Genomic DNA, 41,097 nt, shown 5'->3' with positions numbered 1-41,097 from the left:
TGCGGAGCGCCGAGTTCGGCTTCTTCGGCGTCGTGGTGTAGACGCGCGTGCAGACTCCGCGCTTCTGGGGGCACGCCTCCAGATGCGTCGACTTGCTGCGCTTCACTTTGGGCTGCCGGGGTTTCCGGATCAGCTGCTGGATCGTCGGCATCGGGCGGTCCACCCTCGAAAATTGTTCCGTCAGGCGCTCGGTGAAGACGCAAAAGACGCCGCGTCGAGGGTGCTCCCCGTCGCGGCCTCCGCCAGAGGATCGAGGCTCTCGCCCGGATCGTGCGCGCCAAACAAAGCTGCCACCGGCCCCGCGCGCCACAGGCGCTGCGGATCGGATGGGCGGCGTTTATAGAGGGCGCAGGGGCCTGTCAAGCGCAGGTCGCGCCAAATCGCGCGGGACGCGCGCCGCTCAGCCCGTTCGGCCGAAGATCAGGCGGAACACCGCGCCCTCGCCGGGCGCGCTGTCGGCGACGATCTCCCCGCCATGCGCCTCCATCACCCGCCGGCAGATCGCAAGCCCCATGCCGGAGCCCTCCGAGTCGGGGTCGAGCCGCACCGTGGGGTGGAAGATGTCGCCGCGGCGCGCGGGGTCGAAGCCGCGCCCGTTGTCGCGCACGGCGACTTCGCCGAAAGCGCCCTCTGGCGTCTCGATGCGGATGAGCGGCGCGCGGTCGGGCGCGCGATGGCGCAGCGCGTTGTCGATCAGGTTCTCGAATACGACCTGCAACATCGCCGCGGACCCCTCGACGCTCGGCAGCGGGCCGATCTCGACGCGGGCGCCTTCCGCCGCGATGGCGTCGGATTTTGCGTGGGCGGCCGCTTCGGCGACCATGTGCAGGTCGAGCAGCGCGAAAGCCTCCTCGGGCGGCGCGCTGCGGGCGAAGGCCAGCAATTCGCGCACCTGCCCCTGAAGCCGCATCGCGAGGTCTTCGATCGCCTGAGCGTCCTCGCGCGTCTTCGCCCGCTTGCCGAGCGCGTCCTTCAGGCTCTCGGCGCGGGCGGCGATGCGGCGCAGCGGCGATATCAGGTCGTGGCTGGCGAGAAAGGCGAACTGCTCGAGGTCGCGGTTGGACCGGGCGAGCGCTTCGGTCCGCCGCCGCAAGGTCTCCTCGATGCGCCGGCGCTCCGACACGTCGCGACCCACGGCGGCGATCCGCGCCCCGCCCGAGAGCGGGCGCAGCGTCAGCGACAGATCGTAGGTCGAGCCGTCGCGGCGCAGGGCGAAGGTTTCGACCGTCACTTCCGGCGCGGCGCCGGACAGAAGCGGCGCCAGCGCGTCCTCGAAGGTCGCGCGGTCGTATTCCGGCAGCAGCGACACATAGTCGAGCCGCAGCAACTCGCGCTCGGGATAACCGAGATTGCGCAGCGCAGCTGCGTTGGCGCGCTGGATCTGGCAGGTGGCGGCGTCGACGATCAGCACTTCGACGGGGCTCGAGCGGAGGATCTCCTCGGCGAGCACCGCCTCCGCGCGCTGCTCGTCGAGCGCGGTGAAAGCCCCGACCAGCAGCTCCGCCCCGTCGCGCTGCCCGATGGTCAGGCCCTCGTCGCGAAAGAGCGCCTCGCCGCCGCCCGGCAGCCGCACCGAAATCTCGACGCGCCAGCGCCCGCCGGTCTCGGCGCGCCGCTCCATCGCGAGGGTGCGCTGGCGCAGGCTGGAGGGCGTCAGCAGCGCCTCGAAGGCGGAGACGTCGTTGCGGCCTTCGGGCAGCCCCAGCAGTCCGGCCAGACGCGGGTCGAGGTCGATCGCCCCGCGCTCGGGGTGCAGCGTGTAGGCGCCGGAGAAGGCGAGTTCCGCCAGGGCGGCGGCGCGGCGGTCGGAGGCGGCGGCGTCGCGTCGGGCGACTTCGGCCTCGGCGGCGTCTCGGACATAGACGAACCAGCCGATCACACGGTCGCGATCGATCTCGGGCCCGCCCTCGATCACCGCCGGGCGCCACCCGCCGCCGGGACGGCGCAGCCGCGCCGCGACCTGGAATCGCCGCTTGTCGCGATGCGCCCCGTTCCAGGCGGCCTCGGCGCGGGTCCGGTCGGCCTCGTGCACCATGTCGAGCCAGCCCTGATCGTCGGCGGAGCGCATCGCGGCGAAGGGCTGGCCGGTGAACGCCTCCCAGTCGCCCGAGCCGCGCAGCAGCTTGCCGTCGCCCGAGAATTGCAGCGACACCGCGCCGACCCAGTCGAGAAGTTGCCGCAACTCCGCGCTGCGCGCCTTCGCCTCGGCCTCCGCGTTCACGAGCCGCGTCACTTCGATCAGGCTCACCACCGCGCCGCTGACCGACCGCCCGTCCTTCACCGGCACGGCCCGCACGGTCCAGACCGTGCCGCCATGGGCGCAGCGCTCCTCCTCGACCATCTCGCCGGCGGCCATCGCCGCCTCAAGCCAGCCGCAGATGTCGAACCCCGCCAGACGGTGCGTGATGTGGCTGAGGTGCCGCCCCTCGTCGCCGGGGATGAGGTTGATCACACGGGTCGCGGTCGGGGTGAAGCGGCGCACCAGCAGTCCCCGGTCCACGAACACCACCCCCACCCCCGTCGCCTGCAACAGCGACGAGACATCCTTCGAGAGCTGCGTCAGCTCCTCGTTCTTGCGCTCGTATTCGGCGTTGACGGTGTAGAGTTCTTCGTTGACGGAGTGCAGCTCTTCGTTGGTGGACTGCAACTCCTCGTTCGCCGTCATCAGCTCTTCGTTGGTGGACTGAAGCTCCTCGTTGGAGGTCTCGAGCTGTTCCAGCATCGACTGGAGGTTGTCGCGCTCGTTGCGCAACGCCTCCTCAAGATAGGCGATGCGCTGCTCGGCGAGCTTGTCGAACTGGACATGTTCGAGCGACACGCCGCCGCCGCCGCTGCGCGGCGCGCCCTCGAAGGCGACGTAGAGCCGCTCCGGGCCCGCCTCGCTGTCGCCGCCCATGGGGCGCACCCGAAACACCGCGGCGGCCTCGCCCCCTGCGCCGGAGGCGGTGAAAACAACCTCCTCGCGGGTGCGCAGCGCCTGCTCGACCGCCGTGGCGAGCGGGATGCGCAGCGGCTCCTTGACGAGCTTCACGACGTCCTGGGTGAACGGCCCCGCCTGGGGCGGATCGAGATAGTCGCGCCCCGCGCCGACGACATGCAGCAGTTCGCGCTCGCGCCCGATCAGCAGACCGGGCGGCGCGTAGAGGTCGAGGACGCCCTGCAGCGCGTTGGCGTTGATCCCGCGCGGCGGGCTGTAGGGGGCGGCGCGCCGGCGCGAGACGGTCTCCGCGGTCCAGCGGTTGTTGGCGATCAGCTCGCTGACCGTCAGGCTGTCGCGCCGGTCGGCCGCGCGCTTGCGGAACAGCCGCCACTTGCTGTCGACCACGGCGAAGCGGCCCTGGTCCTCGCCGATGGATTCCGACGGCCCCAGCATCAGCCAGCCGCCCGGCGCGAGGCTGAAATGGAACAGCGACAGCGATTTCTGCTGGGCCGAGGTCTCGAAATAGATCAGCGCGTTGCGGCAGGAGATCAGGTCGGTGTTGATGAAGGGCGGGTCGCGCAGCATGTTGTGCGGCGCGAACACGATCCAGTTGCGCAGCTCCGGCGCCACCTGCCAGTGGCCCTCCTCGGTGCGCAGGAAGAAGGCGTCGCGCCGCGCCGGCGACACCGCCGCCATCTCCGTCTCAAGATAGACGCCCTGCGCCGCCCGTTCGAGCGCGAGCGGGTTGATGTCGGTGGCGAAGATCTGCACGCGCGGCTCGCGGCCCGCCCGGTCGGCGGCCTCGCGCAGCAGCATGGCGATGGAATAGGCCTCCTGCCCGGTCGCCACCCCCGGCACCCAGATGCGGATCGGGCGGTCGTCGGCGGGCTCGTCGATCAGCTGCGGGATCACCTTGTCGGCCAGCGCATGGAACGCGCCGGCGTCGCGGAAGAATTCGGTGACGACGATCAGCAGGTCCGACGCCAGCCCGCGGATTTCGCCGGGATTGCGCTCGATTTCGTCGAGATAGTCGGCGAGGTCCTTCAGCCCCGCCTTCTGCATCCGGCGGGTGATCCGGCGCATCACCGTGGTCTTCTTGTACTCGCTGAAATCCACATTGGCGCCGCCGAGCACCAGCTCGAGGATGCGCGCTACGATCTGCGCTTCGCCTTCGGGAAACTCGGGGACCAGGGGCGGGGCGGCCCCGTTCATGCGGGCGAAGCGCTCGGCCAGCGCGCCGCCCATGTCCTCGGGGGCGAGCACCAGATCGACCGCGCCGGTCTCGGCCACGGCGCGCGGCATGCCGTCGAAGCGCGCCGTGTCGAGCGACTGCGCGATGACCAGCCCGCCCGCCTCGCGCAGCTTGCGCGCGCCGCGCGCGCCGTCGGCCCCGGTGCCCGACAGGATGACCGCGGTCGCCCGCCGCCCGTATTCGCGCGCCAGCGACCCGAAGAACAGGTCGATCGGCAGCGACGGCGCGTTGTGATTGCTTCGGTCGGTCAGGAACAGCCGGCCGGTCTGGACGATCATGTCCTTGCCGGGCGGGATCACATAGACGCAGTTGGGTTGCAGCGTCTCGCCGTCCTCGACGACATGCACGGGCATCGGCGTGCGCCGACCGAGCAGTTCGTCCATGATGCTCTTGAAATCTGGCGAGAGGTGCGTGATCACCACATAGGCGGCGCCGGTCGTCGGCGCGAGATGGTCGAAGAACGCCTCCAGCGCTTCAAGCCCGCCCGCCGAAGCGCCGATGGCCACGACATGCTCGACCGTCTCGATCTCGCTCGGCGCTTCGAAGTTCATGCCATCTCCCCGCCGGCGCTCTGCTGCGGCGCCGTCCTGCAACATTCACCATGAGCCGGGTTTCCGATCAAGACTTTCACGTCGCGGATGCGCCCGCGCGGACAAATCACGCGCGCTGCGGCACTGTCTCGGCGTGAGAATCGGCGCAACCCGAAGGGAGACCATCGCATGACGAACGCCGACGCCGCCTGGAGCGACCTCGAAGCCCACGCCGCGCGGCTGCGCGCGACCACGCTGCGCGCCTTGTTCGCCGCCGATCCCGGACGCGCCGACGCGCTGAGTTTCGCGCTCGACGATCTGACGCTCGATTTCAGCCGCGAGAAGCTCGACGCCCCCGCGCTCGGCGCGCTGGTCGCGCTGGCGCGCGCGTCGGGGGTTGAGGCGTCGCGCGACGCGATGGCCACCGGCGAGGCGGTCAACCTCACAGAGGGCCGGCCCGCGCTGCACATGGCGCTGCGCGGAAGCTGCGCGCCGCTGGTGGAGGGCGTCGCCGAGGTCGGCGGGACGCTCGACCGCTTCCTCGCCTTCGCCGACGCCGTGCGCTCCGGCGCCTTCGCAGGCGCGGAGGGGGCGTTTGCGGACGTCGTCAACATCGGCATCGGCGGCTCAGATCTCGGGCCGGTCATGGCGGCGCGCGCGCTCGCGCCGGATTGCGACGGGCCGCGGGCGCATTTCGTCTCCAATGTCGACGGTGCGCATCTCACGGACGTGCTCGGCCCGCTCGACCCGGCGCGCACGCTGGTGGTCGTCGCCTCCAAGACCTTCACCACGCAGGAGACGATGACCAACGCCCGCACGGCCCGCGACTGGCTCGCAGCCTCCGTCGGCGAACGCGCCGGCGCCCATATGGCCGCCGTCTCGACCAACCTGCCGGCCTGCGCGGCGTTCGGGATCGAGGCCGAGCGGGTGTTCGGCTTCTGGGACTGGGTGGGGGGGCGCTATTCGCTCTGGAGCGCGATCGGCCTGCCGGTCGCGATCGCCGCCGGGTCGAAGGCGTTCCGCGACCTGCTCGCCGGCGCGGCGTCGATGGACGCGCATTTCCTGTCGGCCCCGCTGGCGCGCAATCTGCCCGTGCTGCTCGCGCTGGTCGGGGTCTGGCGGCGCAACGCCATGGGCTGGCCCACGGTGGCGCTGATCCCCTATGACCAGCGGCTCGAACGCTTCGCGGCTTACGTCCAGCAGCTCGACATGGAGTCGAACGGCAAGCGCGCGCGCCGCGACGGCGGGCCGGTCGCGCGCGCCACGGCGCCGGTGATCTGGGGCGAGCCGGGCACCAACGCGCAGCACTCCTTCTTCCAGCTCGTCCATCAGGGAACCGACGTGATCCCGGTGGATTTCATCCTCGCCGCCGAGCCGCGCGTCGCGCCGGGCTGGGATGCGATGGCCGACGCGCTCGCCGACCACCACGCCAAGCTCGCCGCCAACTGCCTCGCTCAGGCCTCCGCCCTCGCCTTCGGGCGCACGTTGGCGGAGGCGGAGGCTGCGATGGCCGGCGCGCCGGCGGCGGAGGTGGCCCGCCTCGCCCCGCATCGCGTCTTCCCCGGCGACCGGCCCTCGACGCTGATCCTGCACCGCCGGCTCGACGCCTTCGCGCTGGGCCGGCTGATCGCGCTCTACGAGCACAAGGTGTTCGCGCAGGGCGCGATCTGGGACGTCAACAGCTTCGACCAGTGGGGGGTCGAACTCGGCAAGCAGCTGGCGGGCGGGATGCTCGACGCGCTGAAGGCCGGCGCGGCGGAGGGCGCCGACCCCGCCACCGCCGCGACGGTCGCGCGGATCGCAGCGCTGCGCGGGTGATCTTCGGCCCGGAGGTCGCCTTGCGACGGACCGGCCTCAGCGCTAGCTTGCCGCATCGCAGCAGGCGATGCGCTGGGAGTCGCGTCGTCTCACGGGAGTTGCAATGACCGCGACCGCGCCTCGCCGCACGCCTCTCCACGACCTCCATACGCGGCTCGGCGGTCGGATGGTGGACTTCGCCGGCTGGTCGCTGCCCGTCCAGTATCCCGCCGGCATCCTCGCCGAGCACGCCCAATGCCGCGAGCGCGCCGCGCTGTTCGACGTCTCGCATATGGGCCAGGTCGCGCTCCGATCCCCGGACGACCCTGAGGCCGCGGCGCGCGCGCTGGAGCGCGTCGCGCCGGGCGCGCTGGCGACGCTCGGGCCGGGCAAGGCGCGCTACACCCAGTTCACAACCGACGAAGGCGGGGTGATCGACGACCTGATCGTCAGCCATGCCGGCGATCATCTTTTCGTTGTCGTCAACGCCGCGCGCGCGGCAGTCGACATCGCCCATCTGCGCGCGCGGCTGCCGGACCTCGACATCGCGCCGCTCGACCGCGCCCTGATCGCCCTGCAAGGCCCTGCCGCCGAGACCGCGCTCGCGCCACTTGTCCCACAGGCCGCCGCACTCGCCTTCATGGAGACGACGGAAGCGCCGTGGCGCGGCGCCGCCCTGCGCGTCTCGCGGCTCGGCTACACAGGCGAGGACGGCTTCGAGATCTCGACCCCGCCCGAACTGGCCGAGGCCTTCGCCGAGGCCCTGCTCGCCCAGCCGGGAGTGGCCCCAGCCGGCCTAGGCGCGCGCGACACGCTGCGGCTCGAAGCCGGCCTGCCGCTCTGGGGTCAGGACATCGACGAGGGCGTCACGCCCGCCGAAGCCGGCCTCGGCTGGTCGATCCCGCGCCGCCGCCGCGAGGCCGCCGACTTTCCCGGCGCGCAGATCATCCTGCGCCAGCTTTCGGACGGCTCGAGACGCCGGCTCGTCGCGATCCGCCCCGAAGGCCGCGCCCCCGCGCGCGCGGGCGTCGAGATCAGGGTCGAAGGCCGCGCGGTCGGGCGGATCACCTCGGGCGGCTTCGGCCCCACCATCGGCGCCCCGGTCGCGCTCGGCCTCGTCGAGGCCGGCGCCGCCGCGCCCGGAACGGCGCTGGAGCTGATCGTGCGCGGCGCCGCCCTGCCCGCCCGCGTCGTCGAAAGCCCCTTCGTCCCGCACCGCTACAAGCGCGCCGCCGCCGGCGCACAGCAAGGGTCCGCAGCATGAGCGTCTATTTCACCGAAGATCACGAATGGGTCCGCGTCGAGGGGAACGTCGCGACTGTCGGCATCACCCGCCACGCCGCCGACCAGCTCGGCGACGTGGTGTTCGTCGAGATGAAGAGCCCCGGCGAGGCGGTCGCCAAGGGGGCCGAATGCGGCACGGTGGAATCGGTCAAGGCGGCGTCCGAGATCTACGCGCCGATCACCGGAGAGATCGCCGAGGTCAACCCCGACCCCGCCGACAACCCCGCGCTGCTGAACGAGGACCCCGAAGGCGCGGCGTGGCTCTGCCGCATGACCATCGCCGACCCGTCCGAATTATCGGGCCTGATGGACGCCGACGCCTACAAGGCCCTGATCGGAGGCTGACGCGATGACCGCCCTCCCCCTGAGCGCGCTGGAGGCGCGCGAGGATTTTCTGCGCCGCCATATCGGCCCCGACGAGGCCGAGATCGAGCGCATGCTGGCGGTCGTGGGCGCCCCGAGCCTCGACGCGCTGATCGACCAGACCGTCCCCGAGGCGATCCGCCTCCGCCGCCCCCTCGCCACCCCCGCTCCGCGCACCGAGCGCGACGCGCTGCACGACCTGCGAAACGTGGCGGCGCGCAACGAGGTGTTCACCTCGATGATCGGCATGGGCTATCACGGCACGGTCACGCCCTCGGTGATCCAGCGCCGCGTTCTGGAGAACCCCGGCTGGTACACCGCCTACACCCCCTATCAGGCCGAGATCAGCCAGGGCCGGCTCGAGGCGCTGCTCAATTTCCAGCAGATGGTCATGGACCTCACAGGCTTCGACCTCGCCAACGCCTCGCTGCTCGACGAGGCGACGGCGGCGGCGGAGGCGATGGCGATGGCGCGGCGCGTCGGGAAATCGAAGGCGCAGGCGTTCTTCGTGGACGCCGACACGCATCCGCAGACCATCGCCGTGCTGCGCACCCGCGCCGAGCCGATGGGGATCGGCGTCGTCGTCGGCGACCCGGCGACGCTCGACCCCTCCACAGTCTTCGGCGCGCTGATCTCCTATCCCGGCTCCTCCGGCGCGGTCCGCGACTGGCGCTCCGTTTTCGCGCGCCTGCGCGGCGCGGGCGCGCTTGGCGTGGTCGCGACCGACCTGCTCGCGCTCACGCTGCTGACGCCGCCGGGCGAACTCGGCGCCGAAATCGCCATCGGCTCGGCGCAGCGCTTCGGCGTGCCGATGGGCTATGGCGGCCCGCATGCGGCCTTCTTCGCCACGCATGACGCGCACAAGCGCGCCATCCCCGGCCGCATCATCGGCGTTTCGGTGGACAGCCGCGGCAAGCCCGCGCTGCGCATGGCGCTGCAGACGCGCGAGCAGCACATCCGCCGCGACAAGGCGACGTCCAACATCTGCACCAGCCAGGCGCTGCTGGCGGTGATGGCGTCGATGTACGCCGTCTATCACGGCCCGGACGGTCTGACGCAGATCGCCCGCCGCGTCGCCCGCCTCGCCGTCCTCGCCGCCGAAGGGCTGCGGCGGCTCGGCTGCGACGTCGCCCATGACGCCTTCTTCGACACGCTGACGCTGAACGTCCCCGGTCAGGCCCGCCGCATCGCCGCGCGCGCCCGCGCCGAGCGGATCAACCTGCGCGTGGCCGGCCCAGACCGCATCGGGATCAGCTTCGACGAGACCACCCGCGCGGGCGACGTCGCCCGGCTCTGGCGCGTCTTCGACCGCGAGGCGGATGGGAAGCTCTCGCTCGCCGCGCTCGACGCCGAACTGGCGCCGACCCGCCCCGACGCGATTCCCGAGGGGCTTCGGCGGACCAGCGCCTTCCTCACCCACCCGGTCTTCAACACCCATTGCAGCGAGACCGAGATGATGCGCTATCTGCGCCGGCTGCAGGCGCGCGACGTGGCGCTCGACCGCGCGATGATCCCGCTCGGCTCCTGCACCATGAAGCTCAATGCGGCGACCGAGATGATCCCGCTGAGTTGGAAGCGCTTCGCCCATCTCCACCCCTTCGCGCCGCTGGAGCAGGCGCAGGGCTATCAGCTCCTGTTCGAGGATCTCGAGGCGTGGCTGGCCGAGATCACCGGCTTCGCCGCCGTCTCGCTCCAGCCCAACGCCGGCAGCCAGGGCGAGTATGCGGGGCTTCTGACCATCCGGAACTGGCACCGCGCGCGCGGCGAGGGCCATCGCGACGTCTGCCTGATCCCCTCCTCCGCGCATGGCACCAACCCGGCCTCGGCGATCATGGCCGGGATGCAGGTCGTCGTGGTGAAATGCGACGCGCAGGGCGACATCGACCTCGCCGATCTGCGCGCCAAGGTGGAGGCGCATGCCGACCGGCTCGCGGCGCTGATGGTCACCTACCCCTCCACCCATGGCGTGTTCGAGGCGGGCATCCGCGAGGCCTGCGACATGGTCCATGCAGCGGGCGGGCAGGTCTATCTCGACGGCGCGAATCTCAACGCGCTGGTGGGGCTGGCGCGGCCCGGCGATTTCGGCGCCGACGTCTGCCACATGAACCTGCACAAGACCTTCTGCATCCCGCATGGCGGCGGCGGCCCCGGCGTCGGCCCGATCGGGGTGGCCGCGCATCTGGCGCCGCATCTGCCCGACCACCCGCTGATCGACGGCGTGAACCCCGCAGCCGGCGCCGGCCCGCGCGAAGGCCCGGTGTCGGCGGCGCCCTGGGGCTCGGCGCTGATCCTGCCGATCTCGTGGTCCTACATCGCGCTGATGGGCCCCGAGGGGCTGAAACGCGCCAGCGAAGTCGCGATCCTGAGCGCGAACTACATCGCCGCGAAGCTGCGCCCGCATTTCCCGGTCGTCTATTCGGGCCGCGACGGACGCGTCGCGCATGAGTGCATCATCGACCTGCGCGCCATCAAGGCCGAGACCGGCATCGGCGTCGAGGACGTCGCCAAGCGCCTGATGGATTACGGCTTCCATGCGCCGACCATGAGCTGGCCGGTTCCCGAGACCATGATGATCGAGCCGACCGAGTCCGAAGGCCTCGCCGAACTCGACCGCTTCTGCGACGCGATGGTCGCAATCCGCGACGAGATCGACGAGGTGGCGCGCGGCGCGGCCGACCCCGAGGACAACGTCCTGAAGAACGCCCCGCACACGCAGGACATGCTGCTGGGAGAGTGGACGCGCCCCTACAGCCGCGAGAAGGCCGCCTTCCCGGCGCCGGGCCTGATCGAGGACAAGTACTGGCCCCCCGTCGGGCGCGTGGACAATGTCGCGGGCGACCGCGCGCTCGTCTGCTCCTGCCCGCCGCTGGAGGCCTACGCGCAAGCCGCCGAGTAGGCGCGGCTCAGACGCTCGAAAGTTGCGCGGGGCGCGTGCGCGGCCCCGGCGCGGCCTCGACGCCCCCGCCGAAGCCCGCCCGCGCGCGCGCCAGCGCCTTGCCGGCGCGCGACGCGATGTCCGCGAGCGTCGCATCCTCGGGTTGCAGCACTGCGACCCCCGCCACGGCGCCGAGCGGGGCCGCCCCGACCGCCGCGCGCTGCGTCACGGCGAGATGCTCGCGCGCCCGCCGCATCGCCGAGACGGCGTGCTCCACTTCCGCCTCGGGCATCAGCGCGACGAAGATCGCGCCGTCCCAGCGGCCCACCACGTCATAGGCCCGCAACGCCTGCGCCAGCGCCTCAGCCGCCCGGCGCAGCGCTTCGTCGGCGGCGAGTTCGCCCGCGCCGGCGCGCACTTCCTCCAGATGGGTCAACTCGAACAGCCCGACCGACAGCGGCGCCCCCTTGCGCCGGCAGCGCACGATCTCGTCGCGGGCGCGGCGCATCACGTTGAGGCGGTTGGCGAGCCCGGTCAGCGGATCGTCGAGCCGCGACGGGTCGCCCTTGCGCGACGCGATCTCGAGCCGCCTGCCCAGCGCCTCGACCCCGCGCGATATGCGGGCGATCTCGTCTCCAGACCCGGCGCCGCCGCGCGCGCCCTCGCCGACATGGCGCAGCGCTTCGGCGATCTGGCCGAGTGGGCGCAGCAGGAGCCACAGCCCCCGCAGCGCCAGACCCGAGGCCAGAGCCCCCGCCGCCATCCAGAGCGCCGCGCCTGCGCCGGACGCCCCGGCGAGCGCCGCCCCGCCGGAGGCCGCGAAAGGCGCCGCCGCCGCAACGGCCGCGAAAACCGTCGCTCGGGCGCGGTAGCTGTTGGGAAACACCCGGCGCGACGCGCGATAGAACCCGGCCCGACTGTCCTGCGCCCGCATCGCCCGCTCCGCCCCGCGCCGTTCACCCTCGGCGGGAGCCCCCCGCCGGCGACGCCGATCCTGCGGCGATCAGCGTTAGAAAAGCGTTGCTTCGCCGTCAACCGATCGGCCGCGCGCCATTTCAGCCCGCCCAGCCGCCCTGATCGCCGACATAGCGCCCATAGGCGTGGGCGGCGCGTTCGTCGACGTAGCGGCGCAGCGTCGCCGCCTCGTGCGGGGCCATCCGCGCGAGGGGGAGGTCGTCGAACGGCGCGAAGCGCCAGCCCGGCGCAGGGTCGGGCGCGTCCGGCGCCGCGCCGCGATAGACGACGTGATGCATGTGGCCCGCGTCGCAGCTCTCGAAGACGAATGGCAGCTCCGCCCAGACGCCGGCCGCGCCCAACTGCCCGAGCAGGCTCCCCGGCGCGCCCGCAGGCCCAAACGCGTCAGCCGAAGGCAGCGCCGCCGCCCCGTCCGGTCCGATCCGCAACAGCGCCGAGCGCCGCCGCTCCACGATGGCGCTGACCCGAACGCCGCCGCCGCGCGGGGCGGTCGCGCCGCCTTCCGGTCCGAAGCCGACATAGGCGCCGCGCCAGTAGCCGAGCGGCTCGATCGACGCCTCGCCGAACGCGGCGATCCGCCCGAGCAGGATCGTGTGGTCTCCCGCCTTGATCCGTCGCTCCATCGCGCAGTCGAACCAGGCGGCCGCGCCTTCGATCACCGGCGCGCCGGTCGCCTCGGCGCGCCAGCGCACCGTCGCGAACTTGTCGGCGCCGCGCGTGGCGAAGATGCGCGACGCCTCGCGCTGGGTCGCGCCGAGCACGCTCACCGCAAAGTGCTCAGCCGTCTCGAAGGCGGCATAGGTCGCCGCGCTGTGCGCCAGACAGACCAGCAGCAGCGGCGGATCGAGCGAGACCGAGGTGAAGGAATTGGCCGTGAACCCCGTCGGCGCGCCCTGCGCGTCGAGCGTGGCGACGATGGTAACGCCGGTCGGAAAGGCCCCGAAGGCGCGCCGCAGCGCGCTGCGCCGGGCGTCCGGGTCGGTTTCGGATGTCATCTGCTCTCCCGCGCCCCGCCTCGTGGTGCGCCCGACATATGGCCCGCCCGTCGCCCCGCGTCGAGCGCTTCAGCCAAGCGCGTCGCCCGCGATCGCACCCGCCTGCGCCAGCGCCGCGATCTCGGCCTCCGAGAAGCCCGCCTCGCGCAAGGCCTCGGCTGTGTGCTGGCCGAGGCAGGGCGGCGCGTGGCGATAAGTGATCTCCGTCTCGCTCAGCTTGATTGGATTGGCGATCAGATCGACCGCGCCCGACCCCGCTGCGGGATGCGCCATCCGCACCGTCCCGCCGCGATGGACGACCTGCGGATCGGCGAAGGCCTCGGCGATGTCGTTGACCGGACCGCACGGCACGCCGACGCGTTCCAGCGCATCGATCCACCAAGCCTTGCTCTGCGCCCGCGTGACCTCGTGAAGAAGCGGGGTCAGCGCGTCGCGGTTGCGCACCCGGTCGGCGTTGGTCAGAAAGCGCGGATCGTCGGCCAGCGCCGCCCGCCCGCCGGTCTCGCACAATCGCCGGAACTGGCCGTCATTTCCGGCGGCGATGATGAACCAGCCGTCCGACGCCGGAAACGTGTCGTAGGGGACGATGGTCGGATGCGCGTTGCCGAGGCGCCCCGGAACCCTCCCGTCGCACAGATGCGCCGTGCCCTGATTGATCAGCCAGGCGATCTGGCTGTCGAGCAGCGACATGTCGATGCGCTGGCCCCGTCCGGTCGTCTCACGCGCCCGCAGCGCCGCGAGGATCGCGACGGTCGCATACATCCCGCACATCACATCGGCGATGCCGACGCCGACTTTCATCGGCCGCCCGCCCTCGGCTTCCGGCTCGCCGGTCACCGACATGATCCCTCCATAGCCCTGCGCGAGGAAATCGTAGCCGGCCCGGGCCGCATAAGGCCCGGTCTGACCGAAACCCGTGATCGAGCAATAAATGAGCCGCGGGTTCAGCGCCGCGAGATCGTCAGGCCCGAGACCGCGCCGCGCCAGATCGCCGAGCTTGTAGTTCTCGATCAGAACGTCGGCGCGCGCCGCCAGCCGACGCACGGCGTCGGCTCCCTCTTTCTTCGATATGTCAATGGCGAGCGAGCGTTTGTTTCGGTTGGCGCAGAGGTAATAGGCGCTCTCGCGGGTCTCGCGGCCTTCGGCGTCGGTCACGAAAGGGGGCCCCCAGCCGCGCGTGTCGTCGCCCGCTCCGGGGCGCTCGATCTTGAGCACGTCGGCCCCGAGGTCGCCAAGCAGCTGGCCGGCGGTGGGCCCGGCGAGAATCCGGCTCATGTCGAGCACCCGCAGCCCGTGCAGCGGGCCGTGCGGCAGGTCGGGATGGGGCATCGGGCGCCTCGTCTCAGGGGTCAGTCGAACAGCGTCGCCGACGCCAGCCCGAGGCTGCGCCGGCAGGCGGTCAGCGTGTTGGCGAGCAGGCAGGCGATGGTCATCGGCCCCACCCCGCCGGGCACCGGCGTGATCGCGCCGGCGACCGCGATCGCCTCGTCGAAGGCGACGTCTCCGACGAGCCGCGACCCGCCATCGGCCCCCGCGACGCGGTTGATGCCGACGTCGATCACGGTCGCGCCCGGCCTGATCCAGTCGCCGCGCACCATCTCTGGCCGCCCCACGGCGGCGACGAGGATGTCGGCCCGCCGGCACAGGGCCGGCAGATCGCGGCTGCGGCTGTGCGCGAGCGTCACCGTGCAGTTCTCGGCGAGCAGAAGTTGCGCCATCGGCTTGCCCACGATGTTGGAGCGCCCGAGCACCACCGCCTCCGCCCCGCTCATGTCGCCCAGGGCGCGCCGCAGCAGCATCCGCGCGCCGAGCGGCGTGCAGGGGACCATCGCCTCGAGCCCCGAGGCGAGACGCCCGACATTGATCGCGTGAAAGCCGTCGACATCCTTGGCGGGCGAGATCGCGTCGATCACCGCCGCCGCGTCGATCTGCGGTGGAAGGGGAAGTTGAACAAGAATTCCATGAACCTGTGGGTCGATGTTCAACCGCGCGACGAGGTCGAGAAGCTCCGCCTGCGTCGCCGTCGCCGGCAGCCGGTGCTCGAAGGAGGCCATGCCAGCTTCGCGCGTGCGCTTGCCCTTGCTGCGCACATAGACCGCACTGGCGGGGTCGTCGCCGACCAGCACCGCCGCGAGCCCCGGAACGACGCCGGCCTCGACCTTCAGCGCCGCCGCCGCCTCGGCGACGCGCGCGACCAGCTCCGCCGCGACCGCCTTGCCGTCGATGATCGCCGCGCTCATGGGGCCTCTCCCGTCGTTATCCGCGCCGCAGATGACGCGGGCGGGCGGGAGAGGTCAAGCGGCGGGCGCCCTACCCGCCCGGCTTCTCGCCCGCCGGTCGCTCCACGGTCCCCAGCGCATCGGCCAGCCGCGCCGTCGCCGAACCGGGGCGCTTCGGGACCGGCTGGCCCGGCGCCGGCGCCCAGCCCGACAGATGCACGATGTCGAAGCGCGCGCGCACGCGCCCCGGACCCGCCGGAAAATGTTCGGCGTAGAGCGCGCAGGCGCGGAGCAGGGTCGCGCGCCGGGTGAAGCAGCGCCGGCGCTCAGCGAGCGCGTTCGCCTCGCCCATCGCGCGCAGGTCGCGCATCAGCGCGAGCGCGTCGGGATAGTCGACGTCGACTCCGTCGAGATCGGCGACCGGCATGGCGAAGCCCGCGCGCTGGAGCAGCGCGCCCGCGTCGCGGATGTCGATCATAGGGGCGACGCGCGGGCTGAGGCCGCCCTCCTCCGCCGCTTCGGCCTCGGCGAGCGCCGCGCGCAGCTCCGCCAGCGTGCGCCCGCCGAGGGTCGCGCCGAGCAGCAGCCCGTCGGGCTTCAGCGCGAGGCGGATGCGGGTCAGCAGCCCGACCGGATCGTTCTCGGCGTGCAGGCCGAGCCCGAGGACGACCAGATCGAACGGCCCGCCCTGCGCCGCCTCGGGCCCGTCGCCGACCGTGGTCGGCGCGACCTCTCGCGCCAGCGCCGCAAGGCGCGGCGAGGGCTCGACCTGCTCAAGCGCCTCAGCCCCCACATGGCCCCGCAGCGCGCGCGCATAGGCGCCGCCGCCCGAGCCGACGATCAGCGCGCTCGGAAAGGCGCGGGGGACGTCGCCGAGCCGGTCGGCGATCTCGGCCGCCGCGCGGGCGTGCAGGAAATCCGCGTCGCGAAAGCCGCTTGCGGCGGCGCGGTCGCGGCGCATGATCAGCGCGCGGCGGTCGAACAGGCTCGGCGGCGAGGTCATGGACGGTCCTCCTCGACGGCAGATAGCGGCGGGGCGCGCGCGGGGAAAGGCGGGGCGATGCGGACAGGGCTGTCGGCGGTGGCGGGGGCGGCGCTCGAAGCGCTCTATCCGCCGGTCTGCGCGGCCTGCGGGGCGGAAACGGCGGCGCAGGGCGGGCTCTGCGCCGACTGCTTCGCCGAGGCCGCCTTCATCGCCGCGCCGTTCTGCGATCTGTGCGGCGCGCCGCTCGCCGAAAGGGCCCCCGAGGCGGGCGAGCGGCTGGTCTGCGAGCAGTGCGCGCGCTGGCCGCCCGCCTGGTCGCGCGGGCGGGCGGCGGCGCTTTATGGCGGGCCGATCCGCAAGGCGGCGCTGGCGCTCAAGCACGCCGACCGGCTCGACATCGCGCGGACGGCCGCCGGCTGGATGCAGCGCGCGGGCCGCGATCTGATCGCGGAGTGCGACCTCGTCGCGCCGGTCCCGCTGCACTGGACGCGCTTGCTGCTCCGCCGCTTCAACCAGTCCGCAGAGCTGGCCCGCCATCTGACGCAGCGCGCGGGCCGTCCCGAGGCCTTCGCGCCCGATCTGCTGATCCGCCGCCGCGCCACGCCGAGCCAGGAGGGGCGCGGGCGCGCCGCGCGGATCGAGAACATGGCCGGCGCTTTCGCCCTGCGCGCCCGTCGCGCCCCGCTGGCGCGCGGCGCGCGCGTGCTGCTGGTCGACGACGTGATCACCACCGGCGCGACGCTCTCGGCCTGCGCCGAGGCGCTTCGGGCGGCGGGGGCGGCGGATGTCGCGGTCCTCGCGCTCGCCCGCGTTGCGCGCGACGCGGAACCGCATATGACTGGCGCGTGAGACGAGCGGAGGGCGGCATGAAGCGCGTTGAAATCTACACCACCCCGATCTGCGGCTATTGCGCCGCCGCCAAGCGGCTTCTGACGCAGAAGGGCGCGGCCTTCGAGGAGATCGACGTGATGCGCGACCCCGCCCGCCGCGCCGAGATGACCAAGCGCTCCCATGGCGGGCGCACCGTGCCGCAGATCTTCATCGCGGGCGCGCCGATCGGCGGCTGCGACGAGCTTTACGCGTTGGACCGCGCGGGCAAGCTCGACGGACTGCTGGCGTGATCCTGCGCGCGGGCCTCGTCCAGCTCACCGCCTCCGACGACCCCGAGGCGAACCTCCCTGCGACCGAAGCGTTGATCCGCAAGGCGGCGGCGGGCGGCGCCCAGCTGGTCCTGACGCCGGAGGTGACCAACATCGTCACTTCCGACGCAGACCGCCGCCGCGCCCTGCTGCGCCTCGAACAGGACGACCCGACTCTGGCGCGGCTGCGCGCGGTCGCGGCGGAGCTGGAAATCTGGCTGCTGATCGGCTCGCTCGCCCTGCGCACGGGCGACCCGGACGGGCGCTTCGCCAACCGCTCGCTGCTGATCGACGCGCAGGGCGCGATCCGGGCGCGCTACGACAAGATCCACATGTTCGACGTGGACGTGTCGGAGACCGAGACCTGGCGCGAGAGCGCCGCCTTCCGCCCCGGCGACCGCGCCGTGCTCGCGCCGACGCCATGGTGCGGGCTGGGCATGACGATCTGCTACGATCTGCGCTTTCCGGCGCTGCATCGCGCGCTGGCGCAGGCGGGGGCTTCGATCCTGACCGTCCCCGCCGCCTTCACCCCGCCCACAGGGGAAGCGCATTGGGAAGTCCTGCTGCGGGCGCGCGCCGTCGAGACCGGATGCTTCGTGCTGGCGCCGGCGCAATGCGGCGCGCATCCCCGCGCCGACGGCGGCGCGCCGCGGCGCACCTGGGGGCATTCGCTTGCCGTCGCGCCCTGGGGCGAGGTTCTGGCCGATGGCCGCGAGGCGCCGGGCGCGACGCTGGTCGACCTGGACCTGTCGCAGGTCGAGGCGGCCCGCCGGCGCATCCCGGCGCTGCGCCACGACCGGGATTTCACCGGCCCCTGAGCCGTCAGCCCTCGCCCTGATCGAGGTCGCCGAGCCCGTAGCGGCGCAGTTTCACGTAAAGGCTCTGGCGGCTGAGGCCGAGCATCTCGGCGGCGGAGGCGCGGTTGTCGCCGGTCAGCTCGAGCGCCGCTTCGATGCACAGCCGCTCGATCACGTCGGTGGTCTCGCGCACGAGGTCCTTCAGCGGCACGCGGCCCACCAGCTCGGTCAGCTGGTCGAAGCTGCGCGGCATGGCGATCTCGGGTCGCGCGGCGCCGCGCCGGTCGACATTGCGGATCAGGAACCCGAACAGATCGCCCGGCCCCTCGCCCGCATCCTCCCCGGCGCCGGCGGCGCGGGCGGCGCAGATCTCGACTTCCACCATCGAGCCGAAATCGCCCCGCAGGCTGGTGGAGAAAAGCCGCACCGACCCGCTCTCGCGCAGGGTGGACATCAGCACCGCCAGATCGACGCCGGGCCGCCCGAGGAAGCGCTCGAGCGATTCGCCCAGCGCCTGCTCCTCGGTGGCGAGTTGCGCGAGGTTGAGGAAGGCGAGATTGGCGTGGCGGATCACCCCGCCCGCATCGGTCGCGACATAGCCTTCCGGCGCCGCCCCGAGGATGGCGGCGGCGGCGCGCGCCTCGTGGTCGGCCTGCGCGCCGCCCCGCGCTCCGGCGCCGACGCGCACCAGCAGGAAGGCGCTCGCGTCCTGCCGGAACAGGGCCGCCGAAATCTCCGCCTGCGATCCGTCGGGCATCCGCGCGGAGACGCCCTCCGCCCGACCGGTGGCGCGGGCGCGGGCGACGAGGCGTTCGAGCTCGAGCAGGTCGGCGCTGTCCACGCCCACCGGAAACACCCGCCCGACCAGCCGCTTGCCCTGCGGCGCGAGGATGCGCTCGGCGGCCGGGTTGGCCTCGGCGATGCGCCGGGTGGCGGCGTCCACGATCATCAACGGCTCGGGCGTCATCTGGAAGAGCAGCCGGTAGCGCATCTCGGCGTCGCGAAGCCGGGCGTATTCGCGCTCGACGCCGTGCTGGGCTTCGACGAGGCGCGATTGCAGGGCCGCGAGGCTGCGCATCTCGCGCCCCAGCGCCAGCAGCCTGCCTTCGGCGAGCGGGGTCGTCGCGAAGCTGACCGGCAGCTCCGCCCCGTTCGGGGTGATCATGTTGATCTGGCGGCGGGTGAGCGCGGGACCGCCCGCCGCGCCGGCCAGCATCTCGTCGACTTTTGCGACGCTGTCGGGCCCGACGAGCGTCCGCCACGGGCGACCGACCCAGTCCGACAGCCCCTCGCGCGACAACTCGACGCCGTTATGGGCCAGATCGACGATCACGCCCTCAGGGTCGAGCACCAGCGCCACGTCGCAGGCGGCCACGACCGCCATCGCCGCCGCCGGCCCGCCGAACAGCCCGAAGGTCGTCTCCGGGGTGCGGAACGGGCTGATCGGGTCTATGGCGACGGGCCGTTGCATGCTGCGGTGCGCCTAGCTCCTGGACAGGGTCCTCGGAGGGTTGTTGTTGAGGATTATCCCGAATGTGACAAGCATGATTTCGCCCTGGCGACCGCGTCGCGCGCGTCGCGCGCAACGAAATCGGCTCCGGCGCCTTCGCCCAGAGCGGGGTTCGGCGACAGCGCGGCCCCGCCCATCGTGACGATCAACCGACGATTGCGCGAGGCGCGCCGCAGCAGCGCGACGGTCTGCGGCAGCGCCGCGAGGGCGCGCTCGGAGCAGACCGACAGACCGACCAGCGCGACATGCTCGGCGCGCACCGCCTCGGCGAGCTCCGCCGCCTCGGCCCCGGGCGCCTCGCGCACACGCCAACCGGCGGCGCGGAAGCTGTTGGCCACGATCAGCGCCCCCATCGCATGGCGCTCGTTCGCCGGCGAGCCGACGATGGCGAGCGGCGCGCCGACAGGGGCGGGATGGAGATGTTCGAGCTGTTCGCCGAGCGCGCGGGTGATCGCGAGCAGCCGCTGCGAGGCGAGCGCGATCTCGACGAAATCGGCGGCGTCGGCGTGCCAGTACTCGCCGAGCCGCACCGCCGCGGGCGCGATCAGGTCGTTGAGGAGCGACTCGACGTCGACGCCCTCGGAATAGAGCGAGGCGACCAGCGCCGACGCCGCAGCGCCGTCGCGCGCGAGCGCGCCCCGCGCCAGCGCGTCGACGGCGCTGGGCGGCGGGGCGCGGCGCGGCGCTTCGGGCTGACGGCAGCGCTGGAGCAGCATCGGGATGACGGCGCTTTCGACGAGGGCGCGCAGGCTGTCCTGTCCAGGGTCGCGCCGATTTGGCGCGCAGGGATCGAGGCCGAGCGCGCCGAACCCTCGCGCAGACTCCGCGTCCGAGTCGCGGTCGCGCATGGCGGCGGCGGTGCGGCTCACATCCATCCCATGCTCCTCCAGTCGCCGGAGCGGGGGCGGCGCGTTCGGGACCGCCGTCGGGCCGCGCCGACCGACGCCTCTTGGCGGGCGCCTGCCGAACGCCGGCGCCGGTCAAGCGCCCGGCGTCGGCACGCTAAAATGCGGCGGATCGCCCTCATGTGTCAACGACGATTTACAGACGGCGGCGCCTGCGCGGTCTTCCGACGCGCTCGACGCCCTATCTTGGCGCCAACGCCAAGAGCACTCAGATGCTCGCGCCGAGTCGACGCCAGAAGTCAGACCCGACGGAAATGCCCCAATCCTGCGCGCAAGTTGACGGAATGTCGCGGAAACTGAGGCAAGGCGCCGCACGCGTCGCGATTCGCGGGGCGAGGCCCGCGCCCGGGCCCGGCCCCTCCGCCATCCCGCAGCGGCGTCGACGCCGCAGCCCACTGCGTCAGCGCAACCGAACGTCATGTTTAGTTGACACTCGCCTTGCCGACGCCTAGCATCCCAGCAACGACAAAGCGCTCAGGAGGAGACGGACCGATGGCGCCCGCCGCAGCTCAGGGCCAGCGACGCACGCAGCCGCGCCCGAAGCGCGCGCGCGCGGCGCTGTACACGCCCGCCGAGCGGGCCCGCCGCGACGCCACGGCGTGGACCACCGTTCAGGGCGTTCTCGCGCCGCTGCAGTTCCTCGTCTTTCTCGTCAGCCTCGGGCTGGTGCTGCGCTATCTGTGGACGGGCGAAGGGCTGTGGGCGGCGACGGCCTCGGTCGTCGTCAAGACGCTTGTCCTCTACACGATCATGGTCACCGGCTCGATCTGGGAGAAGGTCGTGTTCGGCAAGTGGCTGTTCGCGCCCGCATTCTTCTGGGAGGACGTGGTGAGCATGGGGGTGATCGCGCTCCACACGCTCTATCTGGTCCTGCTGCTGAACGGCTGGGGGACGCCCGCCCAGCAACTCGCCGTCGCGCTGGCGGCCTATGCGATTTACGTGGTCAACGCCGCGCAGTTCCTCTGGAAGCTGCGGCAGGCGCGGCTCCAGGGCGCCGCAGAGACCATGGCGGACGAAATGCGCGCCGAGGCGCGGATGATGGCGGAGTGCGCGCGATGAGCCCGCTCGACGCCCGCTCGACCGCCGCGGGTTGCGCCGACCGCCCGGTGCTGCGCGAGCGCGGCCAGCGCGAGGTGTTCTGCGGGCTGACAGGCATCGTCTGGCTGCACCGGAAAATCCAGGACGCGTTCTTCCTCGTGGTGGGCAGCCGCACCTGCGCGCATCTGATCCAGTCGGCGGCCGGCGTGATGATCTTCGCCGAGCCGCGCTTCGCCACGGCGATCATCGACGACCACGACCTCGCGGGCCTCGCCGACGCGAACGAGGAGCTCGATCGGGTGGTGACGCAGCTGCTGGCGCGCCGCCCCGAGATCAAGCTGCTGTTTCTGGTCGGTTCCTGCCCCTCCGAAGTCATCAAGCTCGACCTCAGCCGCGCCGCCGAGCGCCTCAGCGTCGCGCATCAGGGCCGCACGCGCGTGCTCAACTATTCGGGCTCGGGCATCGAGACGACCTTCACGCAGGGCGAGGATGCGTGCCTCGCCGCGCTCGTCCCCACGCTGGGCGAGACGCAGGCGCGCGAGCTGCTGATCGTCGGCGCGCTGGCGGATGTCGTGGAGGACCAGTTCGCGCGGCTGTTCGGCGAGATGGGCGCGGGGCCGGTGCGCTTCATGCCGGCGCGCAATGCCGGCGAGATGCCCGAAGTTGGGCCGAACACGCAGATGCTTCTGGCGCAGCCCTTCCTCGCCGAGACCGCGCGGCTGCTGGAGAAGCGCGGCGCGACCCGCCTGCCAGCCCCCTTCCCGCTCGGCGCGGAAGGGACGGCGGCCTGGCTGCGCGCGGGCGCGCAGGCGATGGGCGTCGCGCCCGAGCGCTTCGAGGCCGCGATCTCCGCGCCGCGCGCGCGGGCGGAGGCGGCTGTGGCGCGGCGCGCCGAGCGACTGCGCGGCAAGCGCGTGTTCTTCTTCCCCGACAGCCAGCTGGAAATCCCGATCGCGCGGTTCCTGGCGCGCGAATGCGGGATGATCCCGACCGAAGTCGGCGCCCCCTATCTGCACCGCGAGCACATGGCCGCGGAACTCGACCTGCTGCCCGCCGAGGCGCGGCTGTCGGAAGGCCAGGACCTCGAGCGCCAGCTCGACCGCTGCCGCGCCGAGCGCCCCGACATCACCGTATGCGGCCTCGGCCTCGCCAACCCGCTCGAGGCCGAGGGCCTCACGACGAAATGGGCGATCGAGTTGGTATTCACGCCGATCCAGGGCTTCGAGCAGGCGGCGGACCTCGCCGAGCTGTTCGTCCGCCCGCTCGACCGCCGCGCGAGGCTGCGCGTATGAAGCTGACGGTCTGGACATATGAAGGCCCGCCCCATGTCGGGGCGATGCGCATCGCCACTGCGATGAAGGACGTGCATTATGTGCTGCACGCGCCGCAGGGCGACACTTACGCCGATCTGCTGTTCACGATGATCGAGCGGCGCGACCACCGCCCGCCGGTGACCTACACCACCTTCCAGGCGCAGGATCTGGGGTCGGACACCGCCGACCTGTTCAAGACCGCCTGCCGCGACGCGGTGGAGCGCCATGCGCCCAAGGCGCTGCTGGTCGGCGCCTCCTGCACCGCCGAACTCATTCAGGACGACCCCGGCGGGCTGGCCGAAGGCATGGACCTGCCGGTGCCCGTGGTGCCGCTGGAGCTGCCCTCCTACCAGAAGAAGGAGCATTGGGGCGCGGCGGAGACGTTCTACCAGATCGTGCGCCGTCTCTCGCAACCCGTTGAACGCACCGGCGGCGGGCCCCGCTGCAACATCCTCGGCCCCTGCGCGCTGGGGTTCCGCCACCGCGACGATCTGCGCGAGATCCGGGGCCTGCTGGAGCGTATGGGGATCGCGGTGAACGTGGTGGCGCCGATGACCGCCGCGCCCGCCGACATAGCCCGCATCGGCGACGCGGATTTCAACGTGGTGCTCTATCCCGAAATCGCCGACAGCGCCGCGCGCTGGCTGGAGCGCCAGTTCGGCCAGAAGCGCACGACAGTCGTCCCCCTCGGAATGGGCGCGACGCGAGACTTCATCGAGGAAGTCGCGAGGCTCGCAGGCGTCGATCCGGCGCCGGCGCTGCTCGGCCAGCCCGCCAACATGCCGTGGTGGAGCCGGTCGGTGGACAGCACCTACCTGACCGGCAAGCGCGTCTTCGTCTTCGGCGACGCGACGCATGCCTGCGCGATGGCGCGGGTGGCGGTGGAGGAGATGGGCTTCGAGCTGGTCGGCCTCGGCTGCTACAACCGCGAATTCGCCCGCGACCTGCGCGACACGGCCAAGAAATTCGGCGTCGAGCCGCTGATCACCGACGACTATCTCGAAGTCGAGGCGAAGATCGCCGAACTGCACCCGGAACTGGTGCTGGGGACGCAGATGGAGCGCCACATCGCGAAGCGCCTTGGCCTGCCCTGCGCCGTGATCTCGGCGCCGGTGCATGTGCAGGACTTCCCCGCCCGCTACGCCCCGGTGATGGGCTTCGAAGGCGCGAATGTGCTGTTCGACACGCTGATCCACCCGCTCGTGATGGGTCTGGAGGAGCATCTGCTGCACATGTTCCGCGACGATTTCGAGTTCCACGACGAAGCGGGGCCGTCGCACCTGCACGGCGCGCGCCGTCAGGGCGCGCCGGAGGCTGAGGCCCCCGCCCCCGCCGAAGTCGAAGCCGAAGCCGAAGTCGCGCCGGCCTCTACCGCCCCGGCGGAAGCCGAAGGGCCGATCCTCTGGAAACCCGACGCCGAGAAGGAGTTGAAGAAGATCCCGTTCTTCGTGCGCGGCAAGGCCCGCCGCAACACCGAAGCCTTCGCCGCCGAACGCGGCATCCGGTCCATCACCGTCGAGACACTCTATGATGCAAAAGCCCATTTCGCGCGCTGAGGCTGCGCCCCGGCTCAGCGTCGCGATCGTCACGCTGGACGGTCACCTGACGGCGTCTGTCGCGCGCGCGCAGGCGGAACTGGCGCGCGAGGCGCCGGGGCTGTCGGTGTCGCTGCATGCGGCGTCGGAATGGGCGGCGGAGCCCGAGGCGCTGGCCGCCTGCAAGGCCGACATCGCGCGGGCGGACATCGTCGTCGCCTGCATGATGTTCATGGACGACCACATCCGCGCGATCCTGCCCGCGCTGCAGGCGCGGCGCGAGCACTGCCGGGCGATGTTCTGCTGCCTGTCGGCGGGCGAAGTGGTGAAGCTGACGAAGGCGGGCCGGCTCGACATGAGCGTCGAGCAGACCGGGCCGCTCGCGCTGCTCAAGCGCCTGCGCGGCAAGCCCAAGGCGGGCGGGTCGTCGGGCGCGGGGCAGATGGCGATGCTGCGGCGGCTGCCGAAGATCCTGAAATGGATCCCCGGCAAGGCGCAGGATCTGCGCGCCTATTTTCTGACGATGCAGTATTTTCTGTCGGGCTCCGACGAAAACATCGCGAACATGCTGCGCTTCCTCGTCGGCCGTTACGGCGGGCTCGACACGGGGACTGCGCCGGCTGCGGACCCGGTCGATTATCCCGAGATCGCGCTCTACCACCCCGCGGTGAAAGGCCGGATCACCGAGAACGCCGCCGATCTGCCTGCGAAGGGGACGGCCGGAACAGTCGGGCTGCTGGTGATGCGCTCCTATGTGCTCGCCAACGACTCGCGCCATTACGACGGCGCCATCGCGGCGCTCGAGGCGCAGGGGCTCAACGTGCTGCCCGCGTTCTCCAGCGGGCTCGACGCGCGGCCCGCGGTCGAGAAGTTCTTCATGAAGGACGGGCGGCCGGTGGTGGATGCGGTGGTGTCGCTCACCGGCTTCTCGCTGGTCGGCGGCCCCGCCTACAATGACAGCGGCGCCGCCGAAAAGCTGCTCGGCGCGCTCGACGTGCCATATCTCGCGGCCCACGCGCTCGAGTTCCAGACGCTGGAGGCGTGGCGAACGGGGGCGCGGGGCCTGACGCCCATCGAATCGACCATCATGGTCGCGATCCCCGAACTCGACGGCGCCACCAGCCCGACCGTCTTCGGCGGGCGGTCCTGCGGCGTGGGGCGCTGCGAGGGCTGCGACCGGCGGTGCGACTTCTCCGGCGGGGCCGGCGCGCGCGACATGAACGCCTGCATCGAGCGCGCCGAGATGCTCGCCGCGCGTGTGGCGCGGCTGGTGCGGCTGCGCCGCACGGCGCGCGCGGACAAGCGCGTCGCGATCACCCTGTTCAACTTCCCCCCGAACGCCGGGGCGACGGGGACCGCGGCCTTCCTCAGCGTCTTCGAGTCGCTCTTCAACACGCTGAAATCGCTGAAGGCTGCAGGCTACACGTTGGACGTTCCGGCGAGCGTCGACGCCCTGCGCGACCGCGTGCTCGGCGGCAATTCCGGGCAATTCGGACAGGACGCCAACGTGCACGCCCGGGTGTCGGCGGATACGCATGTGCGCCGCGCGCGGCATCTGGCGCAGATCGAGGCGGCATGGGGCCCGGCGCCGGGGCGCCAGCTCAGCGACGGGCGCGACATCTTCATCCTCGGCGCGCAGTTCGGAAACGTGTTCGTCGGCGTGCAGCCGGGATTCGGCTACGAAGGCGACCCGATGCGGCTGATGTTCGAGGGCGGGCTCGCGCCGACACACGCCTTCTACGCCTATTATCAATGGCTTCGCGAGGATTTCGACGCCCATGCGGTGCTGCATTTCGGCACTCACGGCGCGCTGGAGTTCATGCCGGGCAAGCAGGTCGGCCTCGACGGCGACAGCTGGCCGGACCGGCTGATCGGCGATCTGCCCAACCTCTATCTCTACGCCGCCAACAACCCCTCCGAAGGCACGCTGGCCAAGCGGCGGGCGGCGGCGACGCTGATCAGCTACATCACGCCCCCGCTCGCGACCGCAGGCCTCTATCGCGGCCTGATCGACCTGAAATCCTCCCTCGACCGCTGGCGCGCCGCGCCCCCCGAGGCGGTCGCCGAGCGCGCGCAGCTCGCCGAACTGATCCAGGCGCAAGCGGCGGCGGTCGACCTCGCCCCCTCCGAGCCCGCCTGGGACGCCCCGGAGACCGAGATCGGCGCGCTGACGACCCGGATCCTCGAACTGGAATACGAGCTTATCCCGCACGGGCTGCACATCGTCGGCGAAGCGCCGAGCGTCGTCGAACGCGCGGAGATGCTGGAGGCGATCGCCGAGGCCGCCTCGGGCGTGCGCCCGCCGCATGCGGCGCTGCTGGCGCTGGCAGATGGCGCGAGCCCCGAACAGGCGGCGCGCCGCGCCGGCGGGCCGGTCGATCTCGACATGCTGCGGCGGCTCGCCGACACGGCGCGGATGCTCGGCGAGGATCATGAGAGCCCGGCGATCCTCGCCGCTCTCGACGGCCGTTTCATCCGCCCCGCGCCGGGCGGCGACCTGCTGCGCGCGCCCGACGTGCTGCCGACGGGGCGCAACCTGCACGGCTTCGACCCGTTCCGCATCCCTTCCGCCTATGCGATGAAGGACGGCGCGCAGCAGGCGGCGCGGCTGATCGCCCGCCATGTCGAAAGCGGCGGCCAGCCGCCGCGCACTGTGGCGCTGGTGCTGTGGGGCGCGGACAACCTCAAGACCGAAGGCGGCCCGATGGCGCAGGCGCTCGCGCTGATGGGCGCGCGCCCGCGCATCGACGGCTATGGCCGCGTCTGCGGCGCGGAACTCGTCCCGCTGGCCGAACTCGGCCGCCCGCGGATCGACGTGATGGCGACGCTGTCGGGCATCTTCCGCGACCTGCTGCCCTTGCAGACCAAGATGCTGGCCGAGGCGGCCTATCTGGCCTCCGAAGCCGACGAGCCGCTGGAGATGAACTACATCCGCGCCAACACTTTGGCGCACATGGCCGAGCGCGGCTGCGATCTGGAGACTGCGGCGCTGCGGGTTTTCTCAAACGCCGACGGGGCTTACGGGGCGAACGTCAACCAGCTCGTCGACAGCGGCGCCTGGGACGACGAGGACGAACTCGCCGACGCCTACCAGAAGCGCAAATGCTTCGCCTATGGCCGCGACGGCGTCCCCGCCGCCCAGCCGGAGCTGCTGCAGAGCGTGTTGGCGAAAGTCGATCTCGCCTATCAGAACCTCGAATCGGTCGAACTCGGCGTCACCACCATCGACCACTATTTCGACACGCTGGGCGGCATCGGGCGGGCCGTGAAGCGCGCCCGCGGGGAAGCCGCGCCGACCTATATCGGCGACCAGACCCGCGGCGCGGGCCAGGTGCGCACGCTGTCCGAGCAGGTCGCGCTCGAGACCCGCACGCGGATGCTCAACCCGAAATGGTACGAAGGCATGCTCAAGCACGGCCATGAGGGCGTGCGCCAGATCGAGGCGAGCATCACCAACACGGTCGGCTGGTCGGCGACCACCGGCGCCGTGGACCCTTGGGTCTATCAGCGCGTCACCGAGACGTTCGTGCTCGACGAAGCGATGCGCGAGCGGCTGGCCGCGTTGAACCCCAAAGCCTCGGCGCGGCTCGCCAACCGGCTGATCGAAGCCCATGAGCGCCAGTACTGGGCGCCCGACCCTGAAACGCTCGACGCGCTGCGGCGCGCCGGCGAAGAACTCGAAGACCGCCTCGAAGGCGTCGGCCCCGCGACAAACGTCGCGGCGGAATAGAGAAGGAGACCGCAATGGCCCCCCTCGACAGAAACGCCCCGCCGATGCTGGGAGAAGACGGCGAAGGTTCGGTGCAGGTCCATCTGGACCCGTCGATGAAGATCACGACCGCGAAGGTGTTCTCGGTCTACGGCAAGGGCGGGATCGGCAAGTCCACCACCTCGTCGAACCTCTCGGCCGCGTTCAGCCATCTCGGCAAGCGCGTGCTGCAGATCGGCTGCGACCCCAAGCACGACAGCACCTTCACGCTGACCGGGCGGCTCGTGCCGACGGTGATCGACGTGCTCAAGGAGGTGAACTTCCACTCCGAGGAGCTGCGGCCGGAGGATTTCGTCTACACCGGCTACAACGGCGTGATGTGCGTCGAGGCGGGCGGCCCGCCCGCGGGCACGGGCTGCGGCGGCTATGTGGTCGGCCAGACGGTGAAACTGCTCAAGGAGCATCACCTGCTGGAAGACACAGACGTGGTGATCTTCGACGTTCTCGGCGACGTGGTGTGCGGCGGCTTCGCGGCGCCGCTTCAGCACGCCGACCGCGCGGTGATCGTGACGGCCAACGATTTCGACTCGATCTACGCGATGAACCGGATCGTCGCCGCCGTTCAGGCCAAGGCCAAGAATTACGGCGTGCGGCTCGCCGGCTGCATCGCCAACCGTTCGAAGGACACCGACGAGGTGGACCGCTACTGCGACACGGTGGGCTTCAAGCGGCTGGCGCACATGCCCGACCTCGACTCGATCCGCCGCTCGCGGCTGAAGAAGAAGACGCTGTTCGAGATGCCCGACGACGAGGACGTGGTCGCCGCGCGCGCCGAATACGTCCGCCTCGCGAACCTCCTCTGGAACGGGACCGACCCGCTCGCCCCCGCCCCGATGCCCGACCGCGACATTTTCGAATTGCTGGGGTTCGACTGATGCCCACCGCCGCCTATCAGGCCCGCAAGGCCCGGCTCGAAGAATATTTCGACCGCACCGCGTCCGAGACCTGGGCGCGGCTGACCTCGGACGCGCCGGTCAGCCGCGTGCGCGCGACCGTGCGCGAGGGCCGCGACCGGATGCGCGCGAAGCTGCTCGACTGGCTCGGGGACGATCTGACCGGACGGCGCGTGCTCGATGCGGGCTGCGGGACCGGGGCGCTGGCCATCGAAGCGGCGCGACGGGGCGCAGACGTCGTCGCCATCGACATCGCGGGCTCGCTGGTGGAAGTCGCCGACGCGCGCGCGCCCGAGGACGTGAAGGGGCGGATCGACTTCCGCACCGGCGACATGCTCGACCCCTCGCTGGGCCGCTTCGACCATGTCGTGGCGATGGACAGTCTGATCCACTACCCCGCCGCCGAGATCGCCCGCGTCGTCGGACTGCTGGCCGAGCGCTGCGAGCGGTCCGTCGTCTTCACCTTCGCGCCGCGCACGCCGGCGTTGCGGCTGATGCACGCGGCGGGCCAGCTCTTTCCGCGCGCCGACCGCTCGCCGGCCATCGAGCCGGTCGAGGCGGCCCGGCTGCGCCGGCTGCTCGCCGGGACCGCGCCGGGCTTCTCGTGTCGCCGCGACGCGCTGGTTCAGCGGGGTTTCTACACCTCCCACGCCCAGGAGGTGGCGCGCGCATGATCCTGAGGCAGCGCGACATCAAGGCGGCGTTCGACCGGCTCGGCCCCCGCTTCCTGCCTTTCGCCGACGCGGCGACGACCGAATTGCCGCTGTCGCGGCTCCTGCGGCTGTCGCTGTTCCAGGTGTCGGTCGGCATGGCGGTGGTCATGCTGAGCGGCACGCTCAACCGCGTGATGATCATCGAGCTCGGCGTGCCGACCTGGCTCGTCGCGCTGATGGTGTCGCTGCCGCTGCTGTTCGCGCCGGCGCGGGCGCTGATCGGGTTCCGGTCCGACAACCACCGCTCGGTGCTGGGCTGGCGCCGCGTGCCCTATCTGTGGTTCGGCACGCTGTTGCAGTTCGGCGGCTTCGCGATCATGCCCTTCGCGCTGATCCTGCTCTCGGGCGACCAGACCACGGGGCCGGAATGGGCCGGCGAGGCCGGCGCGGCGCTCGCTTTCCTGATGGTCGGCGCAGGCATGCACACGGTCCAGACCGCCGGCCTCGCCCTCGCCACCGACATCGCGCCGGAGGAGTCGCGCCCGCGCGTGGTGGCGCTGCTCTATGTGATGCTGATGGTGGGCATGGTGGTCGCGTCGCTCGCCTTCGGCTGGCTGCTGACGGATTTCACCTCCTTCCTGCTGATCCAGGTCGTGCAGGGCGTGGCGGCGGCGACGCTGGCGCTCAACCTCGTCGCGCTCTGGGGGCAGGAGCCGCGCCGGCCGGACCTCACCCGCTTCGACCGGTCGACGCCGCGCTTCCGCGACGCCTGGGCGGAGCTGACCGCGAACGGACGCGCGACGCGGCTGCTCGTCGCGGTCGCGCTCGGGACGGCGGCGTTCTCGATGCAGGACATCCTGCTCGAGCCCTATGGCGCGGAAGTCCTCGGCCTGAGCGTTTCGGCGACCACGGCGCTCACCGCGCTGCTGGCGGGCGGCGCGCTGTGCGGCTTCGTGCTTGCGGCGCGGATGCTGGGCGAGGGCCATGACGCGCATCTGATCGCGGCCTTCGGGGCGATGGCGGGGCTCGTCGGCTTCTCGGCCGTGATCTTCGCCGACCCGATCGGCTCGGCGGCGCTGTTCCGCATGGGCGTCGGCGTGATCGGCTTCGGCTCGGGGCTGTTCGGCGTCGGCGCGCTCACGGCGGCGATGGCGCTCGCCGAGGGCGGCCGCTCCGGGCTCGCGCTCGGCGCCTGGGGGGCCGTCCAGGCCACCGCCGCGGGCCTCGCCATCGCCGCGGGCGGCGCCATCCGCGACTGGACCGGCGGGCTGGCGATGTCCGGCGCGCTCGGCGAGGGGCTGCGCCACGCCTCCACCGGCTACAGCATCGTCTATCACATCGAGATCGGCCTGCTGTTCCTCACGCTTGTCGCCATCGGACCGCTCGTGCGCCACGGGACCGGACGCGCCGGCGCGGACCAAAGGAAATTCGGCCTCGCCGAATTTCCGACCTGAGTTTCTCAAGAGGAGGACCCCTCATGAACATCTTCGCCAACTTCGACGTCGCCCAGCTGTCGCTCTATCTGTTCTGGCTGTTCTTCGCGGGCCTCGTCGTCTACCTGCAGCGCGAAGCGCTGCGCGAAGGCTATCCGATGGAGCGCGAGCGCGACGGCAAGCCCTTCATGGCCGGCCCGTTCGGCGACATCCCGAGCGCCAAGACCTTCAAGCTGCCGCACGGCCGCGGCGACATCGCCTATCCCGACGTCGCCAAGGAAGAGCGCGAGATCGCCAAACAATACGCGATGAAGCCGACCGCGCCCTGGGCCGGCTCGCCCTTCGAGCCGACCGGCGACCCGATGGTCGACGGCGTCGGCCCCGCCGCCTGGGCGGAGCGTCAGGACGTCGTCGAACTCACCATCGACGGCCATGAGCGGATCGTGCCCTTCCGCGCCCATGAGGGCTGGGACGTCGCCTCGGAAGGCCCGGACATCCGCGGCTGGAACGCGCTCGGCTGCGATGGCAAGGTCGCGGGCAAGGTGCTCGACTACTGGGTCGACCGCAGCGAATCGATCCTGCGCTACATCGAAATCGATCTCGGCGAGCGCACCGTCCTGATGCCGTGGAACGCGGTGAAGGTCGCCAAGTCGCAGAAGGTCGTGAAAATCGACTCGATCCGCGCCGACCAGTTCGCGGGCATCCCCGGCATCAAGGACCCGCACAGCGTCACCCGCCTCGAGGAAGAGCGCGTGATGGCCTATGTCGCGGGCGGCAAGATGTATGCGGCGGTGGAGCGGCAGGAGCCCTGGCTGTGAGCGAGTTCGAAACCGACAGCGCTCTGCCCGGCATCCTTCCGCCGGGCGAGCGGGTGCTCTGGAAAGGCAAGCCGGACTGGCGCCGGCTCGCCCGCTCGGCCTATCTCGGCGGGCTGGTCGCGATCTATTTCGGCGTGCTGATCGTCTGGCGCCTCGTCGAGGCGCTGGCGGACGGCGCAGCCCCCGCCGTCGCGCTGAGCTATGCGGGCGCGCTCGTCCCGATGGCCCTGCTCTCGCTGGCGATCATCGGCTTTCTGGGCTGGATGGGCGCGCGGGTGACAGTCTACACCATCACCAACAAGCGCGTCGTGATGAAGATCGGCGCGGCGCTGACCATGTCCGTCAACGTGCCGTTCAAGCGCGTGGCCGGCGCGGCGCTGCGGCGGACTGGCCGCGAGCATGGCGACATCGTCCTGAAAGTGGCGGGCAAGGAGCGGTTCTCCTGGTTCCTGCTCTGGCCGCATGTGCGGCCTTGGTCGCAGATCCGCCCCGAACCGATGCTCCGCGCCCTGCGCGACGCGCCGGAAGCGGCCCGCATCCTCGGCGCGGCTCTCGAGGCCTATCAGGCCGAGTTCGGCATGGAGCTCGACCCCGACGCCGGCGAGGCCCCCGAGAAGCGCCGCCGCCGCGAGCAGGCCCAGGCCCGCCGGATGCGGGCGGACGCCGGGCGCAACGCGTCGATGACGCCGGCGGAATGACCCCGCCGGCGCGTCTTTTCGCGCGACCCTCCCCAGACAGGGCGGATGGTCGCGTTGCGGCGCGGCGCGCCGCCAGGCCAGATGGCGACGTCCGGCCCGAAGACCGGCGGATCGCGAAACGGGAGGAAAGCCGATGACCGACGCGCCCATCTTCTTCAAACGCCGCTTCGACGTGCCCTGCACGGTCGAAGTCAGCCACAAGTTCGAAAGCCTTCACGCCCATGTGATCCTCGACGGCGACGTGAAGATCGAACCGGGCGACGAAGTCCTCGTCCATGGCGCGCCCATCGAGGCGCCCTATGGCGAAGTGATCACCGAGCGCCGCATGGCGACCGTCACGCAGGCCACGATCTTCGAGCGGATCTGGACCCGCGCCACGGGAGATTTCGAGTTCATGGAGCTCTGCGAATTTTCCTTCAGCGAGGAGGCGCGGCTGTGAACGCGATCAACGACATCCGCACCGACTGGCGCGAAGGCCCCAACGACACGACGCGCATGGCGACGGAGACGACGCTCCTCAACCCGCGCTTCTACACAACCGACTTCGACGAGATGGACCGTCTCGACGTGACGCCCGTCCGCGAGGAATGGGACGCGCTGATCGCCGAGATGAAGTCCGACCCCAACAAGGGCCACTTCAAGAAGACGGCCGACTGGGACGAGGTCGACTTCGACGGGATGGACCCCGAGCTGCGCAAGGAGCTGATCGACTTCCTCGTCTCCTCGCTGACGGCCGAGTTCTCGGGCTGCGTGCTCTACAAGGAAATGAAGAAGCGCGGCTCCAACCCCGACATCTGCGAGCTGTTCAGCTACATGAGCCGCGACGAGGCCCGCCACGCCGGCTTCATCAACGACGCGCTCAAGGAAGCCAATATCGGCGTCAATCTCGGCTTCCTGACCAAGGCGAAGAAATACACCTACTTCAAGCCGAAATTCATCTATTACGCGACCTATTTGAGCGAGAAGATCGGCTACGCCCGCTACATCACGATCTATCGCCACCTCGAGAAGCACCCGGACCGGCGGTTCCACCCGATCTTCAAGTGGTTCAAGGAATGGTGCAACGACGAGTTCCGCCATGGCGAGGCGTTCAGCCTGCTGATGACGGCGAACCCGCATCTGCTGACCGGGCTGAACAAGCTGTGGATCCGGTTCTTCGTGCTCGCCGTCTTCGCGACCATGCATGTGCGCGACATGGCGCGCCCCGCCTTCCACAAGGCGCTCGGGGTGAATGTCGAGGATTACGACCGCGAGGTCTTCCGCGTGACTTCCGAGATCAGCAAGCAGTGCTTCCCCGTGCAGCTCGACATCGACAATCCGAAGTTCTGGGACGGCCTGCGGGCGCTCAACCGCATCAACGAGGCGATCGCCGACGCGCAGGCGCAGGGCGGGCTCATGGGCCGCATGCGCAAGGCGGCGCTCGGGGCGCGGGCGGGGCTGATCTTCGCGCGGCTCTATCTGCTGCCGGTCAAGACCAGCCCGAAGCCCGCCTCGCCGCGGCTTCAGCCGGTGTGGTGAGCGCGCGATGAGGAGAGCGGCGGCATGAATGCGGTTTGGGGACCAGCGCTCTACGCGCTGTTTCTCTGGTGGTTCGGCACCGGAGTGGCCCTGCTGCTGGGCCGCTCCGCCCGTCCGCGCGCCGTGATCGGGGCGTCGCTGCTCGCCGCCCTCTCCATCGCCGCCATCGCCGCCACGGCGCAGGACGCCAGCCTGTTCGGCGCCTGCGTCGCCTTCACCGCCGCCATCGCCATGTGGGGGTGGCACGAGGTGACCTTCCTCACCGGCGTGATCACCGGCCCCCGCCGCGCCGCCTGCCCGCCCGGCGCGCGCGGCTGGCGGCGGTTCCGCTACGCCGCGCAGACGCTGATCCACCACGAGATCGCGCTGGCGGCCAATGCGGCGGCGCTGTTCCTGTGGGTCGGCGGGGCCGCCAACCCGGTCGCATTCTGGACCTTCGCGGCGCTATGGATCCTGAGACTTTCGGTCAAGTTCAACATCTTCCTCGGCGCGCCAAATGTCGCGGACGAGTTTTTGCCTGATGACCTTCGCTACTTCACGTCCTACTTTTCGCCTCGGCCGATGAATCTGCTGTTTCCCCTGTCCGTGACAGTTGGAACCGTGGCGGCCGGCGGGTTGATCGCGCATGCGGCGGTGGTGGCCGAGACGGACTTCGCCGCGTCTGCGCAGGCGCTGATCGGCGTGCTGATCGCGCTGGGGACGCTGGAGCACTGGTTCCTGGTGCTCCCCTTCCGCGAAGCGGCGCTCTGGCGCTGGTACATCGACACGCGCGCCCGCCGGCGCGCGCAACGCGCCGACAAGGCGCTCCGACTGGCGCCGCTCGACGCGCCCGCAGTGCTTGGGAGATGAGCATGGACTTCGAAGGCTATTTCACGGGCGAGCTGGAGCGGCTCCGGACGGACGGCAACTATCGCGTCTTCGCAAATCTCGAGCGCCATCGCGGCGCCTTCCCCCGGGCCACGCGGCGGACCGAAGGCGGGGCCGGCGACGTGACGGTCTGGTGCTCGAACGACTATCTCGGCATGGGCCAGCACCCCGAAGTGCTCGCCGCCATGCATGACGCGCTCGACCGCTGCGGCGCGGGGGCCGGCGGCACCCGCAACATCTCCGGCACCAACGTCCACCATGTCGAGCTCGAGCGCGAACTCGCCGATCTGCACAACAAGGAATCGGCGCTGCTCTTCACTTCCGGCTATGTGTCGAACTGGGCGGCGCTGGGCACGCTCGGGGCGAAGCTGCCCAACTGCGTGATCTTCTCCGACGCCTTCAACCACGCCTCGATGATCGAGGGCGTGCGCCACAGCCGCGCCGAAAAGGTCATCTGGAAGCACAACGATCCCGACGACCTCGACCGCCGCCTGTCGCAATACGGCCCCGACCGCGCCAAGGTGGTGGCGTTCGAGAGCGTCTATTCGATGGACGGCGACATCGCGCCGATCCGCGAGATCGTCGAAGTCTGCGAGAAGCACGGCGCGCTGAGCTACATCGATGAAGTGCACGCCGTCGGCATGTACGGCCCGCGCGGCGGCGGCGTCGCCGAGCGCGAAGGGCTGATGGACCGCATCGACGTCATCGAGGGCACGCTCGGCAAGGCGTTCGGCGTGGTCGGCGGCTACATCACCGCCTCGGCCGCGCTGTGCGACTTCGTGCGCAGCTTCGCGAGCGGGTTCATCTTCACGACCTCGCTGCCGCCGCATGTCGCCGCCGGCGCCAAGGCGTCGATCGCGCATCTCAAGCAGTCGGACGTCGAGCGCCGCGGCCAGCGGGCGCAGGTCGCCAAGCTGCGCGCCAAGCTCGACCGGCTGGGCATTCCGCATCAGCCGAACCCCAGCCACATCATCCCCGTGATGGTGGGCGACGCCAAGAAGTGCAAGTGGATCAGCGACGTGCTGCTCGACGCCTATGGGATCTACATCCAGCCGATCAATTATCCGACTGTGCCCAAGGGCACCGAGCGGCTGCGCATCACGCCCTCTCCGCTCCACACGGACGAGGACATCGACCACCTCGTGCGCGGGCTGAACGACCTCTGGTCGCAATGCGCCCTCGCGCGCCAGGTGGCCTGAGCCGACCGGGCGGCGCGCGCAGCGCCGCCCGCCCCTTCCCCGCTTTCGGACCAAGACCATGACCGCCGTCGCGACGCTCAGCCTGTTCCGCTACCGGCGCTGGGTCGATCGGCACTGGGCGCTGTGGCAGATGCTGCTCGCGCGCCGGCCGCTGAACCGCCTCCCGGGCGTGCGCTTCATGAAGATGGTCGGCACGGGCTCGCGCGAGGGGTTCTATCTCGCGCCCAACACGCAGGTCTGGGGTCTGCTCGCCGTGTGGGACGACATGGCGGCGGCGCAGGCGCAGACGCGCGCCTCGGCCGTCTATCGCCGCTACCTGCGGCGCGCGAACGAGTCGACGACCCTTTATCTCGAAGCGATCCGCGCCAAGGGCGAATGGTCGGGCGGGCAGCCCTTCGAACTGGCCGGGGATCGCGCGCCGGGGGGCCTCACCGTGGCGCTCACCCGCGCGACCGTGAAGCCGCGCCACGCGCTCTCCTTCTGGGCGCGCACGCCGGAGATCCGCGCCGAAGTGCCCGCGCAGCCGCATCTGCTGTTCAAGGTCGGCATGGCGGAAGTGCCGGGCCTTCAGCAGATCACCTTCTCCATCTGGGACGATTTCGACGCGATGCGCGCCTTCGCCTACCGCAAGGGCGGCCCGCACGCCCAGGCGATCGAGGCGGTGCGCCGCGACGGATGGTTCAACGAGGAACTCTACGCCCGATTCCGCCTCTTGGCGGTGGACGGCGACTGGTCGCTCGCGCCCGATTTCGCATCGGTGAAGGCGTCGGTTCCAGGTGCGATGAAATCCGCCGCCTGAAGGCGGATTAGGCGCGCGATTTGACCCGAGTCAATTTCCACGACCGCCTCGGGTGTAAGGTTTTCCTGACAATCAATGCGTCGGGAGGCGACCATGAAGATTCTTCTGATCCATCCGAACTACCACTCCGGCGGCGCCGAGATCGCCGGCAGCTGGCCGCCGGCATGGGTCGCCTATCTCGCCGGGGCCTTGAAAGCCAACGGCTTCGAGGATGTCGACTTCATCGACGCCATGACCAACCATTTCGAAGACGAGGAGATGCGCGAGCTGATCGGCCGCGTGAAGCCCGACATCATCGGCTGCACCGCCATCACCCCCTCGATCTACAAGGCGCAGGACATCCTCAAGATCGCCAAGGAAGTGCACCCCGAGGCATTGACGCTGCTGGGTGGCATCCATGCGACCTTCATGTATCAGCAGGTGCTGGGCGAAGCGCCTTGGATCGACGTGATCGCCCGCGGCGAGGGCGAGAACATCATGGTCAACATCGCGAAAGCGGTGAACGAGGGCCAGTGGTTCCAGAAGCGCCGCGAGATCCGGGGCCTCGCCTTCCTCGAAGACGGCCAGGTGGTCGCCACCCCCGCCGAGCCGCCGGTGAAGGACCTCGAGCAGATCAAGCCCGACTGGTCGCTGCTCGAGTGGGAAAAATACATCTACATCCCGACCGGCACGCGCGTCGCCATTCCCAACCTCGCGCGCGGCTGCCCGTTCACCTGCAGCTTCTGCAGCCAGTGGATGTTCTGGCGCAACTACCGCATCCGCGATCCGAAAGCGGTGGTGGACGAGATCGTCGAGCTGAAGGAAAAGCACGGCGTCGGCTTCTTCATCCTCGCCGATGAAGAACCGACCATCAACAAGAAGAAGTTCGTGCAGTTCTGCCAGGAGTTGATCGACCGCAAGGTGGACATCCTCTGGGGCATCAACACCCGCGTCACCGACATCCTGCGCGACGAGGCCGACCTGCCGATGTATCGCGAGGCCGGCATGGTGCATGTCTCGCTCGGCACTGAAGCCGCGGCGCAGCTCCAGCTCGACCGCTTCAACAAGGAGACCACGGTCGCGCAGAACAAGAAGGCGGTGCAACTGCTCAAGAAGGCCGGCATCGTCGTCGAGGCGCAATTCATCGTCGGGCTCGAGAATGAGACGGTCGAGACCCTCGAAGAAACCTACAAGATGGCGATGGACTGGGGCCCGGACATGGCCAACTGGGCGATGTACACGCCCTGGCCGTTCTCGGATCTCTTCAAGGAACTTGGCGACAAGGTCGAAGTGTTCGACTATTCGAAGTACAACTTCGTGACGCCGATCATGAAGCCCGACGCGATCGACCGGGCGACGCTGCTCGACCGGACGATGCACAACTATCGGCGCTTCTACATGAACCGCGCCTTCTTCCACTATCCGTGGACGCTCGACCGCAAGCGCCGCTCCTATCTGCTGGGCTGCCTCTGGGCCTACATGAAGTCGGGCTTCGAGCGGAAGTTCTACGATCTGGGCCGGGTCGGCTATTGGGGGCCGCAGACGAAAAAGACCCTCAACTTCAACTTCGATCGGTCGAAGAAGCGCGTCGACGCCTCGATGGAGAACTGGGAGATGGCGCATCGCGACGAGAAGCGTCGCCGCGTCGACCCGATGGAGATCGTGGCCTGCGGCGGCGGCAAGGGCGACTATGTCGAGCCGGAGGAGGCGAAGGCCGAATTCGTCATGCCCGACGACGTGGTGGTGGAAGAGCGCTGCGGCTGCGGCGGCGCCGGCGGACGGTGCAAGAGCGAGGCCGAAGCCCCGCAATCGGGGGGCCGCGCCTTCGCCAAGCCGCGCGCGGAATACGCCGCGGAATGAGCGCGACGTGACCGACGATGCGGCCCTCTCGGGCCGGATCGGCCCCAACGCCGTCACGCGCCTCGCCGAGGCGCTGACGGCTGCGGCGGGGCGCGACGCGACGGCGGCCCTGTTCGCGCAAGCGGGCCTGTCGCATCACCTCGCCGCCCCTCCCGAGCGCATGGTGGAGGAGGCCGACGTCGTCGCCCTGCACCGAGCGCTCGCCGAGACGCGCCCCGACGCCGAGGCCGTGGCGGCGGAGGCCGGAGCGCGCACGGCGCGCTATCTGCTCGCGCATCGCATCCCGAAACCCGTGCAGGCGCTGCTCCGCGTGACGCCACCGGGGCTCGCCGCGCGCATCCTGCTCGCCGCCATCCGCAAGAACGCCTGGACCTTCGCCGGAACCGGCGCTTTCGCGGCGCAGGCGGGGCGCGACGCGCGCGTGGAGGTGATCGGCGGCCCCTTCGCAGCCCCGGGCGCGGCGGCGGCCCCGCTGGCGCAGTTCTACGCATCGGTGTTCGAGTCGCTGTTCCGTCGACTCGTCAGCGCGAGGACGCAGGTGCGCGCCGAAGCGCGGGACGGCGCGTGCGCCCTCGCGCTGACATGGCGCGCCGAGACGCGCCCCTCCCCCCTGCCCAGACCCGCTCAAGCGCGCTAGACTGGCCGCCTGTCAGAAAGGCGCGACGATGACCGACATCATGATCCCCGCCATCGCCGAGGACGACACGCTCTTTCCCGTCGAGAAGCTGGAGGCGCATCGGAGCGGACAGTTGCACATGGCTATCTCGGCTTTCGTCTTCGACGGCGACCGGCTGCTGATCCAGCGCCGCGCGCTTTCGAAATACCATTGCGGAGGCATGTGGGCGAACACGGTCTGCACCCATCCCCATTGGGGCGAAGCGCCGCTCGCCTGCGCGATCCGCCGCCTGCGCGAGGAGATCGGCGCCGAAGGTCTGGCCCTCGCGCCGACCGGGGTGTCGGAGTATCGCGCCGAAGTCACCAACGGGCTGATCGAACATGAGCGCGTCCACATGTTCCGCGCCGAGGCGGACCGCACGCGGCTGAAGCTCGCCTTGAACCCGGCGGAAGTGGCCGAAATCCGCTGGGCGCGCGCCGAAGAACTGCGCGCCGAGATCGCGGCGACGCCCGAACGCTTCACACCCTGGTTCCGCATCTACGTCGCGCGCTGGCCCGACTTCGCCTTCGGCGGCGCCGTCGCCGTCTGAGCCTCGGTCATTCGGCGGCGGCGACCTGCGCCTCCGGTGCGTCGAACTCCACCGATTCGAGCCGCTGCGCCCGCAGCGCCGCCTTCTCCGCCGAGACGCCGATCTGCGCCACATCCTCGCGCGCCTGCGCGAAATGGCGGTCGAGCGCGGAGACGCGGGCCGCCAGCCGGCGCAGATCGTCCTGCAACAGGCCCATCTCGCGCCGCAGCGCGCCCGCGTTCTCGCGCAGGCGGGCGTCGCGCAGCACGGCGCGCAGCGTGGTCAGCGTCGCCATCAGCGTGCTCGGCGCGACCGTCCAGACTTTCAGGGCGAACCCCTCGCGGATCACGGCCCCATGATGGGCGTGCAGCTCCGCATAGACGGCCTCCGACGGCAGGAACATCAGCGCGCCCTCCGCGGTCTCGCCGGGGAGGATGTAGCGCGCGGCGATGTCGGCGAGGTGGCGGCGCGCGGCGGCGGCGAGCGCCTTGGACGCCTCGGCGCGGGCGCGGTCGTCGGGGGCGGCGCGCAGGGCCTCATAGGCCTCCAGCGGGAACTTCGCGTCGACGCAGAGCGGCCCCGGCGGCGCGGGCAGCCGGATCAGGCAGTCGGCCCGGCGGCCGTTGGAGAGGGTGTGCTGCAACGCGTAGGCGTCGGGCGGCAGGGCCTGCGCCACCAGATCGGCGAGCTGCAACTCGCCGAACGCCCCGCGCGCCTGCTTGTTGGAAAGGATGTCCTGCAACCCAAGCACGTCGCCCGACAACTTCTCGATGCGGGACTGCGCGGCGTCGAGCGCCGCCAGACGCGCCGAGAGGTCGCCGAGCGAGCGCGCCGTGCGGCTGGCGGCGCCGTGCAGCGTGTCGCCCATGCGGCGCTGCACGTCCTCCAGCCGCCGCTCGACCGTCTCGACCATCCGCGCCTGCGCCGCCGCCTGCGCGCGCGCGACATGGTCGAGCCCGCCATGCAGCCGGCTCTGGCCCTCGGCGAGGTCGCGC

The 41,097-nt window shown here is 71.1% G+C and carries 33 protein-coding genes and 1 pseudogene; 24 read left to right on the top strand and 10 right to left on the bottom strand.

Annotated features, from left to right (window positions below):
• Together rpsL and V7Q31_RS08030 are read right to left on the bottom strand one after the other, a co-directional pair.
• A pseudogene (gene rpsL, locus V7Q31_RS08035) lies at positions 1–151 on the bottom strand (30S ribosomal protein S12); the annotation flags it as partial.
• Between the two features lie 249 nt (positions 152–400).
• On the bottom strand, positions 401–4,723 hold the full coding sequence (locus V7Q31_RS08030; protein WP_333833175.1) for a chemotaxis protein CheB: 4,323 nt from the start codon (positions 4,721–4,723) through the stop codon (positions 401–403).
• A gap of 168 nt (positions 4,724–4,891) precedes the next feature.
• On the opposite strand from V7Q31_RS08030, the gene pgi reads away from it, so the two are divergent.
• From pgi to gcvP, 4 genes are all read left to right on the top strand, one after another.
• The gene (pgi, locus tag V7Q31_RS08025) at positions 4,892–6,520 is read left to right on the top strand and encodes a glucose-6-phosphate isomerase (protein WP_333833174.1); all 1,629 of its coding nucleotides are present in this window, start codon (positions 4,892–4,894) and stop codon (positions 6,518–6,520) included.
• Between the two features lie 103 nt (positions 6,521–6,623).
• Positions 6,624–7,763 carry a glycine cleavage system aminomethyltransferase GcvT gene (gene gcvT, locus V7Q31_RS08020; RefSeq protein ID WP_333833173.1) on the top strand — a complete coding sequence of 380 codons (1,140 nt, stop codon included), beginning with the start codon at positions 6,624–6,626 and terminating at the stop codon, positions 7,761–7,763.
• Entirely contained in the window at positions 7,760–8,128 is a 369-nt protein-coding gene (gcvH, locus tag V7Q31_RS08015; protein ID WP_333833172.1) for a glycine cleavage system protein GcvH, read from the top strand. The genes gcvT and gcvH overlap by 4 nt, the downstream gene beginning before the upstream one ends.
• Positions 8,129–8,132: 4 nt before the next feature.
• On the top strand, positions 8,133–11,042 hold the full coding sequence (gene gcvP, locus V7Q31_RS08010) for an aminomethyl-transferring glycine dehydrogenase (RefSeq protein ID WP_333833171.1): 2,910 nt from the start codon (positions 8,133–8,135) through the stop codon (positions 11,040–11,042).
• A gap of 7 nt (positions 11,043–11,049) precedes the next feature.
• Here gcvP and V7Q31_RS08005 read toward each other — a convergent pair whose 3' ends face one another.
• From V7Q31_RS08005 to V7Q31_RS07985, 5 genes are all read right to left on the bottom strand, one after another.
• A complete protein-coding gene (locus V7Q31_RS08005) occupies positions 11,050–11,955 on the bottom strand; it encodes a diguanylate cyclase domain-containing protein (protein ID WP_333833170.1) in 906 nt (301 codons plus the stop codon).
• Between the two features lie 121 nt (positions 11,956–12,076).
• Complete coding sequence (locus tag V7Q31_RS08000; RefSeq protein ID WP_333833169.1) at positions 12,077–12,991, bottom strand: flavin reductase family protein; 915 nt, start codon at positions 12,989–12,991, stop codon at positions 12,077–12,079.
• Positions 12,992–13,060: 69 nt separating this feature from the next.
• Complete coding sequence (locus tag V7Q31_RS07995) at positions 13,061–14,320, bottom strand: CaiB/BaiF CoA transferase family protein (protein WP_333833168.1); 1,260 nt, start codon at positions 14,318–14,320, stop codon at positions 13,061–13,063.
• A 20-nt stretch (positions 14,321–14,340) separates the two neighbouring features.
• Positions 14,341–15,231 (bottom strand): bifunctional methylenetetrahydrofolate dehydrogenase/methenyltetrahydrofolate cyclohydrolase FolD, encoded by an 891-nt coding sequence (gene folD / locus V7Q31_RS07990; RefSeq protein WP_333833167.1) that lies wholly within the window; start codon positions 15,229–15,231, stop codon positions 14,341–14,343.
• Between the two features lie 70 nt (positions 15,232–15,301).
• Positions 15,302–16,213, bottom strand: coding sequence for a methyltransferase domain-containing protein (locus V7Q31_RS07985; protein ID WP_333833166.1), 912 nt, complete (start codon positions 16,211–16,213; stop codon positions 15,302–15,304).
• Positions 16,214–16,270: 57 nt separating this feature from the next.
• Here V7Q31_RS07985 and V7Q31_RS07980 point away from each other — a divergent pair, with 57 nt between their 5' ends.
• From V7Q31_RS07980 to V7Q31_RS07970, 3 genes are read left to right on the top strand one after another with little or no spacing between them, the layout of a single operon-like run.
• Positions 16,271–17,044 (top strand): ComF family protein, encoded by a 774-nt coding sequence (locus tag V7Q31_RS07980; protein ID WP_333833165.1) that lies wholly within the window; start codon positions 16,271–16,273, stop codon positions 17,042–17,044.
• 17 nt (positions 17,045–17,061) lie between these two features.
• Positions 17,062–17,316, top strand: a complete 255-nt coding sequence (gene grxC, locus V7Q31_RS07975) for a glutaredoxin 3 (RefSeq protein WP_333833164.1) — start codon at positions 17,062–17,064, stop codon at positions 17,314–17,316.
• A 2-nt stretch (positions 17,317–17,318) separates the two neighbouring features.
• The gene (locus V7Q31_RS07970; protein ID WP_333833177.1) at positions 17,319–18,152 is read left to right on the top strand and encodes a carbon-nitrogen hydrolase family protein; all 834 of its coding nucleotides are present in this window, start codon (positions 17,319–17,321) and stop codon (positions 18,150–18,152) included.
• A gap of 4 nt (positions 18,153–18,156) precedes the next feature.
• Here V7Q31_RS07970 and ppsR read toward each other — a convergent pair whose 3' ends face one another.
• The gene (gene ppsR, locus V7Q31_RS07965; protein ID WP_333833163.1) at positions 18,157–19,602 is read right to left on the bottom strand and encodes a transcriptional regulator PpsR; all 1,446 of its coding nucleotides are present in this window, start codon (positions 19,600–19,602) and stop codon (positions 18,157–18,159) included.
• 53 nt (positions 19,603–19,655) lie between these two features.
• Positions 19,656–20,516, bottom strand: coding sequence for a cobalamin B12-binding domain-containing protein (locus V7Q31_RS07960; protein WP_333833162.1), 861 nt, complete (start codon positions 20,514–20,516; stop codon positions 19,656–19,658).
• Between the two features lie 522 nt (positions 20,517–21,038).
• On the opposite strand from V7Q31_RS07960, the gene bchF reads away from it, so the two are divergent.
• The 17 genes from bchF (at position 21,039) to idi (ending at position 40,123) form a co-directional block, all read left to right on the top strand.
• The gene (gene bchF, locus V7Q31_RS07955) at positions 21,039–21,605 is read left to right on the top strand and encodes a 2-vinyl bacteriochlorophyllide hydratase (protein WP_333833161.1); all 567 of its coding nucleotides are present in this window, start codon (positions 21,039–21,041) and stop codon (positions 21,603–21,605) included.
• Positions 21,602–22,876 (top strand): ferredoxin:protochlorophyllide reductase (ATP-dependent) subunit N, encoded by a 1,275-nt coding sequence (locus tag V7Q31_RS07950; protein ID WP_333833160.1) that lies wholly within the window; start codon positions 21,602–21,604, stop codon positions 22,874–22,876. The genes bchF and V7Q31_RS07950 overlap by 4 nt, the downstream gene beginning before the upstream one ends.
• On the top strand, positions 22,873–24,453 hold the full coding sequence (gene bchB / locus V7Q31_RS07945) for a ferredoxin:protochlorophyllide reductase (ATP-dependent) subunit B (RefSeq protein WP_333833159.1): 1,581 nt from the start codon (positions 22,873–22,875) through the stop codon (positions 24,451–24,453). Before V7Q31_RS07950 ends, bchB begins: the two co-directional genes overlap by 4 nt.
• Positions 24,428–28,162: a magnesium chelatase subunit H gene (locus V7Q31_RS07940; RefSeq protein WP_333833176.1), complete on the top strand. Its 3,735-nt coding sequence runs from the start codon at positions 24,428–24,430 to the stop codon at positions 28,160–28,162. The genes bchB and V7Q31_RS07940 overlap by 26 nt, the downstream gene beginning before the upstream one ends.
• A gap of 14 nt (positions 28,163–28,176) precedes the next feature.
• A complete protein-coding gene (bchL, locus tag V7Q31_RS07935; protein WP_333833158.1) occupies positions 28,177–29,076 on the top strand; it encodes a ferredoxin:protochlorophyllide reductase (ATP-dependent) iron-sulfur ATP-binding protein in 900 nt (299 codons plus the stop codon).
• Positions 29,076–29,768, top strand: coding sequence for a magnesium protoporphyrin IX methyltransferase (gene bchM / locus V7Q31_RS07930; RefSeq protein ID WP_333833157.1), 693 nt, complete (start codon positions 29,076–29,078; stop codon positions 29,766–29,768). The genes bchL and bchM overlap by 1 nt, the downstream gene beginning before the upstream one ends.
• On the top strand, positions 29,765–31,201 hold the full coding sequence (locus tag V7Q31_RS07925; protein ID WP_333833156.1) for a PucC family protein: 1,437 nt from the start codon (positions 29,765–29,767) through the stop codon (positions 31,199–31,201). Before bchM ends, V7Q31_RS07925 begins: the two co-directional genes overlap by 4 nt.
• A gap of 23 nt (positions 31,202–31,224) precedes the next feature.
• Positions 31,225–31,998, top strand: coding sequence for a photosynthetic reaction center subunit H (gene puhA, locus V7Q31_RS07920; protein WP_333833155.1), 774 nt, complete (start codon positions 31,225–31,227; stop codon positions 31,996–31,998).
• Positions 31,995–32,696, top strand: coding sequence for a photosynthetic complex putative assembly protein PuhB (gene puhB / locus V7Q31_RS07915; protein ID WP_333833154.1), 702 nt, complete (start codon positions 31,995–31,997; stop codon positions 32,694–32,696). The genes puhA and puhB overlap by 4 nt, the downstream gene beginning before the upstream one ends.
• A gap of 133 nt (positions 32,697–32,829) precedes the next feature.
• Positions 32,830–33,135, top strand: a complete 306-nt coding sequence (locus V7Q31_RS07910; RefSeq protein WP_333833153.1) for a hypothetical protein — start codon at positions 32,830–32,832, stop codon at positions 33,133–33,135.
• Positions 33,132–34,214 carry a magnesium-protoporphyrin IX monomethyl ester (oxidative) cyclase gene (acsF, locus tag V7Q31_RS07905; protein WP_333833152.1) on the top strand — a complete coding sequence of 361 codons (1,083 nt, stop codon included), beginning with the start codon at positions 33,132–33,134 and terminating at the stop codon, positions 34,212–34,214. The genes V7Q31_RS07910 and acsF overlap by 4 nt, the downstream gene beginning before the upstream one ends.
• A 24-nt stretch (positions 34,215–34,238) precedes the next feature.
• Positions 34,239–35,063 (top strand): putative photosynthetic complex assembly protein PuhE, encoded by an 825-nt coding sequence (gene puhE / locus V7Q31_RS07900; RefSeq protein ID WP_333833151.1) that lies wholly within the window; start codon positions 34,239–34,241, stop codon positions 35,061–35,063.
• A 2-nt stretch (positions 35,064–35,065) separates the two neighbouring features.
• A complete protein-coding gene (hemA, locus tag V7Q31_RS07895; protein WP_333833150.1) occupies positions 35,066–36,280 on the top strand; it encodes a 5-aminolevulinate synthase in 1,215 nt (404 codons plus the stop codon).
• A 58-nt stretch (positions 36,281–36,338) separates the two neighbouring features.
• Complete coding sequence (locus tag V7Q31_RS07890; protein WP_333833149.1) at positions 36,339–37,079, top strand: spheroidene monooxygenase; 741 nt, start codon at positions 36,339–36,341, stop codon at positions 37,077–37,079.
• Positions 37,080–37,172: 93 nt separating this feature from the next.
• On the top strand, positions 37,173–38,918 hold the full coding sequence (bchE, locus tag V7Q31_RS07885) for a magnesium-protoporphyrin IX monomethyl ester anaerobic oxidative cyclase (protein WP_333833148.1): 1,746 nt from the start codon (positions 37,173–37,175) through the stop codon (positions 38,916–38,918).
• 7 nt (positions 38,919–38,925) lie between these two features.
• Positions 38,926–39,555, top strand: a complete 630-nt coding sequence (bchJ, locus tag V7Q31_RS07880; RefSeq protein ID WP_333833147.1) for a bacteriochlorophyll 4-vinyl reductase — start codon at positions 38,926–38,928, stop codon at positions 39,553–39,555.
• Positions 39,556–39,583: 28 nt separating this feature from the next.
• A complete protein-coding gene (gene idi, locus V7Q31_RS07875) occupies positions 39,584–40,123 on the top strand; it encodes an isopentenyl-diphosphate Delta-isomerase (RefSeq protein ID WP_333833146.1) in 540 nt (179 codons plus the stop codon).
• A 7-nt stretch (positions 40,124–40,130) separates the two neighbouring features.
• On the opposite strand, the gene V7Q31_RS07870 is transcribed toward idi, so the two are convergent.
• Positions 40,131–41,097 (bottom strand): DNA recombination protein RmuC (locus tag V7Q31_RS07870; protein WP_333833145.1); only part of this gene is annotated, 967 nt, incomplete at its 5' end.

Source organism: Rubrimonas sp. (assembly GCF_036788415.1).
In the GTDB taxonomy this organism is placed as follows: Bacteria; Pseudomonadota; Alphaproteobacteria; order Rhodobacterales; family Rhodobacteraceae; genus Rubrimonas.
Note: the sequence above shows the minus strand (reverse complement) of the source record. Positions and strands in the feature narration are given on the sequence as shown.

What these genes read in the sequence shown, in the direction of transcription:
- V7Q31_RS08030 (WP_333833175.1), bottom strand. Translation starts at nt 4,723, where the DNA reads ATGAACTTCGAAGCGCCGAGCGAGATCGAGACGGTCGAGCATGTCGTG.
- pgi (WP_333833174.1), top strand. Translation starts at nt 4,892, where the DNA reads ATGACGAACGCCGACGCCGCCTGGAGCGACCTCGAAGCCCACGCCGCG.
- gcvT (WP_333833173.1), top strand. Translation starts at nt 6,624, where the DNA reads ATGACCGCGACCGCGCCTCGCCGCACGCCTCTCCACGACCTCCATACG.
- gcvH (WP_333833172.1), top strand. Translation starts at nt 7,760, where the DNA reads ATGAGCGTCTATTTCACCGAAGATCACGAATGGGTCCGCGTCGAGGGG.
- gcvP (WP_333833171.1), top strand. Translation starts at nt 8,133, where the DNA reads ATGACCGCCCTCCCCCTGAGCGCGCTGGAGGCGCGCGAGGATTTTCTG.
- V7Q31_RS08005 (WP_333833170.1), bottom strand. Translation starts at nt 11,955, where the DNA reads ATGCGGGCGCAGGACAGTCGGGCCGGGTTCTATCGCGCGTCGCGCCGG.
- V7Q31_RS08000 (WP_333833169.1), bottom strand. Translation starts at nt 12,991, where the DNA reads ATGACATCCGAAACCGACCCGGACGCCCGGCGCAGCGCGCTGCGGCGC.
- V7Q31_RS07995 (WP_333833168.1), bottom strand. Translation starts at nt 14,320, where the DNA reads ATGCCCCATCCCGACCTGCCGCACGGCCCGCTGCACGGGCTGCGGGTG.
- folD (WP_333833167.1), bottom strand. Translation starts at nt 15,231, where the DNA reads ATGAGCGCGGCGATCATCGACGGCAAGGCGGTCGCGGCGGAGCTGGTC.
- V7Q31_RS07985 (WP_333833166.1), bottom strand. Translation starts at nt 16,213, where the DNA reads ATGACCTCGCCGCCGAGCCTGTTCGACCGCCGCGCGCTGATCATGCGC.
- V7Q31_RS07980 (WP_333833165.1), top strand. Translation starts at nt 16,271, where the DNA reads ATGCGGACAGGGCTGTCGGCGGTGGCGGGGGCGGCGCTCGAAGCGCTC.
- grxC (WP_333833164.1), top strand. Translation starts at nt 17,062, where the DNA reads ATGAAGCGCGTTGAAATCTACACCACCCCGATCTGCGGCTATTGCGCC.
- ppsR (WP_333833163.1), bottom strand. Translation starts at nt 19,602, where the DNA reads ATGCAACGGCCCGTCGCCATAGACCCGATCAGCCCGTTCCGCACCCCG.
- V7Q31_RS07960 (WP_333833162.1), bottom strand. Translation starts at nt 20,516, where the DNA reads ATGGATGTGAGCCGCACCGCCGCCGCCATGCGCGACCGCGACTCGGAC.
- bchF (WP_333833161.1), top strand. Translation starts at nt 21,039, where the DNA reads ATGGCGCCCGCCGCAGCTCAGGGCCAGCGACGCACGCAGCCGCGCCCG.
- V7Q31_RS07950 (WP_333833160.1), top strand. Translation starts at nt 21,602, where the DNA reads ATGAGCCCGCTCGACGCCCGCTCGACCGCCGCGGGTTGCGCCGACCGC.
- bchB (WP_333833159.1), top strand. Translation starts at nt 22,873, where the DNA reads ATGAAGCTGACGGTCTGGACATATGAAGGCCCGCCCCATGTCGGGGCG.
- V7Q31_RS07940 (WP_333833176.1), top strand. Translation starts at nt 24,428, where the DNA reads ATGCAAAAGCCCATTTCGCGCGCTGAGGCTGCGCCCCGGCTCAGCGTC.
- bchL (WP_333833158.1), top strand. Translation starts at nt 28,177, where the DNA reads ATGGCCCCCCTCGACAGAAACGCCCCGCCGATGCTGGGAGAAGACGGC.
- bchM (WP_333833157.1), top strand. Translation starts at nt 29,076, where the DNA reads ATGCCCACCGCCGCCTATCAGGCCCGCAAGGCCCGGCTCGAAGAATAT.
- V7Q31_RS07925 (WP_333833156.1), top strand. Translation starts at nt 29,765, where the DNA reads ATGATCCTGAGGCAGCGCGACATCAAGGCGGCGTTCGACCGGCTCGGC.
- puhA (WP_333833155.1), top strand. Translation starts at nt 31,225, where the DNA reads ATGAACATCTTCGCCAACTTCGACGTCGCCCAGCTGTCGCTCTATCTG.
- V7Q31_RS07910 (WP_333833153.1), top strand. Translation starts at nt 32,830, where the DNA reads ATGACCGACGCGCCCATCTTCTTCAAACGCCGCTTCGACGTGCCCTGC.
- puhE (WP_333833151.1), top strand. Translation starts at nt 34,239, where the DNA reads ATGAATGCGGTTTGGGGACCAGCGCTCTACGCGCTGTTTCTCTGGTGG.
- hemA (WP_333833150.1), top strand. Translation starts at nt 35,066, where the DNA reads ATGGACTTCGAAGGCTATTTCACGGGCGAGCTGGAGCGGCTCCGGACG.
- V7Q31_RS07890 (WP_333833149.1), top strand. Translation starts at nt 36,339, where the DNA reads ATGACCGCCGTCGCGACGCTCAGCCTGTTCCGCTACCGGCGCTGGGTC.
- bchE (WP_333833148.1), top strand. Translation starts at nt 37,173, where the DNA reads ATGAAGATTCTTCTGATCCATCCGAACTACCACTCCGGCGGCGCCGAG.
- idi (WP_333833146.1), top strand. Translation starts at nt 39,584, where the DNA reads ATGACCGACATCATGATCCCCGCCATCGCCGAGGACGACACGCTCTTT.